Origin of the sequence: Rhodopila sp. (genome assembly GCF_965276935.1) — a bacterium.
Taxonomy (GTDB): Bacteria; Pseudomonadota; Alphaproteobacteria; order Acetobacterales; family Acetobacteraceae; genus Rhodopila.
Genome location: NZ_CBDIBS010000004.1, coordinates 2,300,494 through 2,357,145 on the forward strand (window position 1 = coordinate 2,300,494; position 56,652 = coordinate 2,357,145).

Annotated in this window: 52 protein-coding genes (2 of these 52 cut by a window edge); 24 read left to right on the plus strand and 28 right to left on the minus strand. The window is 65.8% G+C overall.

The features are described from left to right. Positions 1 to 97: the final stretch of an MFS transporter gene (locus ACQY4S_RS26990; protein WP_428488266.1), read on the plus strand. It extends 1,289 nt beyond the left edge of the window; the window shows 97 of its 1,386 coding nt (coding positions 1,290-1,386); the start codon falls outside the window, past its left edge; it ends in the stop codon at positions 95 to 97. Positions 98 to 326: 229 nt separating this feature from the next. Here the strand turns inward: ACQY4S_RS26990 and ACQY4S_RS26995 are convergent, their stop codons facing one another. The 6 genes from ACQY4S_RS26995 to ACQY4S_RS27020 all read right to left on the minus strand — a co-directional run bounded on the left by ACQY4S_RS26995 (position 327) and on the right by ACQY4S_RS27020 (position 11,782). Beyond that, the gene (locus ACQY4S_RS26995; protein WP_428488267.1) at positions 327 to 1,145 is read right to left on the minus strand and encodes a sulfotransferase family protein; all 819 of its coding nucleotides are present in this window, start codon (positions 1,143 to 1,145) and stop codon (positions 327 to 329) included. Between the two features lie 6 nt (positions 1,146 to 1,151). Then, entirely contained in the window at positions 1,152 to 4,049 is a 2,898-nt protein-coding gene (locus ACQY4S_RS27000; protein ID WP_428488268.1) for a beta strand repeat-containing protein, read from the minus strand. 1,312 nt (positions 4,050 to 5,361) lie between these two features. Then, the gene (locus ACQY4S_RS27005) at positions 5,362 to 6,354 is read right to left on the minus strand and encodes a WD40 repeat domain-containing protein (RefSeq protein WP_428488269.1); all 993 of its coding nucleotides are present in this window, start codon (positions 6,352 to 6,354) and stop codon (positions 5,362 to 5,364) included. A gap of 176 nt (positions 6,355 to 6,530) precedes the next feature. Next, on the minus strand, positions 6,531 to 7,961 hold the full coding sequence (locus tag ACQY4S_RS27010; RefSeq protein ID WP_428488270.1) for an HlyD family type I secretion periplasmic adaptor subunit: 1,431 nt from the start codon (positions 7,959 to 7,961) through the stop codon (positions 6,531 to 6,533). Further along, on the minus strand, positions 7,958 to 10,126 hold the full coding sequence (locus ACQY4S_RS27015) for a type I secretion system permease/ATPase (RefSeq protein WP_428488271.1): 2,169 nt from the start codon (positions 10,124 to 10,126) through the stop codon (positions 7,958 to 7,960). The genes ACQY4S_RS27010 and ACQY4S_RS27015 overlap by 4 nt, the downstream gene beginning before the upstream one ends. A 270-nt stretch (positions 10,127 to 10,396) precedes the next feature. Next, a complete protein-coding gene (locus tag ACQY4S_RS27020; protein ID WP_428488272.1) occupies positions 10,397 to 11,782 on the minus strand; it encodes an inorganic phosphate transporter in 1,386 nt (461 codons plus the stop codon). Between the two features lie 185 nt (positions 11,783 to 11,967). Here ACQY4S_RS27020 and ACQY4S_RS27025 point away from each other — a divergent pair, with 185 nt between their 5' ends. The 7 genes from ACQY4S_RS27025 to ACQY4S_RS27055 all read left to right on the plus strand — a co-directional run bounded on the left by ACQY4S_RS27025 (position 11,968) and on the right by ACQY4S_RS27055 (position 15,748). Then, positions 11,968 to 12,291: an AtpZ/AtpI family protein gene (locus tag ACQY4S_RS27025; protein WP_428488273.1), complete on the plus strand. Its 324-nt coding sequence runs from the start codon at positions 11,968 to 11,970 to the stop codon at positions 12,289 to 12,291. Between the two features lie 33 nt (positions 12,292 to 12,324). After that, the gene (locus ACQY4S_RS27030) at positions 12,325 to 13,083 is read left to right on the plus strand and encodes a F0F1 ATP synthase subunit A (RefSeq protein WP_428488274.1); all 759 of its coding nucleotides are present in this window, start codon (positions 12,325 to 12,327) and stop codon (positions 13,081 to 13,083) included. A 92-nt stretch (positions 13,084 to 13,175) separates the two neighbouring features. Beyond that, a complete protein-coding gene (locus ACQY4S_RS27035) occupies positions 13,176 to 13,400 on the plus strand; it encodes an ATP synthase subunit C family protein (protein WP_428488275.1) in 225 nt (74 codons plus the stop codon). A 337-nt stretch (positions 13,401 to 13,737) separates the two neighbouring features. Further along, positions 13,738 to 14,346 (plus strand): F0F1 ATP synthase subunit B', encoded by a 609-nt coding sequence (locus ACQY4S_RS27040; RefSeq protein WP_428488276.1) that lies wholly within the window; start codon positions 13,738 to 13,740, stop codon positions 14,344 to 14,346. 31 nt (positions 14,347 to 14,377) lie between these two features. After that, positions 14,378 to 14,893, plus strand: a complete 516-nt coding sequence (locus ACQY4S_RS27045) for a F0F1 ATP synthase subunit B (RefSeq protein WP_428488277.1) — start codon at positions 14,378 to 14,380, stop codon at positions 14,891 to 14,893. A gap of 275 nt (positions 14,894 to 15,168) precedes the next feature. Then, positions 15,169 to 15,399 (plus strand): nucleotidyltransferase family protein, encoded by a 231-nt coding sequence (locus tag ACQY4S_RS27050; protein WP_428488278.1) that lies wholly within the window; start codon positions 15,169 to 15,171, stop codon positions 15,397 to 15,399. Positions 15,400 to 15,427: 28 nt separating this feature from the next. Next, positions 15,428 to 15,748 carry a HepT-like ribonuclease domain-containing protein gene (locus ACQY4S_RS27055; protein ID WP_428488279.1) on the plus strand — a complete coding sequence of 107 codons (321 nt, stop codon included), beginning with the start codon at positions 15,428 to 15,430 and terminating at the stop codon, positions 15,746 to 15,748. Between the two features lie 154 nt (positions 15,749 to 15,902). Here the strand turns inward: ACQY4S_RS27055 and ACQY4S_RS27060 are convergent, their stop codons facing one another. The 8 genes from ACQY4S_RS27060 to ACQY4S_RS27095 form a co-directional block, all read right to left on the minus strand. After that, complete coding sequence (locus ACQY4S_RS27060) at positions 15,903 to 16,673, minus strand: ROK family protein (protein ID WP_428488280.1); 771 nt, start codon at positions 16,671 to 16,673, stop codon at positions 15,903 to 15,905. A gap of 190 nt (positions 16,674 to 16,863) precedes the next feature. Continuing rightward, complete coding sequence (locus ACQY4S_RS27065; RefSeq protein WP_428488281.1) at positions 16,864 to 17,289, minus strand: PaaI family thioesterase; 426 nt, start codon at positions 17,287 to 17,289, stop codon at positions 16,864 to 16,866. Beyond that, on the minus strand, positions 17,286 to 17,948 hold the full coding sequence (locus ACQY4S_RS27070) for an HAD family hydrolase (protein WP_428488282.1): 663 nt from the start codon (positions 17,946 to 17,948) through the stop codon (positions 17,286 to 17,288). Before ACQY4S_RS27070 ends, ACQY4S_RS27065 begins: the two co-directional genes overlap by 4 nt. 96 nt (positions 17,949 to 18,044) lie before the next feature. Then, entirely contained in the window at positions 18,045 to 18,338 is a 294-nt protein-coding gene (locus ACQY4S_RS27075; protein ID WP_428488283.1) for a helix-turn-helix domain-containing protein, read from the minus strand. A gap of 6 nt (positions 18,339 to 18,344) precedes the next feature. Then, positions 18,345 to 18,752 carry an addiction module toxin RelE gene (locus ACQY4S_RS27080; RefSeq protein ID WP_428488284.1) on the minus strand — a complete coding sequence of 136 codons (408 nt, stop codon included), beginning with the start codon at positions 18,750 to 18,752 and terminating at the stop codon, positions 18,345 to 18,347. Positions 18,753 to 18,826: 74 nt separating this feature from the next. Then, entirely contained in the window at positions 18,827 to 19,975 is a 1,149-nt protein-coding gene (locus tag ACQY4S_RS27085) for a glycosyltransferase (RefSeq protein ID WP_428488511.1), read from the minus strand. 2 nt (positions 19,976 to 19,977) lie between these two features. Next, on the minus strand, positions 19,978 to 20,430 hold the full coding sequence (locus ACQY4S_RS27090; protein WP_428488285.1) for a hypothetical protein: 453 nt from the start codon (positions 20,428 to 20,430) through the stop codon (positions 19,978 to 19,980). A 36-nt stretch (positions 20,431 to 20,466) separates the two neighbouring features. Continuing rightward, entirely contained in the window at positions 20,467 to 20,604 is a 138-nt protein-coding gene (locus tag ACQY4S_RS27095; RefSeq protein ID WP_428488286.1) for a DUF29 family protein, read from the minus strand. Positions 20,605 to 20,781: 177 nt separating this feature from the next. Between ACQY4S_RS27095 and ACQY4S_RS27100 the strand changes: the two genes are divergently transcribed. Next, a complete protein-coding gene (locus ACQY4S_RS27100) occupies positions 20,782 to 22,011 on the plus strand; it encodes an argininosuccinate synthase (RefSeq protein ID WP_428488287.1) in 1,230 nt (409 codons plus the stop codon). A 259-nt stretch (positions 22,012 to 22,270) separates the two neighbouring features. Here the strand turns inward: ACQY4S_RS27100 and ACQY4S_RS27105 are convergent, their stop codons facing one another. From ACQY4S_RS27105 to ACQY4S_RS27120, 4 genes are all read right to left on the minus strand, one after another. Next, positions 22,271 to 22,852 carry a hypothetical protein gene (locus ACQY4S_RS27105; RefSeq protein WP_428488288.1) on the minus strand — a complete coding sequence of 194 codons (582 nt, stop codon included), beginning with the start codon at positions 22,850 to 22,852 and terminating at the stop codon, positions 22,271 to 22,273. Positions 22,853 to 23,110: 258 nt separating this feature from the next. After that, positions 23,111 to 23,416: a TIGR04255 family protein gene (locus ACQY4S_RS27110; RefSeq protein ID WP_428488289.1), complete on the minus strand. Its 306-nt coding sequence runs from the start codon at positions 23,414 to 23,416 to the stop codon at positions 23,111 to 23,113. Then, entirely contained in the window at positions 23,371 to 24,180 is an 810-nt protein-coding gene (locus ACQY4S_RS27115) for an IS5 family transposase (RefSeq protein WP_428483489.1), read from the minus strand. The genes ACQY4S_RS27110 and ACQY4S_RS27115 overlap by 46 nt, the downstream gene beginning before the upstream one ends. A gap of 17 nt (positions 24,181 to 24,197) precedes the next feature. Beyond that, positions 24,198 to 24,803, minus strand: coding sequence for a TIGR04255 family protein (locus ACQY4S_RS27120; RefSeq protein ID WP_428488290.1), 606 nt, complete (start codon positions 24,801 to 24,803; stop codon positions 24,198 to 24,200). An 896-nt stretch (positions 24,804 to 25,699) separates the two neighbouring features. Here ACQY4S_RS27120 and ACQY4S_RS27125 point away from each other — a divergent pair. Further along, a complete protein-coding gene (locus tag ACQY4S_RS27125; protein WP_428488291.1) occupies positions 25,700 to 26,335 on the plus strand; it encodes an FMN-binding negative transcriptional regulator in 636 nt (211 codons plus the stop codon). 133 nt (positions 26,336 to 26,468) lie between these two features. Here the strand turns inward: ACQY4S_RS27125 and ACQY4S_RS27130 are convergent, their stop codons facing one another. Genes ACQY4S_RS27130 through ACQY4S_RS27140 form a run of 3 tightly spaced genes read right to left on the minus strand, consistent with a single transcriptional unit; the run spans position 26,469 to position 30,003 of the window. Then, the gene (locus ACQY4S_RS27130; protein WP_428488292.1) at positions 26,469 to 28,022 is read right to left on the minus strand and encodes a DHA2 family efflux MFS transporter permease subunit; all 1,554 of its coding nucleotides are present in this window, start codon (positions 28,020 to 28,022) and stop codon (positions 26,469 to 26,471) included. Next, the gene (locus tag ACQY4S_RS27135; RefSeq protein ID WP_428488293.1) at positions 28,019 to 29,125 is read right to left on the minus strand and encodes an HlyD family secretion protein; all 1,107 of its coding nucleotides are present in this window, start codon (positions 29,123 to 29,125) and stop codon (positions 28,019 to 28,021) included. Before ACQY4S_RS27135 ends, ACQY4S_RS27130 begins: the two co-directional genes overlap by 4 nt. Before the next feature lie 56 nt (positions 29,126 to 29,181). Beyond that, a complete protein-coding gene (locus tag ACQY4S_RS27140; RefSeq protein ID WP_428488294.1) occupies positions 29,182 to 30,003 on the minus strand; it encodes an SDR family NAD(P)-dependent oxidoreductase in 822 nt (273 codons plus the stop codon). 92 nt (positions 30,004 to 30,095) lie between these two features. On the opposite strand from ACQY4S_RS27140, the gene ACQY4S_RS27145 reads away from it, so the two are divergent. Continuing rightward, entirely contained in the window at positions 30,096 to 30,593 is a 498-nt protein-coding gene (locus ACQY4S_RS27145) for a winged helix-turn-helix transcriptional regulator (RefSeq protein WP_428488295.1), read from the plus strand. 131 nt (positions 30,594 to 30,724) lie between these two features. Here the strand turns inward: ACQY4S_RS27145 and ACQY4S_RS27150 are convergent, their stop codons facing one another. Both ACQY4S_RS27150 and ACQY4S_RS27155 read right to left on the minus strand, forming a co-directional pair. Next, on the minus strand, positions 30,725 to 31,834 hold the full coding sequence (locus ACQY4S_RS27150; RefSeq protein ID WP_428488296.1) for an alkene reductase: 1,110 nt from the start codon (positions 31,832 to 31,834) through the stop codon (positions 30,725 to 30,727). A gap of 271 nt (positions 31,835 to 32,105) precedes the next feature. Then, entirely contained in the window at positions 32,106 to 33,914 is a 1,809-nt protein-coding gene (locus ACQY4S_RS27155) for an alkaline phosphatase family protein (protein WP_428488297.1), read from the minus strand. A 338-nt stretch (positions 33,915 to 34,252) separates the two neighbouring features. Here ACQY4S_RS27155 and ACQY4S_RS27160 point away from each other — a divergent pair, with 338 nt between their 5' ends. Continuing rightward, entirely contained in the window at positions 34,253 to 34,597 is a 345-nt protein-coding gene (locus ACQY4S_RS27160) for a hypothetical protein (protein WP_428488298.1), read from the plus strand. Between the two features lie 108 nt (positions 34,598 to 34,705). Here ACQY4S_RS27160 and ACQY4S_RS27165 read toward each other — a convergent pair whose 3' ends face one another. Then, positions 34,706 to 35,767: an MBL fold metallo-hydrolase gene (locus ACQY4S_RS27165; RefSeq protein ID WP_428488299.1), complete on the minus strand. Its 1,062-nt coding sequence runs from the start codon at positions 35,765 to 35,767 to the stop codon at positions 34,706 to 34,708. An 86-nt stretch (positions 35,768 to 35,853) separates the two neighbouring features. On the opposite strand from ACQY4S_RS27165, the gene ACQY4S_RS27170 reads away from it, so the two are divergent. The 4 genes from ACQY4S_RS27170 (at position 35,854) to ACQY4S_RS27185 (ending at position 40,947) form a co-directional block, all read left to right on the plus strand. Further along, the gene (locus tag ACQY4S_RS27170; RefSeq protein WP_428488300.1) at positions 35,854 to 36,849 is read left to right on the plus strand and encodes an aldo/keto reductase; all 996 of its coding nucleotides are present in this window, start codon (positions 35,854 to 35,856) and stop codon (positions 36,847 to 36,849) included. Between the two features lie 308 nt (positions 36,850 to 37,157). After that, positions 37,158 to 37,886, plus strand: a complete 729-nt coding sequence (locus ACQY4S_RS27175; RefSeq protein WP_428488301.1) for a gluconate 2-dehydrogenase subunit 3 family protein — start codon at positions 37,158 to 37,160, stop codon at positions 37,884 to 37,886. 30 nt (positions 37,887 to 37,916) lie between these two features. Beyond that, entirely contained in the window at positions 37,917 to 39,695 is a 1,779-nt protein-coding gene (locus ACQY4S_RS27180; protein WP_428488302.1) for a GMC family oxidoreductase, read from the plus strand. Continuing rightward, positions 39,688 to 40,947, plus strand: coding sequence for a c-type cytochrome (locus tag ACQY4S_RS27185; RefSeq protein WP_428488303.1), 1,260 nt, complete (start codon positions 39,688 to 39,690; stop codon positions 40,945 to 40,947). The genes ACQY4S_RS27180 and ACQY4S_RS27185 overlap by 8 nt, the downstream gene beginning before the upstream one ends. 28 nt (positions 40,948 to 40,975) lie before the next feature. On the opposite strand, the gene ACQY4S_RS27190 is transcribed toward ACQY4S_RS27185, so the two are convergent. The 4 genes from ACQY4S_RS27190 to ACQY4S_RS27205 form a co-directional block, all read right to left on the minus strand. Further along, positions 40,976 to 41,410 carry a Zn-ribbon domain-containing OB-fold protein gene (locus ACQY4S_RS27190; protein WP_428488304.1) on the minus strand — a complete coding sequence of 145 codons (435 nt, stop codon included), beginning with the start codon at positions 41,408 to 41,410 and terminating at the stop codon, positions 40,976 to 40,978. Then, on the minus strand, positions 41,410 to 42,780 hold the full coding sequence (locus tag ACQY4S_RS27195) for a thiolase C-terminal domain-containing protein (RefSeq protein WP_428488305.1): 1,371 nt from the start codon (positions 42,778 to 42,780) through the stop codon (positions 41,410 to 41,412). Before ACQY4S_RS27195 ends, ACQY4S_RS27190 begins: the two co-directional genes overlap by 1 nt. A gap of 201 nt (positions 42,781 to 42,981) precedes the next feature. Further along, complete coding sequence (locus ACQY4S_RS27200) at positions 42,982 to 44,157, minus strand: cobalamin-independent methionine synthase II family protein (RefSeq protein ID WP_428488306.1); 1,176 nt, start codon at positions 44,155 to 44,157, stop codon at positions 42,982 to 42,984. After that, the gene (locus ACQY4S_RS27205) at positions 44,151 to 45,167 is read right to left on the minus strand and encodes a D-cysteine desulfhydrase (RefSeq protein ID WP_428488307.1); all 1,017 of its coding nucleotides are present in this window, start codon (positions 45,165 to 45,167) and stop codon (positions 44,151 to 44,153) included. Before ACQY4S_RS27205 ends, ACQY4S_RS27200 begins: the two co-directional genes overlap by 7 nt. A gap of 236 nt (positions 45,168 to 45,403) precedes the next feature. Here ACQY4S_RS27205 and msrP point away from each other — a divergent pair, with 236 nt between their 5' ends. The 8 genes from msrP to ACQY4S_RS27245 form a co-directional block, all read left to right on the plus strand. Beyond that, entirely contained in the window at positions 45,404 to 46,333 is a 930-nt protein-coding gene (gene msrP / locus ACQY4S_RS27210; protein ID WP_428488308.1) for a protein-methionine-sulfoxide reductase catalytic subunit MsrP, read from the plus strand. Continuing rightward, a complete protein-coding gene (locus tag ACQY4S_RS27215) occupies positions 46,330 to 46,638 on the plus strand; it encodes a hypothetical protein (RefSeq protein WP_428488309.1) in 309 nt (102 codons plus the stop codon). The genes msrP and ACQY4S_RS27215 overlap by 4 nt, the downstream gene beginning before the upstream one ends. Positions 46,639 to 46,758: 120 nt before the next feature. Then, a complete protein-coding gene (locus ACQY4S_RS27220) occupies positions 46,759 to 48,033 on the plus strand; it encodes a TolC family protein (RefSeq protein ID WP_428488310.1) in 1,275 nt (424 codons plus the stop codon). A gap of 98 nt (positions 48,034 to 48,131) precedes the next feature. Beyond that, positions 48,132 to 49,277: an efflux RND transporter periplasmic adaptor subunit gene (locus ACQY4S_RS27225; protein ID WP_428488311.1), complete on the plus strand. Its 1,146-nt coding sequence runs from the start codon at positions 48,132 to 48,134 to the stop codon at positions 49,275 to 49,277. A 5-nt stretch (positions 49,278 to 49,282) separates the two neighbouring features. After that, complete coding sequence (locus tag ACQY4S_RS27230; protein ID WP_428488312.1) at positions 49,283 to 52,471, plus strand: efflux RND transporter permease subunit; 3,189 nt, start codon at positions 49,283 to 49,285, stop codon at positions 52,469 to 52,471. A gap of 110 nt (positions 52,472 to 52,581) precedes the next feature. Next, the gene (locus tag ACQY4S_RS27235; protein ID WP_428488313.1) at positions 52,582 to 54,276 is read left to right on the plus strand and encodes a hydantoinase B/oxoprolinase family protein; all 1,695 of its coding nucleotides are present in this window, start codon (positions 52,582 to 52,584) and stop codon (positions 54,274 to 54,276) included. 84 nt (positions 54,277 to 54,360) lie between these two features. Then, the gene (locus ACQY4S_RS27240; RefSeq protein WP_428488314.1) at positions 54,361 to 55,701 is read left to right on the plus strand and encodes a uracil-xanthine permease family protein; all 1,341 of its coding nucleotides are present in this window, start codon (positions 54,361 to 54,363) and stop codon (positions 55,699 to 55,701) included. After that, a protein-coding gene (locus ACQY4S_RS27245; protein WP_428488315.1) for an aryl-sulfate sulfotransferase crosses the window boundary here: on the plus strand, positions 55,698 to 56,652 show its 5' portion. Its footprint extends 182 nt past the window's final position; only the first 955 of its 1,137 coding nucleotides appear in the window; the start codon lies at positions 55,698 to 55,700; its stop codon lies off the right edge, out of view. Before ACQY4S_RS27240 ends, ACQY4S_RS27245 begins: the two co-directional genes overlap by 4 nt.

Below are 56,652 nucleotides of genomic sequence, written 5' to 3' on the forward strand. Positions count from 1 at the left end.
GACGCACAGGGACGGGATTGACGGTGAGGGAGCCTTCGGGCCTGTCGGGCAGGGAGCTTCAGGGTCTATTGACCAGTCAACGCTTCGGTTGCCGTAGAGCGGCACGCCGCCCCGTCATGGCGGCACCGGCACGTGTCGCCCCGTCATGGCGAGCGAAGCCCCGCCATCCAAGCCTTAGGGTGCTGGTCTCATCTGGTCTCATAAAGAGCGGCTGCGGCGGCCCTGCACCCGCCACGATAAAGTGGCCGGCCGAACCTTGCTCACGGCAGTCATTTCTCCCTTAAGCGCGAAATCCAAGGATGAACCTCGTTGCCGCATGCAGGGCGCTACAGCACCAGCACGTTGCGTTGGTTCAGCTTCGGGTTGGTCCAGAAATTCACCTCGGCGTACTTGGCGAACAGGTCGGGCGGAATGCAGGGGGATCGTGCTTCCAGAGCAACCTTCGGACGCACGCGGTGCAAGCCCGGGATGCCAAGGTCCGCATCGTAGCCAGGCTCGTCGTGCGCCACATGGTCCAGGTCATGCGCGAACGCCGGCTCCTCCAGCGCCTGATAAAGCCGGGTCAGACTATGCCGCGGATCACGCACGAACGTCTCATACGGCAACACGATCAACTGCCGAGCGTGCTCGCTGAACCAGGCCTCGCGCAGGTTGTTCCAGGCCCGGCCGACCAGCCCGGCCTGCGGGTCCATCAACGTCTCCACCCGCGAGTAGACCGAGCCGCCGGCCTTGTAGTTGAACAGTTTCGACGGCTGCATCGCGTTGCGGCGGACCAGGCGCTCCACGCTGTCGATGATCCACGCAACCTCTCGCACGCAGCAGATGATCCGGCTGCGCGGGAACAGCTCGGCCAGCAGCGGCAGGCGCCCTGTCCAGCTTCGGTTGGTATCAAAGACGATCCCATCATCCGGGTTTGTTTCATAGTAAGACTGAAAGACCCCGCGGATGATCGCCCGCCGCCGGTGGTCGGAGAAGAACGACGCGAATTCAGTCGCGCCGCTCATGCCGTGCAGCAGAGTGCCGCAGAGCATCGCGACGGGACTGGTGACGCCGGCCTGGAACCTCGGGTTCTGCCGCAGGATCGCACTGAGCAGGGTCGATCCCGATCGCGGCAGCCCCGAAATGAAATGCACGTTCCGCAGCATGGCCGATCAGTGCGGGTTCGCGCCGGCCAGGGTATGAGCTTGGCTTGCCGTCTGGCTGGCGGCGGTCAGCAGCGGTGATGCGGTGGTGGCACCGAACGCCGCCATCGCCTGGATCAGCGTTGCCTGGGTGCCGCCCATGCCGTACGCCAGGTGCGCGGCCGCCATGTCGGTGCTGTCCAGCGTCTGATTGTTCGCCCCCAGCGAGTCATACATGACGGAGTTCGGATCGGAATCCTCGCTTAGTCCCAGCGCATGGCCGATCTCGTGCAGCGCCACCTGGTACAGGCTGGCGCCGCTGTCGGCGTAAAACAACTGGCCGTCGGCGCCGGTGATCAGCGGCGTCTGGTCAGGGTCCTCCAGCCGCACCGTCGCGCCGGGCTGGATCACGCCGTTCGACCGGTTCAGGCTGGTGTAGCCGACGACATCGCTGGCGGCCGTGTCGAAACTGCCCCAGCCGATCTGGATGTCGGCGTTCCCCGGACTGCTGGCCTGGGTGAAGGTCAGTCCGGTTGCCGCCGCCCAGGTCTGCAGGGCCTGGACGATGGTGGCCTGATACGCGGCATCAATCGCCCCGCTGAACGGCGAGGCACCGCCGGTTGGGCCCGTGGCGAAGCCCCAGGTCACGGTCGACGCGCCCCACACCGGCCCAGTCGGATCAAGCGCCAATGTGGCGGCGGAGGTCGCGAGATCGCCGTTCGCGGAAGCCGCCGCCTGGTCCAGGCCGACCTGCGCGGCCTGCGCGGCCTGCGCCGCTTGCGTGTAGCCATGCGCGACATCATATTGCGCGATCACATCAATTCCCGGCGGCTGACCCGCTCGGCTTTGGGTAAATCCATAGTAGCCATAACCCCCGCCGCCACCGCTGCCACTGCCGTCGGGATCAGAGTCGCCCGATCCGCTTGCATAATCATCGGCGCCGTTCGGATTGATCGTGTCCCCCGATCCGGCCGTGTCGTCGTAGCTTCCCGTGATGTTGATGTGGTCGTTGCTGCCGGCGATATCGTCGTTATTGCCATTGAGCGTGAAACTCGTGCCGGACGTGGTGTCGACAACATCCTTGGACCCAATGACATCGTAGCCCGCGCCGCCGAGCAGCCCGACGTAATCGCCCGCGCTTGTCAGGTCGATGGTATCGTATCCGCCGGCGACGTTGAACCCGTTGTTGGCTGCCTCATCCAGCGTATCGCCCGTGCCGCTGAGGCTTTCGCTCTTGTCATTGGCCACCGTGTTGATCGTCTCGTTGCTTGTGACGATCGCGTCGTTGCTGCCGAGCACGCCCACGGTGCCGCCGCCGCCGGTGATCGTGGCGTCGGTGCTGCCCGCCAGGTTGACGATGTCGCCGGCGTCGTCGTTGTAGACGATGTTGCCGGAGCCATTCAGCAGGCCGACATAGTCGCCGGTGCTGGTCAGGTCGACCGTGTCATGCCCGCCGGAGACATTGAACGCGTCGTTGGCCGCCTCGTACACCGTGTCGCCCGTGCCGCTGACCGCCTCGCCCTGGTCGTTGGCGACCGCGCTGATCGTCTCGTTGCTGGCGTTGACGGCATCGTCGCTGCCGAGCACGCCGATGTAGCCGCCGGAACCGGTGATGGTGGCCCCCGTGTAGGCGGTCAGGTTGGTCACGTCGCTGGCGACGTCGTTGCTCACCACGTAGCCGTTGCCGCCGATCAGCCCGACATTGTCGCCGGTCCCGAGGTTGACGCTGTCAGTGCCGCCGGAGACGTTGGCCTGGGCGTTGTTGTCGAGGTAGATGCCGGAACCCTGGCCGCTTTCCTCGGTGTAGCCGGTCTGGTCGCCGGTGGCGTGGATGGTGTCGAAGGCGCCATACGTCCCGGTCACGTAGACCAGGTCGTCGACGCCCGCGTTGATCGTGTCGCCGCCGCCGGCGGCGCCCAGGATGTCACCCGTGCCGAGGGTGATGCCGTCGTTGTTGCCGGACACGTTGGCCTGGGCGTTGCTGGCGATATAGATGCCGCTGGCCTGGCCGTTCGCCTCGGTGTAGCCGAACTGGTCGCCCGCGGCGTTCACCATGTCGGCGGCGCCGTTCGTCTGGGTCACATAGACCAGGTCGTCGGCGCTTGAGGTGATGGTGTTGCCGCCGCCGGCCGCACCCAGGACATCACCCGTGCCCAGGCCGATCGTGTCGCCGCCGCCGTCGACGGTCAGGTTGTCGGTCGAGGCGCCGTTGATGGCGTCGGAGGAACCGACGACGGTACCGGTCACGTCGTTGCCGAAGACGATGTGGTCCGCGGAGGCGGTGACCGTGTCGCCCAGATCCCCCTGCAGCAGTCCGAGGTAACCGCCGCTGCCTTCGGTCACCTGGTCGCTGCCGCCGCTGATGTTCAGATAGTCGCTGGTGCCGCCGCCGATGCTGTCGTTGGAGCCGGTGATGGTGGCGGTGACGCCGTTGCCGGCGCTGATGGTATCGGAGGAGGCGGTGACGATGTCCCCCTGGTCCGTCGGTATCAGGCCGAGAAAGCCGCCGGTGCCCTCGGTTATCGTGTCGTTGTTGCCGCTGACGTTCAGGTAGTCGGTGGTGCCGGCGGTGATGGTGTCACCAGTGCCGATGATGGTGCCAGTCACGCCGTTGCCGGCGGCGATCGTGCCGCCAGAGTTGTCGGTGACCGTGTCCCCCTGGTCCCCCGTCGCCAGGCCGACATAGCTGCCGGCGCCGCCTGTTATCGTGTCGTTGTTGCCGTTGATTGTTACCGCGCTGCCGCCGTCGTCGGAGACGGTCTCGTTGGTGCCGGTGACGGTGACACCGTCGCAGTGGATGCCGTCGGTGCAGCCGGTGCCGTCGTTCGTGACGGTCGTGTTGTCACCGCCGACAAAGCTCTGCGCGTTTGCCCCGGTGGTGGCTGATCCGCCGCTGCCAAGGTTGATAAAGATGTCACCAGCCGCCATGCCTGTGAGGGACGCATCGTCGCCGCCGATTAGGATGGCAGTTGCGTTAGCCGGTGAAGACGTAACGGTTCCGCTTGTGTCCAGATAGACGATAGGGGTGCCGGCGAGGGTATAGTTTGAGGTAGCGCCGGCCGAATCCGTGGCTGTGACCGTCGCAAACGGGTTAGCGCCAGCGGTTTCAGTGACTTGGGCGGCGCCTTCAGAAGCGCCCACGGAAGACGATTGAGAAAATCCGTCAGTTGTAGGCTGACTGGATCCGGCTGGTGCTTCGAGATAAGTCGCCGCGACCTCTCCCAGGGCAGTATATGTGGTAGTTAATGTGCCAGTCTGTGCAATCGGCTGCTGGGGTGTTGATTCCTCAAAAGTGGTGTTAATGCCATTCGCCGCATTATCAAACGTTGTTCCAGAGAATATGGTTCCGTTGTTCGCTGGCCCGCTAAACGTCATCGCCCCACTGCTATTGACGCCGAGTTCGAGGGGAGCGGGTGCCCCGTCGAGACTCCACAATAACAGGTTTGACTGGACTAATTCAGCTTCAGTTAGATTGATCGGCGGCTGTGTAGTAAGCTGTACGCCAAAATCAGAGGAATATGACGGAAGAAAATGATAGCTTTCGATTTCAGGCAGCAGAGCACTGGCAGCAGAGACAGGATCGCCGCCATTAGCAAATGCGGAGGCAATCGCCGCTACATTGGTCTGTAATATTGTCTGCGCGGTCTGCGATCCTTGAAAATTCACGGTACCAAAGTGAGCACCGATTTCGCTACCAGAATAGACCCCGCTCCAATTAACGCCAGTATCGGTGGCTTGATTCGCGATTGGATCACCAGTATTTACAACCGAGACAAATCCGTTCGGATTTGGCGCACCGGCGGCTTGGCCGGGAATCCCAGGGCCGCCGTAGCTAACGCCGCCCCAGTTGTTCGCTTGGGCGACTACCTGCGCCGCATATCCACCCAATGAATTTCCGGCCGCGAACATGCTCGGGGCAGTTGAGAGGCCCATCGCATTTACCGCGTCTTGTACCTGCGTTGCGTAGCTCAGCACAAGCCCATTGTATTCAGTTGGAGTCTGCCCCGCTAATAGTGTCGCGTCCGCAGTGTTAGCGACACTACTTCCTCCTGGTGTCGAGACACCGTTGAAAACAGTGACAACTTGATTAGTCATGGCGTTGTAGTATGCAATGGCGGGAAGACCACCTTGTGGCTGCACGTTGAGCGAGGTCCAACCCGCCGGTGGCGTGCCATTAACCAAATTAAGGAACACACTGTTCGTTGGTGTTGTCATGACTGACTCTCCTATAGGATGTTACTTAGTCGATCACTTTAAAGATTGTGACATACTGACTGTCATTGACCGCAAGATGGCGGCCATCTGGTGCGAAGGCCAGTGAGATAGAGTCGGGGTTAAGGCTTATTTTACTCTGCTCTTGCGGATGTGATGGACTCCAGAGATATAATGTGCCAGGCGTAATAAAAGCGATAAATCGGCCGTCTGGGCTCCACCGCATGTCGAAAATGTCTGAGACCGGGAATGGGTAGGTCACGATGCCGGCACCGTCTGCGACTCGAAAGACCCTAATCGGACCTGTATTAGGCTTTATAGTACAGCAACGCTTACTATCCAGACAGCCAGGCGTGCAACAGCATACTGTACCTCCAGAGGAATTTGTGATTGCGATCTGACTGCTATCCTTATTAAAAGCGACATGTTCTATGCAACAACCGTCATCCGCTGAATTAAGGGCTTTTATTGTTTGAATAGTTGTTTTGGCTTCTATATCAAAAACCTGAACATCCTTGGGCGAGGCTATGGCAAGTAATCGACCGTCCTGTGAGAACGCCAGCGCGCCGGCGATATACGCTTTCGTCTCGAGCGGGGCGCCAATATCGGCTACTTTATGCCAATCGCTTGTGCTGTATAATGCTACAGGATGATATTCTGCGCGGCCAAATATTACCGCCAGCAGAGACTCATTCGGTGAAGATGCGAGAACCCGTGCGGCGTTGACCGGTTGCCACTGGTCTGGGCGCCCCGGCCCGGGCAGTCTGTCTACTACATTTCCGGTTGTAATATCATAAACATTAACCGCATCGCCACCGTTTCTGTACGACACGGGCCGTGCGGCAAGTTGGGTATTTCCTCGAACGAAAGCGAGTGCGTTCCCGGTATAATGATCGCCCTCCCGAGGGATCTCCTTCAAGATACTGCCGTTCTCGTTCCACACCGTGATGAGGTTGCCCCAGTTGCTATAAGAAGCAATCTGTTTGCTATCGGAGCTCCAGGTCACGCCGAACGTATGCATGGGTCGTGTTAGTTCGTGCTCGATCCGGAGTGCCGGCAAGTTGTCGCTGCTCGATGGGTTAGTCGTGAATAATCCTACTTGAGTGGGCGCCATTTGTGCTGCACTATTAGTCGGAAAAGCAACGGCTATCCACGCCCATACTGCAAGAATTTCAGCTAGCCTTACTATTGCTTTGATCATCTCTCTTGTAGCCCCTCATGTGCATACCGCCGCAGTGGCGAGAGCAGATAATTGATCACGCTTCGTCTTCCCGTTTTAATCTCCGCCGTTACGGCCATCCCGGGCGACAAAGTCTCCTCCTGCCCATCGACCATCATCCGCGCACTATTCAATGCGACATGGGCGACATATCCAGGCGCATTGCCCTTGCCATCCTCCGCCTTTGGATCGGCCGCCTTATCCCCCGGCATGCGAGACACAGAAGCCTCCGCCACCCCATCCCGGCTGACATCCACCACATGCCCATGCAGCAGTCCGTACCGCGTGAACTCGAACGTCCGGACCTTCACCTCGACATCCTGGCCGGCATGGACAAACCCAATATCCGCATTCTCCACCGTGGCCTCGATCAGCACCGGCCCATCATCCGGCACCACCGTCAGCAGCGCCTGCGCCGGCGTCACCACGCCTCCCAGCGTATGCACCGCCAGCGCCTGCACCGTCCCGCTGATCGGCGCCGTCAGCACCGTCTCCCCCGCCTTGTGTGCCGCCGCCGCATACTGTTGCGCCAGCTCACCCGCCTTCTGCTCGGCCTCCGCCAGATCCTTCAGCACGTCGTGCGCATACCCCGCCCCCGTCTGCGCCAACTGCGCCACCAGCGCGGCCCGCGCCGCCACAAGCTGCCCGCCATGCGACTGCTGCACCGCGAGCTGGTGCAACTGATCGGTATAAGCCTGCTCGCTATCCAGCCACGCCACCTTGCTGGTGAATGCCACGTTCAGCAGCGACCGGTACAGGTCCCGCTTCTGCTGCAGGATCGGCAGTGACGCCGCCAGCTTGCCGACCATCGCCGCGTTCTCCGCCGTCTCGGCGTCCTTTTGCGCGATCTGCTGTTCCAGCGACTGGCACTTCTGCTGCTGCTCGCGCGCCCGCGCCTCGATCCCGGCACGGGCGATGGCGATCTCGGCCGCCGGAATGCCGTCCGGCGCCACGAACCGGTCGCGATCGAAGCCGTCGCCCGCAAGATCAGCCGACAGCGCACGCAATCCCGCCGCGTCCAGCCGCGCCTGCCGCCAGTCGCGGGCGATCCGGTCCCGGTCCGCGGCGGCAACCGTCTGGTCGAGTTCGAACAGCACCTGCCCGGCGGCGACATGGTCCCCGTCCTCGACCCGAATGGCCCGCAGCACCCCGGCTTCCAGCGGCTGCACCACCTTCGACCTGCCGGCCGGAATCACCGACCCCGGCGCGGTGGCGACGATGTCCACCTGCCCGACGCTCGCCCACACCACCGCCACCACCAGCGCCGCGCCAATCGTGCCCATCACCGCTCGGCCTGCCGGATTGGCCGGGGTTTCCAGGATTTCCAGCGCCGCCGGCAGGAAGTCCCGGTGCGCCGCCGCCACCCGGCCCACAGGCCACGCTTTCGCCATGTCCTCCACGCCGCTCATGCCGCCCCCGCCTGCATGTTGAACAAGGTCGCGTAGCGCCCGCCGACGCGCAGCAACTCCTCATGCGTGCCCTGTTCCACCAGCCGCCCCGCCTCCAGCGTGATGATCCGGTTCGCCCGCCGCACCGCACTCAGGCGGTGCGCGATGATGAACACCGTCCGCCCCTGGCAGATCTTGTGCAGGTTCTGCTGCACGATCCGCTCGCTTTCGTAGTCCAGCGCGCTGGTCGCCTCGTCCAGGATCAGGATGCGCGGGTTGGTCACCAGCGCGCGGGCGATGGCGATCCGCTGGCGCTGCCCGCCGGACAGCGTACTGCCGCGTTCGCCCACCATGGTGTCGTAGCCCTCCGGCAGCGCCAGGATGAAGTCGTGCGCGCCGGCGGTGGCGGCGGCCTGCATCACCCGCTCGGTGCTCATGCCCGGCTCCGCCAGCGCGATGTTGTCGCGCACGCTGGCGTTCAGCAGCACGTTCTCCTGCAAGACCACGCCGATCTGCCGCCGCAGCCACGCCGGGTCGATCGCGGCGGTGTCCACCCCGTCCACCAGCACCCGCCCGCCCTCCGGCACATACAGCCGCTGCAGCAGTTTCGTCAGTGTGCTCTTGCCGGAGCCGGAGGGTCCGACGATGCCGATCACCTCGCCCGGCCGGACATCCAGGCTGACGTCTTCCAGCACAACCGGCCCATCCAGCCGATGGCGGAACCGCACATGCTCGAATTGCACCGATCCCCTGATCGCCGGCAGCGCGGTGCGCGTCGCGCCGGAGGCTTCCGGCGGCGTGTTCAGGATGTCGCCCAGCCGCTCCACCGACAGGCGCGCCTGATGGAAATCCTGCCAGAGCTGCGCCAACCGCAGCACCGGCTGGCTGACCCGCTGCGACAGCATGTTGAACGCGACCAGCTCGCCCACCGTCATCGCGCCGCCGATCACCGCGCGGGCGCCGAAATACAGCAGCAGCGCGGTGACCAGCTTGCTGATCAACTGGATCGCCTGGCTGGCGCCGTTGCCCAGCGTCGCCACCTTCATTGCGGATGCCACGTAGCCGGCAAGCTGCTCCTCCCAGCGCCGCTGCATCTGCGGCTCCACGGCCATCGACTTCAGCGTCTCGATGCCGCCCACCGCCTCCACCAGGAACGCCTGGTTTTCCGCGCCGCGGCGGAACTTCTCGTCCAGCCGGCGGCGGAACAGCGGCGTGACCGCCAGGCTGAGGACCGCGTAGATCGGCAGCGACGCCAGCACGATCCCGGTCAGCGGCAGCGAGTACACCGCCATCACGCCCAGAAAGACCGTGGTGAACAGCAGGTCGATCACCAGCGTCAGCGCGGAGCTGGTCAGGAAGCTGCGGATGTTCTCCAGCTCGCGCACCCGCGCCACCGAATCGCCCACCCGGCGCGCCTGGAAATACGGCAGCGGCAGCGCCAGCAGATGCCGGAACAGCCGCGCTCCCAACTCGACATCGATGCGGTTGGTGGTATGGGCAAATGTATAGGTACGCAAAAAGCCGAGCGCGGCTTCGAAGCAGGCGATGGTGACAAGGCCGGTGATGATGACATCCAGCGTGGTCAGGCCGCGATGCACCAGCACCTTGTCGATTACCACCTGGAACAGCAGCGGTGACAGCAGCGCGAAGATCTGCAGGAACAGGCTGGCGACCAGCACCTCCGTCAGGATTGCGCAGTATTTATGGACCGCGCCGAGGAACCAGCCGATGTCGAAGCGGCGACCCAGGTCGGCCAGTCCGGCGCGGCGGGTCGCCAGGACAAGCTGTCCGGTCCACCGCTCGGCGAACGCCGCCATCGGCAGGATCGTCGGCCGATTGCTCCCGGCATCCAGCACCAGCACCCGCTCGGCCGTCGCCTTGGCGACCAGCAGACAGCCTTCGTTATCCCGGCAGACGGCGATCGCCGGAAGTGCCGCGCCCGGCAGGCGGTCGGCGGCCATGCTGACCAGACGAGCGCGCAGGCCGCTGGACCGGATATGGCGCACGACATCGGTCAGGGCTGGGGCCTCGCCACCCAGCGCGTGCGCGATCTGGGCCTGGTCGGCGGGCTTTTCGTGGAACCGCAACAGCATGGTGAGTGCCTGAGCCCAAGCCGCGACACCGGACGCGGGCGCGGCGCCCAAGGCAGACGGCGGTTGATGCGGTGTCACTTCAAATTCCGGCACGTCACCGCTCCTGCCGCACACCTTGGGCTGCGGCCCATAATCCGCGAAGATCGCCGGATTCGCAACGGTTATGGAGTTTAGTTACATTTTAATACTATGGAATGCCTTTTACCGGCAATAGATACAGTGCATTCCAGCAGTACACAAAATCATTGCATACAAGTATCATAAAGCGCTGGAACTCCGCCTGCCATTCCTGCATCAACAACACGGCGACGACCAGGCTTCGTGACGCGGAATGTGGCGAAGCTGACGCCATGCACCGCCGCCTCACCCCCCGGCAAACAACCAGAACAACCCGCCCGACAGCACCATCGTCGCCGGCAGCGTCGCCACCCAGGCGATCACGATCTGCCAGATCACCCGCTTCTGCACCCCCGCCCCAGACCCCGCCATCGTCCCCGCCACGCCCGAGGAGATAATGTGCGTGGTGCTCACCGGCAGCCCGGAGAACCCGGCCGTGCCGATCAGCACCCCGCCCACCAGCTCCGCCGAGGCACCCTGCGCCGGCGTCAGGTGCTTCTTGCCGATCCGCTCGCCAATCGTCGTGACGATCCGCTTGTAGCCGATCATCGTGCCCAGCCCGAGGCAGACGGCACTCAGCATGCGCACCCAGATCGGCGCGTATTCCACCGCGCCGTGCAGCGTGTCATGCAGCCGCTTCGCAGTGGCTTTCTCGGAAGCCGAAGCCGCCTTGCTCTCCGACACCGTCTTCAGCTCCGCGTTCACGTGATAGACCGCGTCGCGCAGCCCGGGGCGCTCGGCATCCGGCACATCCGTCATCGCCCTGATCCCGCGCAGCCGCTGGCTGACCTGCTTCGCGTCGGTCACCGCCAGGCCCTTCTCGTCGTCGCCGAATGACTGCATCAGCGGCGCCGCCTGGTCCGCCGCCTGCACAATGCCCGGCAGACGTCCCGCTGACACCTCCGGGTTCAACGAAAACGCCGCCGGCATGATGCCGATGATGGTCAGCATGATTAGCCCGATGCTCTTTTGCCCATCGTTCGAGCCATGCGCGAAGCTGACGCCCGAGCAGGTCAGGATCAGCAGCCCGCGCACCCATCCCGGCGGTGGCCGGCTCTCGGCGGTCGGCTCGAACAGCGTGCGGTCGGCGATCACCGCGTTCAGGATGCGGAACAGCAGCCCGGCCAGAAAGAACCCCAGCAGCGGCGAGATGAACAGCGCCCGCAACACCGCCCACACCTGCGACCAGTCCACCCCCTGTCCCAGTCCCCGCGACGCGGTGATCGAGTTGACGATCGCCACCCCCAGCAGCGAGCCGATGATGGCGTGCGAACTCGAACACGGAATCCCCAGCCACCACGTCGCGACATTCCAGATCAGCGCCGCCAGGAACAGCGCCAGCAGCATGGCGATCGCCGGATTGCCGTTCGGCGGCGTCAGCACGTCCGGCGGCAGCAGCTCCACTAGGGTGAACGCCACCGCCACGCCGCCCAGCACGACGCCCAGGAAGTTCATCATCCCGGACAGCAGCACCGCCGGCACCGGCTTCAGGCTGTGCGTATAGATCACCGTCGCCACCGCGTTCGCCGTGTCATGGAAGCCGTTCGAGAACTCGAACGCCAGCACCAGCAGGAAGCAGAACACCAAAACCGCGGAAGCGATCGGCGACGACGGGGCAATGGCCGTGAACATGCCACCGTAACGGCTTACCCGCCCGAGCGTCTCGCCGTCATGCGATTTTCATATCTCGCGCGGGTGGCAATCGCGCCACGTCGTGCTTCGTTCCGTATCTGAAATTGGCCACGCGTCCTTGACACCCTATCCCCCGGTCGGTAGCAAGCCCCCGCTTTCCGGCACAGGTGTTGCCAGGAGCGGACATGAGTCAGGAAACCGGCGGCCCAGAGCCCTCCTTCGAGGATCGTCTCAAGGCCGCTCGGCGCAAGCAGGGTCTCGACGCCCCGCCGACGCAGCCCGACCAGGGAAACCCTGCGGGCGGTCTCGGCGGTTCGCCATGGGGCATCGGCCTGCGCGTGGGGGTGGAGCTGGTATCGGCCCTGGTCGTCGGGGTCGCCATCGGCTACGGGCTGGATCGCCTGTTCGGCACCACGCCCATCCTGACCGCGGTGTTCGTGCCCATCGGTGGGGCGGCGGGCGTGGTCAATCTCTGGCGCATGTTCGCGCCGAAGCAGGCGCCGGATTGAGCAGACGGGTTAGAGCGGGCAGGAGCAGGCAGCGTGGCGGCCGAAGGTAGCAGCAGTATCAACGCGCTGGGGCAGTTCCAGCTTCACCCGGCGCTGGGCTTCGTCGGCCGCTCGGTGAACTTCACCCAGTCCAACCTGATGATGGTGGTCGCCGGTCTGGCGGTTCTGGCCTTCCTGTGGTTCGGCATGAAGCCGCGAGCCATGGTGCCCGGCCGGTTCCAGGCAGCGGCCGAACTCGGCTACGAAGCCATCATGTCGATGTGCGTCGAGAACATCGGGCCAGAGGGCCGCAGGTACTTCCCGTTCGTCTTCACGCTGTTCTTCTTCATCTTGTTCGGCAACCTGCTGGGCGTTTTCCCGCTGTTCTTCACCTTCACCAGCCACATCATGGTGACCTTGGCGCTGGCGGTCCTGGTCTTCGTCCTGGTGACAACCGTGGCGATCCTGCGACACGGCCTGCACTTCTTCAGCTACTTCGTGCCCGAAGGCATCCCCAAGGCGCTGGCGCCGCTGATGGTCTTCATCGAGGTGATCTCCTACCTCTCGCGCATCATCTCCCTATCGGTGCGCCTGTTCGCCAACATGATGGCCGGCCATGTGATGCTGGAGGTGTTTGGCGCCTTCATCGTCATGCTGGGCGGCCTTGGCCTGCTCGGCTGGCTGCCCGCCGCCCTGTCGCTCGGCGTCAACACGCTGCTGATCGGCTTCGAGCTGCTGGTGGCCACGCTTCAGGCCTATGTCTTTGCGGTGCTGACCTGCATCTACCTGCACGACGCGGTTCACCTGCACTGATCCTCCGCCTCAACCCCTGAACAACCGGCCCTGAACAACCGGGCGAGACCTCTCCGCCCGCGCGACCGGATAAACGAAAGGAAAACCGGACTATGGACGTCGCTTCCGCCAAGATGCTGGGTGCCGGCATTGCCATGATCGCTCTCGCCGGAGTCGGCATCGGCATGGGCACGATCTTCGGTTCACTTGTCACCAGCGTGGCCCGCAACCCGGCCGCCCGCGACCGCGTCTTCGGCCTCGCCATCCTCGGCTTCGCGCTGACCGAGGCCGTCGCGCTGTATGCCCTTGTCATCGCCTTCATCATCCTGTTTGTCTGACCGAAGGCGGACGCGCCCGATGCATCGTCCGAAAAGGGATTGCCGAGTGTGAAACGGGATTGTTGGCAAACAACGGCTGCGAGTCAGGCACGGTCGCTCAATGCCGTCATGGCAAGCGACCGAGCCCGCGAGGCAGGGCAGGGCCGCCATCCACGCCGTTGTCCAGGCGGGCACTACCGGACCGGCCTTGCAAGCCATGGATAGCAGGCTTTCCGCTGCCACGCGTGCTCGTTCACCCGCCATGACGGCGAGAGCATGGCGCATGGGAACAAGCAATGCCGTTGATCAACGAGAGCAAACACCAGAAGCGCGTCCGCCAAGTCTCCATCAAGCGGTCATGCTGAACCGGCTCAGCCGCGGCATTCCACCCACGATCGCGGGACTGCTAGGTGGATTGCTGATGCTGCCCGCTGCCGCGATGGCGCAAGGCATGCCGCAGCTCGACTTCAACTCGCCGCTGACCATCAGCCAGGTGGTCTGGGGCGCCATCATCTTCGTGGTGCTGTATCTCCTGCTGTCGCGCCAGGGCCTGCCGCTGGTGGCATCGGTGCTGGAGGAACGGGCCGCGCATATCGGCAGCGATCTGGAAAGTGCCCACGCCGCCAGGACCCGCGCCGATGCCGGCATCGGCGAGGCAACCGCCGCCACCGCCAAGGCCCGCGCCGAATCTCAGGCCGCTATCAATGCCGCCCTGAACGAGGCGAAGCAAGCCGCCGCCGCCCAGTCGGAGGCACTGAACGCCAGGCTGGACGTGCGCCTGCATGAAGCCGAAGCGCAGATCGCCCAGGCGCGCACCGCGGCCCTCGGCGCGCTGCGCCAGGTGGCGACGGACACCGCGGTCAGTGTCGTCACCCGGTTGACCGGTGCGGCGCCGGACAATGCCCGGCTTGACACCGCGATCGGCACGGCGCTGTCCGCGCGCGGCCTTGATCAAGGACAGGCCTGACCGGAAACCGGCTGACCCAGGAGCAGACCAGATGAACCACGAGCCCGGCTTCTTCGCTGAACCACGCAACTGGGTGGTGCTCGCCTTCATCCTGTTCTTCGTTGTGTTCGGCCGCAGGTTATGGACCCCGCTCGCCGGGATCCTCGATGCCCGCGCGACCAGCGTCAAGGCGGAACTGGAGGAAGCAGCGCGCTTGCGGCGGGAAGCCGAGGCCATGCTGCGAGACGCCGAGAAGCAGCGTGCCGATGCCTCGGCCGAGGCCAAGGCACTCATCGAAGGTGCGCGCGCCGAGGCCGGTCGTGTCGCCAGGACAGCCGCCGCCGAAGCCGAAACCTCAGCCCGCCGGCGGGAGCGGATGGCGCTGGACCGCATCGCCGCGGCCGAGAAAGCCGCCGTCGACGAGGTCCGTCTCGCCGCCGCCGATGTCGCCACCGCCGCCGCGCGCCAGGTCATCGCCGAGGGCCTGACCGCGGCAGCCGACGCGGCCCTGGTGGATCATGCAATTCAGCGATTGCCAACCGCCCTGGCGGCCCGCCGCGCGGCTTAGCCTAAATCACTTGCCTTTGCTGACATTGTAGTTTTTCGCCAATCCCTTCGCCATCGCGCCGTCGACTGTCACCATTGCCCGGCTTCGGCGGCTTACGAAAATCGGCACAGCTCGAAGGATAGCCCTTTCCGGCGGTTTTTGCGGGTCCATAAGCCGTTGATCTGCATAAGGTATGGTTGCGCCACAAAGGGCGTGCTAAAATCCTTGCAATGAAACAGGCTGAGGTCATTGCCAGGTTACGCGCATACGAACCGGAGCTAAGGGCAGCCGGCGTCGTGCGGCTGTCGCTGTTCGGATCGACGGCACGCAACGAGGCGCGGGCGGAGTCCGATATCGATCTGCTGGCGGGGTTCGATGACGCGCAAAGCCTGTCCCTGCTGGACATGATTGGAATTGAAAATTGGCTGGCGGACCTGCTGGGCCAACCAGTTGATTTGATCGAAGAAGGCACGCTCAAGCCCCTTGCACGGGACACCATAAGCCGTGAGGCCGTGCGTGCGTTCTAGTGATCCGGTTCAGCGTTTCAGCGACATAATGGAGAACATTGAATCCATCGAGCGGTTTACGGCGGAGATGGATTTGCGCGGCTTTGCCAAGGCCGATCAGACGATCCGCGCCACCAAATACAGCCTGCTGGTCATCAGCGAGGCCGCAATGAAGCTGGGCGACCGTGCCGCCGATCTCTGCCCTGCTATCCCGTGGCGGGAAATCCGAGGCCTGGGGAACCGGCTGCGGCATGATTACCAGAGTATCGATGTTGTCCGCATCTGGCTGTTGATCGAGCGCGACCTGCCGCCGCTGAAAGCCGCCTGCCGCGACGCGCTGCACCGTCTGCAGGAGGATGACAGGGCATGAAGATCGGTTGTGCCCGCGTCTCGCTGGAAGATCAGAACCTTGCCTTGCAGCGCGACGCCTTGCAGGCGGGAAGGTGCGGTGTTTCAGGATACGGCGTCAGCGAAACGTTAGGGGCCAGCTTGAACCGGAAGCGGCTGACGGATGCGGATTTGCCTCACGCCGTCCGCGACTCAGCCCCGGAGGCGAACATCCAGTCCAGCCGCGGACTCCACAACCGGACGCCGCCGGTGATCCCCGCCTCGTTCCCCACCACCCGCATATTCGGCGCCAGTTCCAGCGCAAGCTGCTTAGCATTGCCGCCGCCGATGTACAGCGTGTCGAAGCCGACCAACGTCTCGATCGCGTCCAGCACCCGTCGCATGCGCAGGTTCCAGCGCTTGCGGCCAATCTTGCGATAGGCGACCACGCCGATGAACTGGTCGTAGGTCTTGTCCTTGTGCAGCGGATGCTGACTGAGCTCCAGGTGCGGCGCCGGATGGCCGTCCTGGAACAGCGCGAAGCCCATGCCGGTGCCCAGCGTGATGACGCATTCCAAGCCCTCGCCGGAAACCACCCCCAGGCCCTGCACCTCGGCGTCGTTCAGCATGCGCACCGGCTTGCCGAGTGCGTCCGCCAGCGCCGCGGCCAACGGGAAATTCCGCCATTCCGCCGTCCCCAGGTTCGGCGCCGTCAGCACCTGCTCACGCCGCACCACACCGGGGAACCCGACGGAGATCCGGTCGAACGGCGCGAGCGGACGGGCCAAGGCGAGCAGCGCGTCCACGATGGCGTCCGGGGTGGCACGAACCGGTGTGTCGGTGCGGCTGGGACCCCGCACGATGCGTCCGGCCGGGTCCAGCAGTCCAGCCTTCAACCGCGTGCCGCCGATGTCGATCGCCAGGGTCAATGGACCGGTTGAACGATCCGGGTCGGCTTCGGTATCCATCTGTCCTCCCTGTGCCTGTAGCCGAACCTCGCCGTCAGCGACCGGTCAACTTGGCCGCCACACCCGCTTTATACCATCGTTTCCGACGCTGTCCCATGGGCGCGAGCAGGTCGGCAGCGTGATCCGGATCGGCTTCGGTCTCCATCCGTCATCCCTGTGGCTTTAGCGGAACCTCGCTGTCAGCGACCGGTCAGCGCGGCTGCAGCACCCGCCATATGCCATCGACCGCGACAACATCCCGTGTGCCACCCGCATTGCGCACGCCGGCGACACCGCGCAGGAACACCAGCCCACGGGTCCGCCGCGTCACCTCGCCGCGCAGTTCCAGGAAGTCGCCAGGCCGCACGCCATCCAGGAAGTGGGTGTTGAGCTGGATGGTGGTGCAGGGGGCACGCTCCGCCGCTTCCCAGGCCAGGAAACTCAGGCCGTGATCGGCGAACGCCATCAGCACGCCGCCATGGACGACGCCGCTCGGGTTGGCATGCTCCGCCGTGGTGCGCAGCCCATAGCGCCAGTTGCCGTCCTGCTTCCTGGCCCAGGGGATGCCCAGGCCGCCGGGCAGCGCCGCACCCGGTAAGGCGCGCCAACCGTCGGCGGCGGGATCATAGCTGCTCATTGCGTCGTCCGCCGGTCGAGCGCCGCCAGCCGGTCGGGCAGCGCGCGCAGGTCGTCCAGCCGGAGCTGCGCGCGCGCCATCTCCGGTCGTTCGGCATGCATCCAGCCCCAGGGCCCTCGCCGCACGAACACGGCAACCATGCCGGCGGCCAGGCTCGGCAGCACGTCGTTGTCCAGCCGGTCGCCGACATAGGCGATCTCCGCGGCCGGCAGCCCGGCAGCCTCGATCACCTTGTCGAAGAACCGCTTGTCGGGCTTGGCGACGCCCCAGCCGGCGGAACTGGCGATCACGTCAGCCGGACAGCCGAGACGCGCCAATGCGGCCTCCGACTCGATCGGCTGGTTTCCCGCAATCAGCACCTTGTAGCCGCGGTCGCGCAACGCGCCGAGGCACGGGATGGCATCGGGATACAGGTCCGCCGGACTGAAGTCATACACCCAGCCATGTTCCGAGCGCAGCTTGCGGGCGGTGCCTGGGTCCAGGCCAGGCCGGAAGATCTCGAAGACGCGGCGCAGCGACTGGCCGCGCTCCATGATCACGCCGATGGCGGTGAACAGGGTCAGGACGGGAACCTCGAGGAACGCCGCCCACTCGATCCAATGGCGGGTTTCGTCGATCAGGGTTTCCCCGACATCAAAGCAGACGGCGCGGATGGGCATGCTGGCTCAATCGATCCCGTGGTGGCGGAAACGATCATGTTGTCGGACGTTTGTGTTGGCAATGGCCGGCATTCAGGGACGTTCCGCAACCGCCGGTCAGGGTTCCTGCGCCAGCGCCGCGCTGATCTCGGCCGGCCGGCGGGAAATCGCCAGCAGATAGGCCGCCGCCGGCGCATCCGGGTGGCGGCGGCGCTGTTCCCAGTTCTTCAGCGTCGGCAGTGGAATCCGATAGGCCGTCGCGAACGCCTGCTGCGACATGTGCAGCTTGCGGCGGATCGCCCGCACGTCCGTCACTGCAGCGGCGTGGACCCGCACGCCGGAGGCTTCGCCGCGCGCATGGTCCAGCGCGTCGCTCAGGCTCTCGATCAGCGCCTCTCCAATCTTGGTCATGCTATTCTAGTGCCTTCTGTGAGCCTGTTTGATCTGTTCGGTCAGCGCCTGGGCGCGCCGCTTTTCGTCCCTGGTCCATTCTTCCCGCTGCGCCTTGGCACACATCAGCAGCAGATAGAGCGGCATGGCATCATCATGGTAGAAGTAGATGATCCGCACGCCGCCGCGCTTGCCGGTGCCCGGCCGGCTCCAGCGGATCTTCCGTAGGCCGCCGGTGTCCGGGATGACATGGCCGGCACCCGGATTGGCTGCGAAGTAGTCAACAAACTCATTACGATCATCGTCATGCCATAAGCCGGCCGCCTGACGGAGAAACGGTGTTGTCTCCGCAACGGTAATAAGAATCTTATCCACGCCTATATACGCCAATGGCGCCTTCTCTGCAAGAAAGTATTGGTATTCACTGACGCCCATGACCGTCATCAAGGCGCACGGTGCCGTTGCATTGCAAGAAACTATCAGGGACGCAGTGGCGTCTGTGACCGTCATCACGGCGCGCGATGCCGTCCGCCGCGCAGCCGCAACGCCGGCAGCTTCCGCATCATCCGACCCGCGGCCGGCCGTGCCGGCAGCGCCGCCCGGATCCCGAGCATCAGCGCCGCGGCGGCCTGCCGCCACGCTTCACCGGCATCCTCCCGTGCCAGGCACTGCGTTGGCGTCTCCAGCCAAAGCATGATCCCCCGCGCCAGGCTGGCCGGATCCGGATCACACAGCACGGCCTGGCCTGCGCCTGATAGCTGTTCCCGCAGGCCGCCGACGCGGGTGGCGATGATCGGCCGTCCGGCCGCCATCGCCGCCGCCGCCACGCCGCTTTGGCTTGCCTCCCGATACGGCAGGATTACTGCATTGGACCACTCGAGCAGGCTGCCGATTTCGCTCTCCGGCACCCAGCGGTTCTCCACCGTGACCCCACGGCAAGCGGCCAGCGCGGCCAGCGCCGGGCAGGCCGGTCCATGGCCGACGACGCGCACCGCGATGGCGGTCTCCGGCGGCAGCGCGGCGATTGCCTCGGCCAGCAGGTCCAGCCCCTTGTACGGCAGCAGCCGGCCGAAAAACAGCAGCCGGGGCGGCCCAGCCGGCCGCCCGGCCGGGGTGGCGGGCAGCGTGAAGGCGAAGGGCGGATGCGCGAGACGGATCAACCGCCGCCGCCGGCTGACCAGCCGCTGCCGTCGCAGTTGCGCCGCCACATGGCTGGACAGCGCCGCCAGCCCGTCGACGCGGCGGCACAGCGCGCGTTGCAGCGCCATCTGCATCGGAAAACCGTCGCCCGGATGAGCCTCCGCCTCGTGCACCACCACCACGAGGCGGGCCCCCAGCAGGCGCAGCGCCGCCGCCATCAGCAGGTCCAGCGGTCCCGGCATGGCGCAGATCGCCAGATCAGGCCGGATCGGCCACAGCCTGGCCAGCAGGAACGGCAGCGCGAACGGCGCCGTGGCCAGCCGCAGCAGCAACGAGCCCATGTCGCGATAGGTCGAAACCGGCATCTCGCACCGCGGCGGATCGGCGCCCGTCATGATCTCGGCATCGCGGCAGAGCGACAGGGTCACCGCCAGACCAGGCCGATCCCGCAGCGCCTCGGCGAGACAGGCGGCGAAGCGCGGGCCGGCCCCCCGGCGCCCCCATTGCCAGACCAGCACTTTCAAGACGCCACCTGCCTGCTAAGGCCTCCCAGCAACAGCGCCGGCGGCGGCATCGGCGTGTTGACATGGATCACCAGCGGCAGGTTCGGCGGCAGCGGCAGCTTCGGTCCGGCCCGGTTGGAGGGCCAGCCGGTGACCTCCGACCGCGCATCCATGGGCGGTGACGTGTCGATGGTCCACACCGGCAGCCCCAGCCCGCGTGCCGCTTCGGCCAGCCGGCGCGCGCCTTCTCCCAGGCCCGAGACGCGGGTCAGTTCGCCGGCGACAGCGATACCCTGGCCCACCGGTTCGGCGTCGGCGACCGGGTGCCGCGCCAGCCAGAACGCGGACCGCGCCAGCGTTCGCCGGCGCAGCACGGGCGACAGGCGGCGCCAGAGCCGGTGCGGCATGGCCTGCCCCAGAGGGCTGGCTTCAGCCAGGCCGGATTTGGCCGGGGCGGGGTGCGGCTGCATTCTCCCGCATGATCGCGGGCCGTGGTTAAGAACTGCTTAACCGCCTGGCCGGGACCTCGAAGGGGGCCTTTCGGCGATGTTGCCGATGTCGGCGTCCGACAGCTTGCCGCTGCGCAGCAGGGCGGCCTGCTCGTAGGCCCAGCCATGGAAGTCGCGCTCGTAAAGATCGCCCATCGGCTTCATCTCCGTGCTGTCCAAGGTAGCAACGGCCGGACTTGGCCGGCAAGGTTCGCGCAGGATCAAACCCATGGTCTGTCCGCCACCACGCGCCGCTTCGCCGGTCTGCCGTCCCTTGCGCGATCCTTGCCCGCGGCGCTAATCCGCCGCTGAACACCAGGGGTTGCCCGCGCCATGGCCGTTAAGGATGTGAAAAAGGTCGTTCTCGCCTATTCCGGCGGGCTGGACACCAGCGTCATCCTGAAATGGCTGCAGACCACCTATGGCTGCGAGGTCGTCACCTTCACGGCCGACCTTGGCCAGGGCGAGGAACTCGAACCCGCCCGCCGCAAGGCCGAGATGTTCGGCGTCAAGCAGATCTTCGTCGACGATCTGCGGGAAACCTTCGTGCGCGACTTCGTCTTCCCGATGTTTCGCGCCAACACGCTGTATGAGGGCCAATACCTCCTCGGCACCTCGATCGCCCGCCCGCTGATCGCGCAGCGGCAGATCGAGATCGCCGAACAGGTCGGCGCCGACGCGGTGGCGCATGGCGCGACCGGCAAGGGCAACGACCAGGTGCGGTTCGAGCTATCCTATTACGCGCTGAAGCCCGACATCAAGATCATCGCCCCGTGGCGCGAGTGGGACCTGACCAGCCGCACCCGGCTGCTGGAGTTCGCCGAGGCGCACCAGATCCCCATCGCCAAGGACAAGCGCGGCGACGCCCCGTTCAGCGTCGATGCCAACCTGCTGCACTCGTCCTCCGAGGGCAAGATCCTGGAAGATCCGGCCCAGGAAGCCGACGAGATCGTCTACCAGCGCACCATCCGGCCGGAGGACGCGCCGGACCAGCCGACCGTCATCAGCATGGATTTCACCAACGGCGACCCGGTGGCGATCGACGGCGAAACCCTCTCGCCCGCTGCCCTGTTGACCCGGCTCAACGTGCTGGGCCGAGCCAATGGCATTGGCCGGCTGGATATGGTGGAGAACCGCTTCGTCGGCATGAAGTCGCGCGGCGTGTATGAAACCCCGGGCGGCACTATCCTACTGGCGGCGCACCGGGCGATCGAGAGCATCACGCTCGACCGGGAGGCGGCGCACCTGAAGGACAGCCTGATGCCGCGCTATGCGGAACTGATCTACAACGGCTTCTGGTTCAGCCCGGAGCGGCGCATGCTGCAGGCGCTGATCGACACCAGCCAGCACAGCGTCTCCGGTCAAGTACGGCTGAAGCTGTACAAGGGCAACGTCACCTGCATCGGGCGGGAAAGCCCGAACAGCCTGTACTCGATGAAGGTGGTCACGTTCGAGGATGACCAGGGCGCCTATGATCAGGTCGACGCCCAGGGGTTCATCAAGCTGAACGCACTGCGGCTGCGGCTGGGTGCCATGGCGGGCCGGCGCGGTGGGGCGTTGTAGCAAGGTTGGGGCGCTGCCCCAAACTCAGTCCCGGGGTGAGGCCCCCTGGAACTATCGCCTTTGCCAAACTGAGATCAGGCAGCATCAGCTACATCAGCGGCAGGTAGTTGGCGCCTACGCGGACGAGATGGCTTGGAAGGAAAATAACTTGCGTATGGCTGATGGGACGCACCACACAATGACGACAAGCGCGGTGCTGGCGCACAAGGTTAGACGGGCGCAGGATTGGCATATACGCAGAGATGAACGTCTGAACCAACTAGCCTGGCGTCTGGTGGGGTGAAGGAAGCGTAACGCGTTGAAAATAGAATGCCGCTCTTGTTTGAAGATGTTCCTTGTATGGTGGAAGTAGCATACAACGTCGCTTCATTGAGGCCATTTCAATCTGTCGGTATATCTCCTGTGGAGACAAGGTAAAAAAGCGACGAAAATCAACAATCAAGTCTGGAATACCTGTCGCACTCTGGTCACTACGAGACGGTATTTCTTCCAAGTAATGGTATCGTTCATGATTGTTTTGGATCACTGCCTTCCATACATCGCGGCCAGGAGGAATAATCTGCTTCATCTCTGCGGCGGGTCTGGCTTCATAAAGCAAAATGCCATTTACTGCACTAGATCTTCTATTGGCCCGTTCTTCATAATCACGTAAAAGGTCACAATCCTGCGACAATACAATAACGTATGGATAGTAAATTTCAATTACTGCAGCGCTATTGTCGTCGCGAAACGTATATATTTGCCGAGCGACATTAGACATAATCTCAGCCTGCCGTATCTCATTTGATATACCGGCGGCTGAATAAGTGCCCGTTTCGTCCGCCTTATCCGAAGCGCTCACGTGGGGCTCCTAAATTAGCCTTCGAATGTGAAAGGTTCGCTCTCTATCTTTGAATATCCAGAGATGGAGATCAGTTTGGGAGCGACTTCATGGTTGATCATTAGCTCACGCTTATCCTGGTCCCTCTGCCATTTGTATAGGTCGAGAAGCCACTCGCTAGCCTCTTTGAGAGAGGAATTATTCAGATGACCAATGACGTAGCATGAAAATATTCGCAGTACCGCAGGCTCCGAGAGGTCCCCAATAGTCTGGCCAAAGTTACCTACGGTCTCGTTCCCCGGAAAAATCTTCATCCAAACTGACAGGGTCGAGGGCGTTGTGCAACTCATTGGTGATGCACCATCGAAAGGCTTTGCCCGCTCCTCTGTGAAGTTGATTGAGAGTGGACTCGGCATCATCTATCTCCATCCTTCTTTCTGCAGCGAAGTCGAAGTCAATCACGTAACCATCATGGGCAGACCCCTGCGCCTTTCCGATCCCATGCTGTAATAGCATCACTTCCCCAGAACTAGAGGCTGTTATGAACCTACCGCCAGTGAAGCGACGCGTTTGAGCATGAGGCATACAAATGCAATGAGGTGAAATCCTGCCAGAGTACTGGCATATCGTTCATAATCCCTGACCAGGCGCCGAAAGCGGGTCATCCAAGCGAACGACCGCTCGACCACCCAGCGACGCGGTAGCAAGACAAAACCCTTTTTGGCTTCCGGCAACTTGACCACAACCAGTTCGATACCGTTGGCTTCGGCGGCCGCGGCGGCGTTGGGACCATTGTAGCCCTGATCGGCGAACGCAACCTCGACGTTGTTGTCACTCACGGCCTGCACCGTCCGGGTCAGTCGGCCGACCTCAACCCGCTCGTCGACATCAGCCGCAGTGACGTGCAGTGCCAGCAGACTGCCCAGCGTATCGACCGCCAGATGCAGCTTCGAGCCCTTTTTGCGCTTGGCACCGTCATAGCCCGCACGCTGCCCGCTTTCCGGCGAGGACCGCAGGGTACGGCTGTCGAGAATGACGGCGCTTGGCTCTGCTGAGCGGCCCAAGGCGTGGCGGAGCACCGCCCGCAAATCGTCAACCAGCGCCTCGAAACAGCCCGCTGCCAACCACCGCTGCGCCTGCTGGTAGACCGCTGCCCAGGGCGGCAGGTCATTTGGCATCCAGCGCCATTGCGCGCCGGTCTTGATGATGTATCGCAGGCCGTTGAACACTTCCCGTAGCGGATGGGCCCGTTGTCCGGCATCCTCCGCCAGCAAGGTCAGGTACGGCGCAACCAAAACCCATTCTTCATCAGTTACATCAGACGGGTAGGGCTTGCGGACGGTGCTCATGCCTGCAAACTTGGTGATTACTCCGCCGCAGGTCCATAACAGGCTCTAGGCATGACGACGCGTACCGTTCTGCTCACGCCTTGTACGTGCCTCTCGATGCTCTCATTTGCAAGCTCGCCCAATATTTCGGTACGAAGCAAGCTAGACCACGCCTTGTTAGGTATCCCAATTTTCTCTCTGTCCAGAAAATCCTGATACCTCAAACCAACGCGTGATAGAAAGTTTGGCTGATAGATTGACGTAAGCGCTTCGTAAGCCAGCCGAACATGCGTTTGGAACTCCTCCCAAGTCCGATATGTTTTTGTGTCGATTGTGAGCGAGTCGCTGGCCAACCCAACTGTGGAACACCGATCCTCGGTCAGGAACACGTACCTTGAGGTTATCCCTGGTACAGCCAGCGATTGAAGTAGTTCCGGCGGAACGCCAAACGGCAACACCGGCGTCGACAGGCGTTCAAACAACGGAAAGACCGATCGTATTTTTTCCTGGAAAGCGGCCGGAAGTTCGGATTCAACCCTGAGTAGGGGTGGGAAACGAACCTGACAGACGACCTGGAGCAAGGGGGCCTTGCGGTAAAATACGCGAGGCGACGCAGGAAATAGGTCCTCTAGAGTCCCGCTCATGTTAAGGCCACGCTAGCCCTCCTCGCAGGCAAAATTACCTTCAGGTAACCTCGGACATGGTGGAGGGCACGGCAAAAACAAGTTCCGTCACCCTGACTCATTCCGTGTAACCACAAGTAACCTGATAGAATCTCTTTTATCATTTTATCTCCCAACCAACTGCACCGTCAAGCGCCACCTCACGCACCATCCAGTTCGTCTCTGATATCGCAGTACTTGGTTATCAATAAATTGATAACGAAGTTCTGTCAAGAACATATTAGGAACGCAACTGACGACCCGCCAAAACTGCCGCGGATCTGATCTAACCATTAACAACAATTTCAGGCTTCTGCTGCCGCATCATCAAAACCCACATTCGCTCCACCATCCGCGTGGATGTCGGCTGTCAAAAGGGTCTTCGTCGTGAACCGCCATCATATCGCCCACAATCTCACGAAGTGACGTTGGCTCCTTGGAAAGCCCGCAAAACGGTTAGGACCGACTTTGTCAGTTTCCCACGCTTCCTACCGAGGGACTAGAGTCCAGACCGCCGAGCTAGATTAAACTGTTCAGCGGTGGGAGTTTAGGTGCGCCAGACTGACGATCGGTGCATGGAGTTGATGATTGGCAGACTGCGCTTTGGCGACTATCTCCGCACGACATTTGAGAAGGATAGCGAGAACGAGATCGGTCACGAAGGCTTCGTTTGCGGGTTGCCCTTTATCTATCACGTCAACGGTTATCGGCGGTTTAAGCGTTCTTGGTGTTTGTGCCGCATAATATCGGTATCGACTTCGTCGTCCCCCTCTCTCCAGCATCCCGAGAAAAGTCGTGGTTCCAAGGGGCGTCGCCCCTTGGCGGGGCTTGGGCCAGCGCCCCAACCTTGCTTACCTCACCCACAGGAGCCGTCCGCCGTGTACATTCCCGCCCACCACAAGGAAGACCGCGTCGACGTTCTGCACGCCGCGATCCGTTCCGCTGGCCCCGCCACCCTGGTCTCGATGACAGCGGACGGCCTATTCGCCAGCCATGCGCCGCTGATGCTGGACCCGGACCCGGCGCCCTACGGCACCCTGATCGGGCATCTCGCCCGCGCCAATCCGCACGTCCGCATCGCCAACCCGAGCGTGCAGACGCTGGTGATCTTCCACGGGCCGGACGGCTACATCACCCCATCCTACTATGCGGCCAAGCAGGAACACGGAAAGGTCGTGCCGACCTGGAACTACGTCGCCATCCACGCCTACGGCACGCTGGAAGTCTTCGACGATCCGGCCCGTCTGCTGGAAGTGGTGACGCGGCTGACCGTCAATCATGAAGCACCACGCACCGAGCCGTGGGCCGTGTCCGACGCGCCCGGCGATTTCATCCAGGGCATGCTGCGCGGCATCGTCGGGATCGCGCTGCCGATCACTCGGCTGGAGGGCAAGGTGAAAATGAGCCAGAACCGTCCCGCCGCCGACCAGGCCGGTGTGGTCGACGGGCTGCGGCGCGACGGTCAGGACGATCTGGCGGACGCCGTGCTACAGGCCGTTGCGCCAGTGTCGTAATTCAGGTCTACGTCATACTCGACGGCAATAACCTGACCTGCTGGATCGACAGATTCCGCAAGCATCGCTGTGTCGTAGCCAATCTCCGCTCCGACATGAACGACAGGCCCGCACGCCTGCACGGCGATCGGGGTCAGTGGCCGGCCGCCGAGGCTGCCTTTGGCGCGATGACCTTGCGCATAAGCGGCACCAGCAATGTTGCGACGATGAAGGCCACCATGACGGCCCGGAAGGCGTCGGCGTAGGCCAAGGTCGACGCCTCGCGGTAAGCCAGGCCCCACAGGCGGTGGAGTGCCGCCTGGTCGGCGGCCGCGGGCCCGGCCGGAAGGACGGCGTACCGGTCCGCGATCGCGTGCAGCGTGCGGGTCATCGCACCGTTCGCAGGGGTAAGGTTGGCGGCGATCGTCTGGAAATGCGCGTTCGTCTGGTCGTTGATGATCGCGGCGCTCACGGCGATGCCGACGGCGCCGCCTAGGTTGCGCATCATGTTGAACAGGCCACTGGCATATTTCAGCCGCTCGGGGGGCAGGCTGCCAAGACCAAGATTGACGCTCGGCGCCACCGCGAAGACCTGCGGGAAGCCGCGCAGGAGTTGCGGGACCAGCAGCTCGGCACCGCTCCAGCTCGAGGTGATGAAGCTGAAGCGCCACATGGCGACACCGAAGCAGGCCAGGCCGAACATCATAAGCCAGCGCGGGTCGAAGCGGCGGGCCAGGAGGATGTAGCAAGGCGTCCCCACCAGGGTGGCAACCCCGGTCGAGAACACGGCGACGCCGGTCTGCCAGGCGCTGTAGCCCCTGACGTATCCCAGGAACAGCGGCGTGAGATAGATCGTCGTGAAGATGCCGATACCGGTGATGAAGGAGAGCAGGCAGCCGAGGGCGAAGTTGCGGTTGCTCAGCGCGCGCAGGTCGACCACGGGGTTCGCGACCATCAGGCTTCGCACCACGAACGCCCCGAGCGCGGCGCCGGCGACCCAGGCGGAGTCCCTGATCTTGGCGTCGCTGAACCAGTTCCAGCGCGTGCCTTCCTCAAGCACGTATTCAAGCGTGCCGAGGCCCAGCGCCATGAGCCCGATGCCGAGGTAGTCGGCCCCGCGCAGCAGCTTGATGTCGGGCTCGTCGATGCGGACCAGGAAGGGGATCGCGAGGGCGATCGCGGCGCCGGGGAGTAGGTTCACGTAGAACAGCCAGTGCCAGTCGAGGCTATCGGTGATGTAGCCGCCGATCACCGGGCCCAAGGTCGGCGCGATGGACGCGATGCCGCCGACAACGGCAGCCGAATAGACCCGGCGCGAGCCCTGGAAATAGTGGAAGGAAGAGGTGAACACGGTCGGGATCATCGAGGCGCCGAGCAGGCCCTGAAGGCCACGGAAGACGATCATGCTCTGGATGTTCCAGGCCAGGCCGCAGAGCATGCTGGCGACGGTGAACCCGGCGGCCGAGGCGGTGAACAGCCAGCGTGTCGAGAATACGCGGGTGAGCCAGCCGGACAGCGGGATCATGACGATCTCCGCGATCAGGTAGGCCGTCTGCACCCAACTGATCTCGTCCTGCGCGGCCGACAGCCCGCCACCGATGTCCTGCAGCGAGGAGGCGACGATCTGGATGTCGAGCAGCGCGATGAACATGCCGCAGCACATCACCGCGAAGGGCAGGATCGAGGGTGGACGGGTGGCGTCGCTCATGGCGCCGTCGTCCGCTCCGCCCGCGTATCGACGCGGACGGTTGTTGACAGGCCGGGACGCAGCAGGGCGAGTTCCTCATCGGCGCCGTCAAGAGCGATGCGGACCGGGACGCGTTGCACGATCTTGGTGAAGTTGCCCGTCGCGTTCTCGGGGGGAATGACGCTGAAGACGGCGCCGGTACCGGGCGAGACGCTGACGACATGGCCGCGGAAGTCGTGTCCGGGCAACACGTCCGCGACAAGGCTCGCGATACGGCCGGGGGCGATCCCGGCGAGCTGGTCCTCCTTGAAGTTCGCGTCGACCCAGAGGCCGTGGGCGGGGATGATGGAGAGCAGGTAGCCACCCTGGGCGACGTAGGCTCCGACCTGGGCCGCGCGGTTGCCGACGTAGCCGTCGATTGGCGAGCGGATCTCGGTGTAACCGAGGTTGAGTTGGGCGGTCTCCAGATCGGCGCGGGCCTGGGCGGCTTCGGCCTCCACTGTAGTGATCTGAGCCTGCAACACTGGCAGGCGCTGACGGGCGCCCTGCAGTGCAGCCGCGGCGGAGAGCACGGCCGCATGGGCCTGGACGTCGAGCGATGTGGTGCGCTGCTGGTCTTGCCGGGAGCCAGCCGCTGTCGTGGCAAGGCTGCGATACCGTTCGGCGTCCGCCCCGGTGTAGTTGGCCTGGGCGGTTCTTGCCATGAGGTTCGCCGCCTGCTCCTGGATCGTCGATTGCTGCAACATGAGCTGCGCCCGAAGGCTGTCGATCGTCGCATCGGCGGCAGCGACGACGGCCCGCGCGTGGGCGACGACGGCCCGGTAGTCCCTGGCGTCCAGCCGAACCAGGAGCTGGCCGGCCTGGACGAGCTGATGGTCGCTGACCGGAATGGACGCCACGAACCCTGGAACGTGAGGCGCGATGGACGTCAGGTTGCCGCCGACATAGGCGTCGTCGGTGCTCTCGATGAAGCGGCCGTCCGTCCACCATTGCAGGCCGAACCAGACACCAGCGGCCAGCATGGCCATGGCGCCTGCCAGCAGGCCAAGGCGCTTGAGCCCGAAACGACGGCGGGTCCTGGTCGGGGGAAGGCGAAGATCCCGTTCGAGGAGAGTGGGGGACACGGCGGCCTCCTTCGGCCGGGGCACGTTCGCCCGGCCGCTCGACAACGCGGAAATGCTCAGGCGGCCAGGGTGGAGCGGCCGGTGGCGGCTCGGTAGCGCCGGGCGACATCCCGATGCGACAGGTTCGGCGCCAGCGCGAGGCGGGCGGCGTCGTAGGCGGTCCACAGTGCCTCGTCGTGCAAGGATGGGATGGTGACGGTCTCGCCGTGGTCGAGGCCGAGCAGCGCGGCGTCAACCAGATCGTCCACCGCCATGACCTTGCCGGGCATGAGAGTGTCGGCGTCCTTGCCGGAGCGCTGCCAGATTTCGGTACGGGTGGCGCCGGGCAAGACAGCCTGCACGCGGACGCCGGTGGCACCAACGCGCCCGGCAAGATCGATCGAAAGGTTGAGCAGGTAAGCCTTGGAGCCACTGTAAACGCCGTCGAGCAGCTCCGGCGCCATGGCCAGAACCGAAGCGATGTTGACGATGGTGCCGGCTCCGCGCTCGACGAAGGCGACCCCGGCGGCGTGCGCCAGAAGCGTGGGCGCGGTGATGTTGACGGCGATCAGCCGCTGCAGCGCGTCCGGCCCGTTCTCCAGCAGGCTCCCGTTGAGGGAGACGCCGGCGTTGTTCACCAGCATTGTGATGGCGGGATCTGAAGTCAGACGGTCCTGCACGCGGGCGAGCTCGGTCGTGTCGGCCAAGTCGGCCGGGAGCACGTCGATGGTCCGGCCAGTCTGCTCGCGCAGAGCCGCGGCAAGAGCCTCGAGGCGGGCGACGTCACGGGCAACGAGAATAAGATCGTGGCCGCGCCGGGCCAGCCGGTCCGCGTAGACGGCGCCGATGCCGGACGAAGCGCCGGTGATGAGGGCCGTGCCTTGGGTGGGGTTGGTCATGGAAAGCTCCTGTGGGTGCGGCCTTTGATAGTCGCTTGCAAGATAATAGCAACTAGATTGCATAATGCAAGTGGCGACCCTAAGTTGGTGGCATGCAACGCAAGCGCTTCAACACGATGACCTGCCCGATCGCCCGCAGCCTGGAGCATGTGGGCGAGTGGTGGAGCATGCTGATCCTGCGTGACGCGTCTGCCGGGCTGACGCGGTTCGATGAGTTCGAACAGAGCCTGGGCATCGCACCAAATATGCTGAGCCGCCGGCTGTCCGCGCTGGTGCAGGCGGGGATGCTTGAGAAGCGGCGCTACAGCGAGCGGCCGCCGCGCGACGAGTATCTGCTGACCGAGCGAGGCCGAGACTTTCGTGGCGTATTGTTCGCGCTCATGGCTTTTGGCAACCGCCACTTCGCGCCGGAGGGAGCCAGTGTGATGCTGGTCGACGCGGCTTCAGGAGCGCCGGCCGAACCGGTGCTGGTTGACCGTCATTCCGGAAAACCGCTGGTGGAACCGGCGTTCAAGGTCGTGCCCGGACCCGCGGCCACCGGCCGGGTGCATCAGCGTCTCGCGAGGCGAGAGGCCGGCCGGGCAAGCTAGCTCTATCCAGTTCATCTTGATCGATCTGCACGTTCGGTCGCGGCTTTTCCGCAAGCCGGATCGGCCGCAAGGCATGGAGGAAGCGATTGGACGCCCCCTGCGGCGCGCTGGTTGTCGTACTCCAAACTTGCTCAGGCTGCCTTCGGCAACGCCGGCCAGTCGGCATAGCCCTCCCGGCCGCCGCCATACCAGGTGTCCTTCGGCGCCTCGGGCGCGAACGGGCCGCCCTGGCGGATGCGCGCGACCAGGTCCGGATTTGCCAAATACATCCGCCCGAAGCTGATCAGGTCGGCGTTGCCCTGCCGGATCGCCGCGGCGCCCGCCTGCACCGTATAGCCGTTGTTGGCCATGTAGGGACCGCGGAACCGCCGGCGCAGCGCCCGCAGGTCAATCCCCTGGGGAACGTCGCGCGGCCCAATCGTGGTGCCCTCGACCAGGTGCAGATACGCCAGGCCGAACTCGCTCAACGCCGAGACATAGGCGCCGTAGGTCGCCATCACGTCGCTGTCCAGTGCCGCGCCGCCGGGCTGCGGCGTGACCGGCGATATCCGGATGCCAACGCGTCCTGGCTCCCACGCCGAAACCACGGCCCGCACCACCTTTAGCGGAAACCGTAACCGGTTGGCGATCGATCCACCGTACTGGTCGGTGCGGGTGTTGGTGCTGTCGCGCACGAACTGTTCCAGCAGGTAGTTGTTCGCCGAGTGGATCTCGACGCCGTCAAACCCGGCCTTGCGCGATTGCAGCGTGGCGTGGCGGTAGTCCTCGACGACGGCGTCGATCTCGTCGGCGTCCAGCGCCCGCGGCGTTACGTAGTCCTTCATGCCCGCCGCTGTGAAGGCCTGGCCGCGCGGCCTGATGGCGGAGGCGGACACTGGCAGTGCCTTGTCCGGCTGAAGGTCCGGATGCGACAGTCGACCGGTATGCCAGAGCTGCAACAGCATCAGGCCGCCGGCGCGATGCACCGCGTCCGTAACGCTCCGCCAGGATGCCACCTGCGCGTCCGTCCAGATGCCGGGGGTATAGTCGTAGCCGCGCGCTTGCGCGGAGATGTTGGTCGCCTCCGAGATAACCAGACCAGCGGAGGCACGCTGGGCATAGTAGTCGGCCGCGAAGCTGGGCGGCACGCCTTCCGGGTTCGACCGGCTGCGGGTCAGCGGCGCCATCACCACGCGGTTGTCCAGCGCCAGGGCGCCGGCTTGAAACGGCTCGAGCAGAGGGGAAAAGTCGGCACTTGCCATGATCTCTCCGGGCGGCGGTTGGGCGGGACGGCGACTGGCCGGGTGCCATGGCCGCGTTCATCCGGTAATGACGCCTGTCATGCGCCGCGGTTCCCGTCGGCATGCCGAAGCTTGACCGGCTGCGATGCACCTGCCACGACAAGGGGGCACCGTCGATGGGTCACTTCCTTCGTTGCGCGATATGAAGTGCCGAGCTGATCCATCTATCGCGAGTCGGCACAAAGGCCGTCCGCCAATCTATGCAACCAGGGTGCCGCGGCATTCAGCGCGATCACTGTAGCCCGAGCGTCCGTCCCGGATAGCCGGCCGCGTCGAAGTATCGCGTCGCCCCCACCGCCTGGTACTTCACCACCGTCATGCGCCCCGCCGCATCCGGTGGCGAGCGCAGCGTCAGCGGACGGAAGCCGACCATCGCGCCGTTCGGCATGGCTTCGGTCAGCGCCCGGCCGAGCAGGGCGCCCTTGGCCTTGATCGTCAGGCCCAGCAGAGCGGCGATGGTTCGGCCGATGTCCGCGTTGCTCGCTGGCATCGGGTCGGCATAGGCCATCCGAAACCCTGGACCAATGGCTCCCATCACGTTCCTGGTGTCGGCTCGGCTGAAGCTGCCGTGTATGCCCTGGCCCTGCTGCAGGACGGTGTCCGCGACCTCCACCCCACAGGTGGTCGGGTCCGCGCAACCCAGCGAGAACGTGCGGAAGTTTACCGCGATGGCCGGCATCGGCGTCAACGCGGTGCCCTCCAGCGCCACCGCCGCCAGCGGCAGGGTGCCAGGGATGGCGCCGAACCGCTGATCGACGAACAGCCCGCTGGTGTAGTCTTGCGCCGCCAGGATGTGCACGATGCGTGCTGCAAGCGCCGGATCGGGCACCGGCAGATAGATCAGGTCGGAGCCGCCGTTGGCCGCCACCACCACCTGGGGATGCGCCGGATCGTCGCCGATCAGGCCATTGGCCCGTACGGAATGGCTGGCCGGCGCCAATGGGACCGCCTTCGCCTCGCGCTTCGCGTCCGGATCGAACAGCTTCATTGCCAGCCCCTGCGCCAGGTCGATCGCCACGAAGCCTGGCGGCAGCAGCGCCGGCGGCACGTCCTTGTAGGTCTGGGTGGCGGCGAAGCTGGTGGCGCTTTCCTTCGAGATCGTCGAGCCCCCATGGTCCGACGCCAGGATCACGTCGGTCGTCGCATCCAGCCCCAGCGCCTTCAGCGCGGTCAGCAGCCGGGCCAGATCATCGTCGGCGTTGCCGATCGCCGCCAAGGACGTCGGCCCGTTGATCCCCGGGATCAGGCGCAGCAGCGAGTCGCCCTGGTTGTGCTGCGTCCCACCCGGATCGCGCGACCAGAACACCATGACGAACGGCTTGTGCCGGTCCTTGAACACTGGCAGCACCGCCTTGGTCGCGATGTCGGCGAACCAGGCCTGCTGCCCGACATTGGCGACCAGCGTGCCGGGGGTCCTGAAATCGCCGGCCTTGGCATTGTCCCCCCGCGCCGGCGCCTGCGCCGCCAGACCGGCTTGCTTCAGCGCGACCAGCATCTCGGCCGACATGGGAATGCCGCCGGTTCGGCCGGTCATGTCGTCCGCGATCACCGTCTGCTTGCCGCTTCGCTCGGTGTGATCGAACATCAGGCTTGGCCCCGGCTTGCCGATCGAGGCGGTGGAAATACCGGCCTCCGCCGCCGCGCGCAGGATGGTTGCCTCATTCAGGTGGTTGCCGGCGAAGTGCGCGTCGAGATCGCCCAGCACCGGGCCGCTTGCCAGGAGCGGCGTCGGGCTGTCGCCCGCGTTCGGCACCGGGAAGCCGGCATGGATGGTGTTGCCGAAGGCGCCGGTGTCGCCCGGCATGTGCCCTGTCGCCATGGCCGCGGCGTTCGGCATGGTGGACGTCGGGAACACCGAATGGCTGTTGGCGAAGCGCACCCCCTGCTTCAGCAGCGTCGCCATGGTGGGGGCGTTCTGTTCGGTGACCATGCCGGCGCGCAGCCCGTCGGCGACGAACAGCAGGACGTTGTGGGGCTCCGTCGCGCTCGCGGGCGCCAGCAGGCACGGCGCGACGAACAGGAACGCGATCAGGCGCCGCATGCAGGGTTCTCCAGGTGCGGGATCGTTTTCCGGTCAGGTTGCTCCATCTTCAACCCGCCATGGTGCGGCTCGTTCCGTACCATCTTCGCATCGAGGCTGGGGGCGGGCGGCCAGGACACGCTGCCTCGCGCGCTCGGTCGCTTGACCATGACAAATTGGTGCAACGTGGACTGGTGCGGCGTGATGGCAAACCGCTCCTGTCCTTGGGGCGCCACGCGATGCGACCCCACAGTGATGTCTCGGGAACGTGTATCGAAATAACCTTGACAAGCCTTGTAGGTGATGACGTTAGCGTAATCTGGGTGAATGCCTTTGGACATTTTCTGAGGATATCGGTCGTGACAATGATCTCTCGTGCGATTTTCCTGGCCGCCTCGCTGTTCGCGGTTTCCACACCGGGCGTCTTGGCACAAAGTACGCAGAACAATACCGCCGGCACTGGCGGTCTGGTTGCCAAGCCGACGTATTCTTCCGGCGCCGTCAACGCTCATGATCCGGCGTTGTCGCAAAAGCCTATCAGCCAGACGACCAACGTTCCGCCGGACAAGAACCCACGTGTTCGCGGCGCGACCGGACGCACCGTCGTCCTGGGCAGCAAGAGCAGCGTCTCCAAGGACAGACCTACTACGCTTGGGGCGAAGACCGGCCCGGCCAGTGGCTCGAAAGGCGACAACAGCGAGTAAGCACGGGGTGGCTTGCTTGCTCGGTGAGGGGTTGTGCCTGCGATCAGTGGAAGCTCTTGTTGGGCCGTGCTTGGGTTGATCCGGAAGTTGTCGTTCGTGGCTGCCTCGTCACGCCGTCCGGTAGCGCGCGACCTGCGTCCCGCCCGACGCTTCCGGCGCCAGGGTCTCCAGCCGCAGGGTGCCCTCGGCCAGCATGTGGTTGACGTGCGCCAGCACCTCGCCGAACGCGAAGCCGGTCTGATGCGCGTCCATCACCCTGGGAAAGACGTGCGGCAGGATCTGCGCGACGGTCAGCGCGGCATCCCGGCAGGCGGCCTCGATTTCGGCGCAGCGCGCGGCGTGGTGGGCGATCAGCGCGTCGATCCGCGCGTGCAGCCCGTGGAACGGCAGACCGTGGCCGGGCAACACCAGCACGTCCGCCGCGACCGCCGCCCGGATATCCCGCAGCGACCGCAGATAAAGCCCCAGCGCGTTGAGGTCCGGTTCCATCGGATGCACGCTGACATTGGGGGAGATGCGCGCGATCACCTGGTCGGCGGCGAGGAACAGCTTCTCCGCCGGCCGGTACAGCATGGCCTGCTCCAGCGAGTGGCCGCCGCCGGTCAGCACCTGGAAGTCGCGGTCGCCAACGGTCAGCGTGTCGCCATGCTTGATGCGGTGATACGACACCGGCACGCCGGTGGTGCGGCGCAGGTACTCATGGCCGCGGCTGAGGATGATCTCGGTCGCCTCGGCGGACAGGCCGTGGCGCTGGTAGAACGGCCGGAACGTTGCCTCCCCCATGTCGGCCGGGGCGTATTGCAGCAGCAGGCTGTGCAGGTATTCCGGACGCGGCATCGCCATGTCCAGGCCGAACCGCTCGGTCAGCCAGCCGGCCAGACCGACATGGTCGGGGTGGTAGTGCGTCACGATCAGGGAGGCCAGGCCCTGTCCCTTCAGCGGGCCGTCCAGCGCCGCCTGCCACGCGTGCTTGCAGTCGTCGGTGCCGAGGCCGCTGTCGACCGCGGTCCAGCCGGTGCCGTTGCGGATCAGATAGATGTTCACGTGGTCCAGCCGGTACGGCAGCGGCAGCCGCAGCCATCGAATATCCGGGGCGACCTCGGTCAAGGTGCCGAAGGCGGGCGGCTGGTCGAACGGGAACGTCAAGCCGGACGAGGGATCATGCTGCATCGCACCTAGCTAGCAGCCCCGCACCCTGGCGCCAAACCATAACGCCGTCCTATAATCGGCGAAACCACGATCAGGAGAAACGCATCATGGCAGCCACACCCAAACTCACGCACCGCGCCTTGGGCAGGAACGGTCTTTCCGTCTCGGCCATCGGCCTGGGCTGCATGTCGCTGTCCGGTGCCTATGGCGCGGCGGACGACGCGGTGTCGGCGGACCTGATCCGCCATGCGATCGACACCGGCGTGGACCATTTCGATTCGTCCGACATGTACGGCTGGGGCCACAACGAGCAGGTGCTGGGTCAGGCGCTGAAGGGCCGGCGGGACCAGGTGGTGCTGGCGACGAAGTTCGGCCAGATCCAGCGCCCCGGCCTGCCAAATGGCGTCAACGGCCGGCCCGAGTACGTGATCGAGGCCTGCGAGGCCAGCCTCAAGCGTCTGGATGTCGAGGTCATCGACCTGTATTATCAGCACCGCGTCGATTCCGACGTGCCGGTGGAGGACACCGTCGGCGCCATGGCCAGGCTGGTGGCGCAGGGCAAGGTGCGGTTCCTCGGCCTGTCCGAGGCGGCGCCCGAGCGTATCAGGCGCGCCCACGCGGTGCATCCGATCGCCGCGGTGCAGACCGAATACTCGCTGCTGTATCGCCAGGAGGCCGAGGCGACGCGGCGGACCACGGTTGAACTCGGCATTGGTTTTGTCGCCTATGCGCCGCTGGGGCGGGGTTTCCTGACCGGCGCCATCCAGAGCTTCGCCGATGTCGACGGCCGGCGGGCGGCGCAACCGCGGTTCCAGGAGCAGAACTTCGCCACCAACCGCGCGCTGGTGGCGCGGATCGAGGACCTGGCCGAGGAAAAAGGCTGCACGCCGTCGCAGATCACGCTGGCCTGGCTGCTCGCCCAGGGGCCGGATGTCGTGGCGATTCCCGGAACCCGCTACGCCGCGCGGCTGGATGAGGATGTCGCCGCGCTGCGGGTGGACCTGTCCCCGGAGGAGGTGGCGCGGATCGGCGCCGCCGTGCCGGCGGATGCCGTCGCCGGGACACGGTATCCGGCCGGCGGGATGGCCGGCGTGTTCATCTAAACCGCGACTAGTCAGGAAACTGCGGTCCGCTCTCTCAGACCATAAGGGGCCGAGTAGTGACCGCAACTGGGTGGCCGGCCCGCGTCCGCCATGACGTGGAAGCGTCAAGACCGTCTCCCGAGCGTCATGTCGGCGCCTATGGGCGGCAGGTCCGCCATGACCGGTTTGAGCGGCCGTGCCTGACTGGCAGCGGCTATGTTCGCAAACCCATGGGTCACAAGCCAGCCATCCGATCGGCAAGGCGGGAACCAGACCGTTTCGCTTCGCGTTGCCGGCTTGTCACGTTCAACCAGGCCGGGAGATCAGGCGTGCCCCAACCCAGAAGGCGAGAGCTTCTCGCCAGCACGGCAATCAGCCTGCTTGCCGCGCCGAATGTCTCACTCGGCGCCGTGGTGAAGGGGGCACTGCCGTGGACTGCCGGACAGGCCGACCCGCCGGCGCAGGTGACCCCCGGGCCGTGGCAGTTCTTTACCCCGGATGAAGCGGCGGCGGTGGAGGCAGCGGTCGACCGGCTAATCCCGCCCGATCCCGAAACGCCGGGCGGCAAGGATAGCGGGTGCGCCGTCTTCATCGACCGGCAGCTCGCCGGGCCATATGGGCGCTTTGAAAGCCATTACATGAAAGGGCCATTCCGGACAGGCACCAAGGAGCAGGGTGACCAGTCTCCGCTCACGCCCACGCGGTATTACCGCATGGCCCTGGCGGCGCTGGACACGCACTGCCGAACGGATTTTGCTGGCGTGGTTTTCGCAAAGCTGACGGATGATCAGAAGGACACCGTCCTCAAGGGGCTGGAAGATGGGTCGCTGACGTTGCAGGGTGTCGACGGCAAGCAGTTCTTCTCCATGCTGCTAATCGATACGCAGCAAGGTTTCTTCGCCGATCCGATCTATGGCGGCAACAAGGACATGGCGGCGTGGAAGATGATCGGTTATCCCGGCGCCCGCTACGACTACCGCGACTGGGTGCATCGCCATAACGAGCGTTACCCGCTGCCGCCGATCGGCATCGGCGACCATCCGAACTGGAAGCTGTAGGCACCGCTTCCTCCACTCAAGTGAGATTGCATGACGCAGAAGCTGCCCGCCAAGGATGTCGTCATCATCGGGCTGGGATGGACCGGCTCGATCCTGGCCAACGAACTGACCGATGCCGGTCTCGATGTCGTCGCCATCGAGCGCGGCCCGTGGCGGGACACTGCGGCGGACTTCCCGCCTGCCTACGCGCCGGATGAGCTGCGCTACCGGCTACGGCATGAGCTGTTCCTGCAGCCCGCCCAGGCGACGCTGACGTTTCGCAACAAGCTGGATCAGGCGGCGCTGCCGGTGCGCAACTGGGGCGCCTTCATGCTGGGCAACGGCGCCGGTGGCGCCGGCGTGCACTGGAACGCCGAGACCTGGCGCTTCCTGCCGACCGACTTTGTTCTGCGCTCGCATCTGACGCGGCGCTACGGTGCCGGCTTCCTGCCGGCGGACATGACGATCCAGGACTGGGGCATCAGCTATGACCAGTTGGAACCCTATTACGACCGGTTCGAGTACCTGTGCGGCACCTCGGGCACCGCCGGCAACCTGAAAGGCGCCATCCAGCCAGGCGGTAACCCGTTCGAGGGTCCCCGGTCACGCCCGTACCCGACGCCGGCGCAGCCGCAACCGTTCAGCCACACCCTGTTCGCCAAGGCCGCCAGCGACATGGGGTACAAGCCGTTTCCGCAGCCGTCGGGCAACCTGTCCGAAGCCTATACAAACCCGCTCGGTGTCAGGATCGGCCAATGCACCTACTGCAACTATTGCGAATGGTTCGGTTGCGGAAACTATTCGAAGGCCAGCCCGCAGACGACGATCCTGCCGACCCTGATGCGCAAGACAAGCTTCGAGGCGCGCACCTTGTGCGAGGTGGTCAGCATCAACCGCGACCGCGGCGGCAAGCGTGCCACCGGCGTGACCTATGTCGACAGTTCCGGCCAGTCCTTCGAACAACCGGCGGAGATCGTCATCCTGTGCGCCTTCCAGTTGTGGAACGTGCAGTTGTTGCTGCTGTCCGGTATCGGCACGCCGTATGATCCAAGGACCGGCCAAGGCCAGATCGGCCGCAACTTCACCCACCAGACCGTCTCGAACGCCATCGCGTTTTTCGATCATACGAAATTCAACTTCAACCCGTTCATCGCCTCGGGCTCGATCGGCATGTGTATAGACGAGTTCAACGGCGACAACTTTGACCACGGACCGCTCGGCTTTGTCGGCGGCGGATACATGGGCCAGGTCCAGAGCAATGGCCGGCCGATCGAGACGACGCCGGTGCCGCCTGGCACGCCGGCCTGGGGCGCGCGGTGGAAGCAGGCCGTCAAGGACAACTATCTTAGCACCGTGTTCGCCGGATCAGGCGTGCATGGCTCGATGTACAGTTACAAAACCAACTATCTTGATCTGGACCCGACCTACAAGGATCGCTTTGGCCGCCCGCTGCTGCGGATGACGATGGACTTCCACGAGAACGAGCTGAAAATGAGCGCCTACCTGACCGACCGCTACGCCGAGATCCTGCGAAGGATGGGCGCCCGCCAGGTCGTCAAGCATCCGCGCACCGGACCGTATGATGTCACGAAGTACCAGACCTCGCATCTGTGCGGCGGGGCGATCATGGGAACGAACCCAGGCAACAGCGCGCTGAACACCTATCTGCAAAGCTGGGACGTGCCGAACCTTTTCGTGCAGGGCGCCACCGCGTTCCCGCAGAACGCCGGCTACAACCCCACCGACACGGTCGCCGCGCTGGCGTTCCGCTCAGCCGAGGCGATCCGCACGCAATACCTCAAAAACCCTGGCCCGCTGGTCCATGCGTAGCTCGGCCAAGCTGGCCGGCGCGGCGCTGCTGGCCACCGCGTGCGGCTGTTCGGCATCGCCCCCCGCCGGACATGCCGCCACCGACCGGCAGAATTTCGCAACCATCGAGCGGGGACGCTACATGGCGGTCGTCGCCGATTGCGCGGCGTGCCACACGATGCCAGGCAGCGGCCAGCAATGGGCCGGCGGGCGGCCGATCGAAACGCCGTTCGGCAAGCTGCTGGCGCCCAACATCACGCCCGACCGTGAAACCGGCATCGGTGCCTGGAGCGACGACGCCTTCGTCGGCTCGCTGCTGAACGGAACCGGCCGCGGCGGCGAGCATCTGTATCCGGCGATGCCCTATCCCTATTTCACCCGCATGACGCGGGATGACGCGCTGGCGATCCGCGCCTACCTGAATACCGTGCCGGCGGTCAGCAACCGGGTCGTCTCCAACCAGTTGCCGTTTCCGCTCGATATTCGGGCCAGCCTGATTGCCTGGAATGCGCTGTTCTTCAAGCCGGGCCGCTTCCAGCCGCGCCAGGACAAGTCGGCGGAGTGGAACCGCGGCGCCTATCTGGTCGAGGGACCGGATCACTGCGGCGCATGCCATACGCCAAAGAACCTGCTGGGCGCCGACAAGTCCAGCGAGGCCCTGCAGGGCTATTCACTGCAAGGCTGGTTCGCGCCGGCTCTTACCAATGACGCCTACCGCGGCCTGGGCGGCTGGAGCATTGATCAGATCGTCGCCTACCTGAAGACAGGTCACAACGACACCGCCGCGGCAGCGGGACCGATGGCGGAGGAGGTGGCGCTGTCGAGCTCGCAGATGACCGACGCCGACCTGCGCGCCACCGCCACCTACCTGAAGGACCAGCCTGACAGTGGTCCGGCCAAGCCGGCACCGGTGGCCGCCAGCGATCCGGCGATGAAGGTCGGCAGCGCGATCTATACCGATGAATGCGCCGCCTGCCATGCACCGACTGGCAGCGGCATCGCCGGCCTGTTTCCCACGCTGGCCGGTTCACCCTCGGTCCAGTCGCGGGAGCCGACCTCGTTGCTGCATGTCCTGCTGGTCGGCGCCCGCAGCGTAGGAACACAGGGGGCACCAACCGCCGCCGCCATGCCGCCGTTCCGATGGCTGCTCAAGGACGACGAGGTCGCGGCGGTGGCGACCTACGTCCGTAACGCCTGGGGCAACGCAGCACCGGCGGTCAGCACCGGCGATGTCAGCCAGGCGCGCAGGACGCTGGCGCGGGCGAGCAACTGAAGCGGCTTCCGATCGGCTCGTTCCATCCTTAACCCAGCCGCCACTGCACCAGCGAAAACGGCGGATGCGCAGCCTCGTGATGCTCGAATACCGCCGCCACCGCGCCGCCGATCGGCACCTGCTGTCGCGGATCGCCCAGCAGGTTCCCCACCATGCGCACGCCGCCGGCGTCCGGCAGTTCCACCAGCACGGCAATATACGGCCCGTGCCCGTTCAGCGCCGGGTGCACCGGATGCCAGATGCGCTGATAGCTGTAGATGACGCCGCGTCCGGCAACCTCCCGCCAGTCTAGGTCGAAGCTGTTGCAGCGATGGCAGATCCACTCCGGGCCCCACTGCCAGTGGCCGCAGCCACGGCAGAACTGGATCAGCAGCTTTTCACGTCGCGTGCCCTCCCAGTACGGCGCGGACAGTTCATCGGCGCCGGGCGATGGGGCGGGCAGGCCTTCGGGCAGGTAGGACATCAGAGCGTTGCCTCCGAACCCAGGATCAGGGAACTGACGGGCGTGACCATCGGTCCGCCGATGACGATGACCGCGTCGTTGCGCGGCGCCTGGTTGACCGAGACGCCGCGGATCTGCCGCACCGCCTCATTCACCAGTTCCAGCCCGTGCATGTAGCACTCGGCCAGGTTGCCGCCGCTGGTGTTCAGCGGCAGCTTGCCGGTGGGCGCGATCAGGTTCTCCAGCCGCAGCAGGTCGTTGGCTTCCTCCGGCGCGCAGAAGCCGTGCTCGACCAGGCTCATGAGCACGCCGCCGGTGAAGTTCTCGTAGCACTGCACCACGCCGATGTCCTTCGGCCCAAGCGCCGCCATGGCATACAGGTTCGGCGCGACGGTGGCGAAGTGGGAGCTGGGGTAGTTCGGCCCGTTATGCACCGGCGCGGCGCAGCGATGGTCCGACCCGCCGGCGACGCCCAGCAGGTAGCTGGGCTTGTGCGGCAGGTCCGCCGAACGGTCTGCTGCCATCACGATCACCGCGGCGGCGCCGTCATTCTCCAGGCAGCAGTCGAACAGATGGAACGGTTCGACAATCCAGCGCGACGCGTCGTATTTCGCCTCGGTCAGCGGACGGCCGTGCATCACCGCGCGGGGATTGTTCTGCGCATGGTGATAGGACGCGAGCGAGATCGCCCGCAGTGCCTCCTGCTTCACCCCATGATCGTGCATGAAGCGGACGACTTTCATGACGAACTTCTGGGCCGGCGACATCACGCCATACGGAATGGTGAAGGCGTCGTCGCCGGAGGCCAGCGGCGCTCCGGTGCCGCGGCCGAAGCGGGCGAACTGGCCCTGGGCGAGGGCGCGGAATGCCACCACGCAGTTCGCCATCCCGGTCGCCACGGCCGCCGCCGCGTTGCCCACCGCCGCCGCGACGCCACCACCGCCGCCGCCCCACTGCATGTTGGAAAAACGCAGTTCCTTGGAGCCAAGCGCGGCGGCGAGGCGGGACGGATCGTTGCGGTCGTTGGAGTAGGAGGCAAAGCCGTCGATGTCCTTCGGATCGATGCCGGCATCCCGCGCCGCCGCCAGGATCGCCTGCAACGCCAGCTTGAACTCGGAGTCCGGCGATTGGCCGTGCTTGTAGTAGGTCGTCTCGCCGATACCGGCGATCACGATCTTGCCGCGCAGGGTTCGTTCAGTCATGTCGTTCATCTCCCGGCCGGCAGTCTGCGCCGGAGCGTCGGGCAATACCAGCCGACCGGACGGCCGGCCCGTCCCGGCACCCGCCATCGTCGCTCCGGCGGACAGGATTGGCTTGCTATCGCCATCCGGCTCGTTCGGAATTGGCGCGATAAGCCGGGTCCGCGGCTCGCCTGGGTCTGGATCACGCACAGGGGATGCTCGTCGTTGGCCTTGCCGTGGGCAGTACGGCGGCGAAAGCGGGCATCCGCAATGGCGATGTGATCCTGAAGATCAGCGGCGCCGCTGCCCAGGAACTATCAGCCTGATCCACGGCGGCCGCGGGCCAGACAGTTCCGGTGGAGATCCCGCGGCACGGCAACCATCAGGTCTTGCAACTTCGAATGGATGAGCCTAGCCGCGCAGCCCCAGCCGGACCGAGGCGATGCGGGCGCCGTCCGCCATCGCCCGCAGCTTGGCCCACACCACGTCCTCCGCCACCCGGCCTCGGCCGGCGGACGTGTCGAAGCCGCAATCGGTGCCGGCGAGGACCCGGGTGGGATCGCCGACCACCTGGGCCACCCGTTCCAGCCGATCGGCCACCACCTCGGAGTGCTCGACAAAGTTGGTGAGCGGATCGATCACGCCGGCGACGACCACCTGGCCGTCGTCCAGCGGCAGGTCCTTCAGGCAGCGGTACTCATGCGCGTGCCGCGGGTTGGCGAACGGCAGCACCCAGCCGCCGACCTTGGCCCTGCCGATGGTCGGCAGGATGTCGTGCAGGTCCACGTCGCAGTCGTGCGGCGCCTCGTAATTGCCCCAGCATGCATGGATGCGCACCCGATCGGCCGGCACGTTGACCAGCGCGTCGTTGATGGTCGCCACCACGCGTTCGGCAAAGTCGATGAAATCGCCCAATGGACGATCCTGGAAGGAGACATGGCGTTCCAGCGCCAGGTCCGGCGCGTCGATCTGCAGCAGGAGACCGGCCTGGTGGATGGCCTCATACTCGACTCGCAGCGCCTGCCCAAGGGCATGCAGATAGGCGTCCTCGGTATCGTAATGCGCGTTCAGCAAGGCGGCGGCGATGATGCCGGGGGAGGGCGCGGTCATGAACGGTTCGGCGAAGCCGCCATCGACCTCGGACAAGGCTGCACGGAACTCGTCGCACTCCGCCTTGATCAGCGCCGGGTCCAGATAGGCCACCGGGCCGATCGCCTTCGGCAGCGCGCCGCGGTTGCTGACCGATCGGCGCACGCCCTCCTGTTCGGCGGCCCAGGCGCCGAAGCCGGGGTAGCGGACGACGTCCGCCATCGGCCGGCGGTTCCAGCTTCCGCCAAAGCCGCTCATGCGGCGGCGCACGTACAGGAAGAACGCCTCGCGCTGCTGCTCGCCGTTGTTGCCGATGTCGATCCCGGCGGCGATCTGCCGGCGGACGACGTGGCGCGTGGCGGCCTTGCCCGCGGCGTCGATCGCGGCTTCGTCCACCGCCTCGCCGGCCACGCGGGCGGCATACAATTCCGTCAGCGCCGCCGGTCGGGGCAGGCTGCCGGTATGGGTCGTCAGGATGCGGCCGGGATCGGTCAGCATGCTGCCTCCAGTGCGCCTTCGAGGAAGGCGGTGTAGCCGAACAGCCCGACCGCGCCGCCGGTGTGCAGGAAGACGATCGTCTGGTCCTTGGCGATGCTGCCCTTGCGGATCAGGTCGATCAGCCCGGCCATTGCCTTCCCCGAGTAGACCGGATCGAGCAGAATGCCCTCCTGCTGTGCCAGCATCTGCACCGCTTCGCCCATGCCCTTGGTCGGAACGCCGTAGCCGTCACCAACATAGTCGCAGTTGGCGACTACCACGTCGCGCCCGATCCCGCCTTGCATCCCGACAAGGTCGGCGGTGGCGCAGGCCAGGCGGTGAACATTCTCCTCCTGCTTGTCGCGCGGCAGGCGCACGCCGATGCCCAGCACGGGCACCTGGGCGTTCATTCCCTCCAGCCCGACGACCAGGCCGGCATGGGTTCCGGCGCTGCCGGTCGCGGTGACGATCAGGTCGATCCGCAGCCCCATCTCATCGGCCTGCTGCATCAGTTCCTGCGCGCAGGAGACGTATCCCAACGCGCCCACCGGGTTCGAGCCGCCGCCGGGGATGACGTAGACCGCCGCGCCGCCCGATCGCAGTTCGGCGCCCTTGGCCTCGGCGGCGGCGTTCATGTCGGTGCCGCCGGGACGGTACTCGATCCGGCAGTCGAATAGCTTGTCCAGCAGCACGTTGCCGCTGCCCAGGTAGTCGCGGTCATTGGTGTCGATGCGATGCTCCAGCAACGCGGTGCAGGTCATGCCGAAGCGGCGCGCCACCGCGGCGGTCTGCCGCACATGGTTCGACTGCACCGCGCCCTGGGTGACGATATGCGTCGCCCCCTGTGCCTTTGCCTCGCCGATCAGCCATTCCAGCTTGCGCACCTTGTTGCCGCCGGTCGCCACCACGGTGCAGTCGTCCCGCTTGATCCAGATCGTCGGCCCGCCCAGCGCACGGGACAGGTTGTCCAGCCGCTCCAGCGGCGTCGGCGCCGGGAACAGCCGGACGCGGGGAAAGCGGGCGAGGTGCATGGGACGAAGCCTCCAAAGAATTTTTTCGCGCCGTACCGGGCGGCGCGTAATGTCCAACATCCAGACGCGTCCGACAATGTGTGCCAGGTTCGGGGCGCCAGGTTCGAGGTGTTCCGGGCCTGGCTGGACCGGACAGGTGTTGCACCGCCGCCGAGGGGGACCCAGTTCCTGTCGCGGTGCGGTGATCGCAGGGCCGGGCGGCCACGTAAACGACGCAGCATGTTGAGGACAGCGCAATGCATATGATCAGACGGCGTGCCTGGGAAATTCCGGAGCGGCTGGTGACCCCGGAGCACCTGGTGGTAAAGCGTCGCTCGCTGCTGGCCGGCGCCGCCGCGATGACCATCCTGCCCTCGCTTCTGCCCGGCGGGGCAGCGCGGGCCGACGTCCCGGTGAACCAGGCGTTCCAGCCCGGTCGGCCGCTGACCGAGGAAAAATACGCCACCACCTACAACAACTATTATGAGTTCAACGACAGCAAGTCGGTCTGGCAGGAGGCTCAGGCGCTGAAGCAGCGGCCCTGGAGCATCAAGCTGGACGGCATGATGGCGAAGCCCCGCACCATCGACATCGATGACCTGCTGAAGCAGGTCTCGCTGGAGGAGCGGATCTACCGCCACCGCTGCGTCGAGGCCTGGGCGATGACCGTGCCCTGGACCGGTTTTCCGCTGTCCCGGCTTCTGAAGATTGCCGAACCCCTGGGATCGGCGAAATACATTGTGTTCCAGACCGCGCAGGACAAAGTGATGTCCGGCCTGAGTGCGCCGTTCTATCCGTTTCCCTATATCGAGGGGGTGACAATCGACGAAGCCGCCAACGATCTTGCGTTCATTTCCACCGGCCTGTACGGCAAGCCGATGCCGCCACAGAACGGTGGTCCGATCCGCCTGACCCTGCCGTGGAAATACGGCTTCAAATCCGCCAAGGCGATCGTCAAGATCAGCTTTACCGACAAGCAGCCCGACACGTTCTGGGAAGCCATCGCGCCTTCCGAATACGGGTTTTGGGCCAATGTAAATCCCGCTGTATCCCACCCCCGCTGGAGTCAGGCGACCGAACGCCTGCTCGGCAGTGACGAAAGAGTGCCTACGCAACTTTTTAATGGCTATGCGCCACAGGTTGCTGGCTTATATTCAGACCGGAAGAACGAAAAGCTGTTCATGTGATTGCCCAACGCGCCCTGGCCGTCGCCGCCGCCGTGCTGCTCGTCGCCGCTGTCGCCATCGCGACATTCGGGGCGCAGAGCCTGTCTCTTGGGCAGGCGCTCTTCCTGCTGGACGATACTTCCCTGGACAAGCTTCTGGCGTGGTCGAACCACGTTTCGGGAAACTGGCTCTGGGGCTCGGTGGTGCAGCCGCTGCTGGTGCGACCCGCGTGGCTGATCCCGGCTTCGGCCGGGATCGTCTGCTCGGGGCTGTCCTTCTCCTTGTCGCATCGCAAGTCGCCGCATCGGTCGCATCGCCGAAGCTGACCGGTTCGGCACGGCGATCTATCCGCCTAAAAAGCGATTTATCCTCCATAACGTGCGTTGACGCCGTGCCCGCAGTTCCTTTTTTGGGTCGACAATGCGGATGCATTGGAACAAGGACGCATGACAAGGCACTGGATCATTGATACCGTCGGGGCCTTGGGACTAGCCCTTGCGATGCCGTTCACGGCCCACGGCCAACCGCCTGCCGTTCCCAACGCTGCTCCAAGTTTTCACGACGCCGTCGCCGCGGCCTGGGCGCGGCTGCCGCAGCGCCAGGACTTCGCCGCACGGCAGGGCGTGGCGGCGGCGCGCTTCGCCACCGGCGGCGCCTTGTTCCCGAACGCGCCATACGCCACCGGCACCTACGTCAACGACAAGATCCTCGGCAGCAACCAGAGCTACATCACCAGCCAGGGCGAGCTTGGCACACCGGTGTGGCTACCGGGCGAAGGCACGGCGACGCAGGGCGCGGCGACAGCCGATGCCGCCGCCGTTGACGCGCAGGCCGCCGCCGCCCACCTCGGGATCGCCGTGCAGGTGCTGGACCTTGCGGCGCGGGCCGCGCTCGCCGTCAATGATCGGGACGTGGCGCAACGCCGCCTCGCCGTGGCGCAAGGCCTGGCCGCCGACCTCGCGCGGCGCTTCCGCGTCGGCGAATCCCCGGAGAGCGATTCGCTCACGGCAAGTGCCGAGGCAGCCAGCGCGAGCATGGCGCTCGCCGCCGCCGAGGCACGGGTTGGCACCGCCGTATCGGCGTTCAGCGCCATCACCGGCCTGGATGCGCCGCCCAGGCTCGCCACGCCGCCCCGGTTCGCCGCACGTCGGTCAACCCCGGCCGCCCTGCCGGCCTCCGCCGCGGACCCGTTGTCAGGCCATCCCCGGATCGTCGCGGCCGAGCGTGCCGTCGCGGCGGCCCAGGCCAAAGCCCGCCTGGTGCGCATCAAGAACCGCGACAGTCCCGACATCGGCGTCCAGGTCATCAACGAGAAGCAGCCCGGCACGCGCTGGGACACCCGCGTCGGCGTCATGTTTCGATTTCCGTTCGCGACCGAGGCACGCAACGCCCCGCTTCGCGCAGCGGCGGAGGAGGTGGTGACCCAGGCGCAGGTCCAGCTCGACCTGGCCCGACGCGAAGTTCTGGCCGGCACCCGCCAGGCCGGCATCGTGCTCGCCGCCGCCGAACGCAGCATCCCCGCGGCAGCCCGCGCCGCAAGCGAGCTGGACCGGCGGCGCGGCCAGATCGAGCGCGCCTGGCGTCTGGGCGAGATGCCTTTTATCGAGGTCGTCCGCGCTGATGGGCTGGCGTTCGATGCCGAACTTGCCCGCGACAAGGCGGCCACCGAGCTGGACGCCGCGCGTCTGGGCCTGCGCCTGGCCGAGGGCGCGCTGCCATGACGCGCCGCGCGAGACGTAGCTGGATAGGGCGTGGCTGGATAGGGCGTGGCTGGATAGGGCGCGGCTTGATTGGGCGCGGCTTGATTGGGCACGGCTGGATGGCGCTCGCCGCGCTGCTGCTCTGCGCGGCGGCGCCGCAGGACCAGAAGGACAAGCCTCAGGCGCCGCAGGATCCGCCAGGAGTGGTGCGCATGACCCAGGAGCAGCAGAAGACCATCAAGCTGCAGACCGCCCGCGCCGAGCGCCGCCCGATCACCGAGCCGGTGCGCGTGCCAGGTACGGTCGCCTTCGACGAGGGGCATGTCGCCCGGCTGCGCCCCTATGCCGAAGGCACCGTGCTGCGTCTGCTGGCGCAACCCGGCGACCAGGTGCACGCCGGGCAGCCGCTCGCCGAGCTGGTGCTGCCGGGCCTGCTTTCGGCGCAAGAGGGCCTGGTGGGCGCGCGCGCGACCATGAGCGAAGCGGAGGCGACCGTTGCCGTCGCGCAGGACGCCCTGCGGCGCGGCGTGATCCTCGCCCGCGACGGATCGCTCGCCCGCGCCGAGGCCGAGCGCCGGCGTCTGGTGCTGGCGCAGGCCAAGGCCACCGCCGAGGCCTCCCGTGCCCGCATGGCGCTGCTGCAAGCCGAGATCACGCGTCTCGCGCCCACCGGGGCGCCAGGCGTGTCGGCGATCGTTTCGCCGATCGACGGGGTTGTCGTCACGGTGGGCGTCACGCCAGGGGAGGTGATCAGCCCCACGACCGAAGCGTTCACGGTCGCGGATCTGTCGGTCGTGCTGGTTCAGGCCCAGGTGCCTGAGAACAGTGCTGCCCTGGTGAAGGCGGGCGACCCGGCGGAGGTTCATCTCGCCGCCCACCAAGGGCCGACGTGGCAAGGCAGGATTATCGCACTCAGCGCCGCCCTCGATCCGCAGGCGCGCACGCTGCCCGCCCGCATCCGGCTCGCCAATCCTGGCGACACGCTGCGCGTCGGCATGTTCGTGGACGTCACGCTGACCAGTGACCGCGGGCGTGACGACATCGTGGTGCCCTCCGGCGCGGTGCAGCGGGTCGGCGACAAGCGCGTTGCCTTCACGCCACTCGGCGACGGCCGCTTCCAGAGCCACGACCTCACGCTGGGCGTCGAGCAGCAGGACTGGGACGAGGTGCGCAACGGCCTGACTGTCGGGGACGAGGTGGTGACGCAGGGCAGCTTCGAACTGAAGGCACTGCTGCAGAAAGCCATGCTCGGCGGGGCAGGGTAGAGGCAATGCAGCGGTTCTTCGCGGCGCTCGTCGCCCGGCGCTGGCTCATCCTGGTCCTGGCGCTTGGCGTTGTTGGAGCAGGCTGGCTCAACCTGCGCCAACTCGCCATCGACGCCGTGCCCGATATCTCACCCAAGCAGGTTCTCATCCTGACGAAGGCGCAGGGCCTCGGGCCGCTGGAAGTCGAGCGCCTCGTCACCTTCCCCATCGAGACGCAGATGGCGGGGTTGCCCCTGCTCAAGGACGTGCGCTCCAAGTCACGCTTCGGCCTGTCCGCCGTCTACGTCACCTTCGAGGACGCCGCCGACGTGCAGACCGCGCGCGCCGAAGTCTTTGAGCGGTTGCAGCAGGCACGCGCGATGATGCCGCCCGGCGTCGGCACGCCCGAGGAAGGGCCGCTCTCGACGGGCCTCGGCGAGATCCTGGAATTCGAGCTGCGCGGTCCCGGCTATACGCCCATGCAGCTCTACCAGATGCTGCAGTGGCGGATCGTGCCCCAGCTCCGCCTGGTGCCCGGCATCGTGGGGGTGGACATCTACGGCGGCGATCTGCAGACCTATGAGGTCCAGGTGTCGCCCGAGCGGCTGCGGGCGCAAGGGATCACCCTGCCGCAGGTCTTCGCCGCCATCGAGAGCAACAACACGACCCGCGGGGGCGCCTATATCGAGCGCGGCGACGACCAGGAGATCGTGCGTGGCCTGGCGCTGGCCCAGAGCCAGACGGACATCGCCGGCATCGTGCTCAAGACCGCCCCGCTCGGTGGCGTCCCGGTCACCGTCGGCGACGTGGCCGAGGTGAAGCTGGCCCCCAAGGTGCGGCTGGGTGCCGTCACCCACGACGGCAAGGGCGAGACGGTGCTGGGCGTGGCGGACATGCAATACGGCCTGAACGCGAGCGAGGTGCTGCCCGCGCTGAGCGCCAAGATCAACGAGCTACAGAAGAAGCTGCCAGCCGGCGTCGAAATCCACACCTTCTACGACCGGTCAACCCTGGTGAACCGCGCGATCCACACCGTCGAGCACAACCTTGGTGAGGGCGCGCTGCTGGTCATCGCCGTGCTCATGCTCATGCTGGGCAGCCTGCGCGCCGGGCTGATCGTGGCGACGGTGATCCCGCTCGCCATGATGATGGCCTTCGCCGGAATGCGCGCGTTCGGCATCTCGGGCAACCTGATGAGTCTCGGCGCCATCGACTTTGGCTTGATCGTGGATGGCGCCGTGGTGCTGGTCGAGAATGTGCTGCGCCGGCAAGCCAACGGGGAAGGCGATGGCGACCCCGTGAAGGTGGTGCCCGCTGCCGCGGCCGAGGTGGCGCGGCCGGTGATCTTCTCGGTGCTCATCATCACCTTGGTCTACCTGCCCGTGCTGTCGCTGCAGAGCGTCGAGGGCAAGATGTTCCGGCCGATGGCGCTGACGGTGATGCTCGCGCTGCTGAGCGCGCTGCTGGTGACGATACTGGTCATGCCGGCGCTGGCCGCGACTTTCCTGGGCCCCACGAAGGCCATCGGCAAGAACGGGCGGCAGGAACGGGGCGGCAAGACGGGTGGCAAGGGCGGGGCGGCGAGCGACGACACCTTCGTCGTCCGTTGGGCCCGCAAGGGTTACACGCCGGTGCTGCGCCGCACGGAGCGGCATCCCTACATTACCGCCGGCATCGCGGTCGTGCTGTTCGCGGGCGCCGTCTTCCTCGCGACGCGCCTGGGCGGCGAGTTCATCCCGCAGCTCGCCGAGGGCAGCATCGTCGTGACATCGACCAAGCTGCCCAGCATCAACCTGGACGCCTCGATCCGCGTCGTGACCGAAATCGAGAAGGTGCTACGTGGCTTTCCGGACGTGCAGACGGTTGTCTCGCAGACCGGCAGCGCCGCGGTGCCGACCGATCCGATGGGCGTGCAGAGCACGGACAGCTACGTGATCCTCAAGCCGCCGGGCCAGTGGAAGACGGCGCATACCCAGAGCGGCCTGCTTACGGCGTTCGAGAAGCGGCTGAAGGCGGCGGTGCCCGGCGTTTCGTTCGAATTCTCCCAGCCAATCCAGATGCGCATGGACGATCTGCTGCAAGGCGTGCGCTCGGACGTCGCACTGACGATCTTTGGGGAGGACCTCGGCAAGCTGAAAACGCTCGCGGACCAGGCTGTCAACATCGTCAAGGGGATCAAGGGTGCGGCCGACGTGCGGGCCGAACAACAAGGTGGGCTGCCGGCGCTGACGGTGCGGGTGGATCGCCAGCGGCTGTCGCGCTACGGGATCAACGCAGCCGATGCGCTGGCCGTCGTCGAGGCGATCGGCGGGCGCACGGTCGGCACCGTGTATGGCCAGAACGACACGGAGACACCGATCGTCGTGCGGCTGCCGCCGGCCGCCCGTGCCAGCGCCGAACGGGTGCGCGATCTGCCGGTCGGCCTGGCGGATGGCCAGGCCGTGCCGCTCTCCGCCGTGGCGGACATCACCGTCGCCGATGGGCCGGCCGAGGTGATACGCGACAAGCTGCAGCGGCGGATCGCCGTGCAGATCAACGTGCGCGGGCGCGACGTGCAGAGCTTCGTGACCGAGGCGGAGAAGACCGTCCAGGACAAGATCAAGCTGCCCCAGGGCTACTCCGTCGATTGGACCGGCATGTTCCAGAACCTGCAAAGCGCGACGCAGCGCCTGTCGCTCGTGGTGCCCGGGGTGCTCGCGGTCATTTTCCTGATGCTTTATCTCAACTTCGGCACGCTCCGCCTTGCCGGCCTGATCTTCCTCAACGTCCCGATGGCGGCGATCGGCGGCATCGCGGCGCTGACCTTGCGCGGCATGCCGTTCAGCGTCTCGGCCGGCATCGGGTTCATCGCGACGTTCGGCATCGCGATCCTCGACGGCGTGGTGCTCGCCAGCTACATCGAGCAGGAGCGCACGGCGGGCAAGAACGCGCGCGATGCGGCCCGCGAGGCCGCCGAGAAGCGCCTGCGCCCGGTGCTCACCACCGCCCTCGTCGCCTCCCTCGGCTTCATCCCCATGGCCGTCTCCACCACCGCGGGCGCCGAGGTCCAGCGTCCGCTCGCCACCGTCGTCATCGGCGGCCTAGTCACCGCGACACTGCTCACCTTGCTCGTCCTGCCGTCGCTCTATCCGGTGGTGACGGATGCCAGGCTGCCTTCCTGGCGTAAGGTGAAGGGATGGTTCGGCAGCCGGAAGCAGCACCACCCCGCGGAATGAGGCGGTGCCGCGGTGCCGGCAGGGCGCAGGGCCTGGCGGCGCGAGCGCTTCGACATCCTGGACGGCCGCATCCCGCGTGATAGCATGGCATTTCAGTGAAGGACGCAGCCATGAGCACCCTGAAGTCCGATCCCGCCCGCTTCGAGGTGGTCAAGAATGCGCTCTGTTCGGCCGCCGAGGAGATGAAGATCGTCCTCGCCAAGACCGCCTATTCTCCCTTGCTCAAGGTCGCCGGGGACTATTCGTGCGGCATTTTCGACATCAGCGGCAACATGGTCGCGCAGGGGCCCGACCTGCCGATCCACCTCGGTTCCATGCCGGACGCGGTGCGCGCGGTGGTGCGCGCGTTTCCGCAGGTGCTGCCGGGCGATGTCTTCATCCACAACGATCCTTACGACGGCGGCTCCCATCTGCCGGATGTGAACGTGGTCGCCCCGGCCTTCCACGACGGCCGGCTGCTGGGCTTCGGCTGCGTTCGCGCGCACTGGCCGGACATCGGCAGCGCCACGCCCGGCAGCTACGGCGCGGTGACCGAGATCTATGGGGAGGGTCTGCGCCTGCCGCCGATCCGCCTGTATCGCGACGGCAGGCCCGACCCGTCGGTGGAGGCCATCATCCTCGCCAATGTCCGCACGCCGACGGAACGCCTGGGCGATCTGCGGGCGCAGGTCGCGGCCAATCACCGGGGGGCGCTGCGGCTGTCGGAACTGGCGGCGAAATACGGCACCGACACGCTGCTGGCCATCATGCAGGAGGTGCTGGACTATTCCGAGACGATGATGCGCGCGGCGCTGCGCGCCCTGCCGGACGGCGAGGCGGAATTCACCGACATCTTCGACGGGGACGGCGTCATCGCCAATGGGGACACCGAGGACGCCACCTTCAAGGTCCACATCAAGGTCAGCAAGCGCGGCGACACGATCATTGCCGACTTCACCGGATCAGACCCCGCCGTGGCCGGTCCGATGAACGCGCCGCTGACGGTGACCGCGTCCGGCGTGTTCTGCGCGCTGAAGATGATCGCCGATCCGAAAAGCCTGATACCGCCGAACTCCGGCTGCTGGCGTCCGGTGACGGTGACGGCGCCGCCTGGCTGCGTGGTCAACGCGCGGCATCCGTCGCCGGTGGTCTACGCCAACCACGAGATCTCCCACCGCGTCGCCGACATGGTGATGGCGGCGCTGTTCGCGATCGCGCCGCGAACGGTGATGGCGGGGTCGCAGGGCACCTCGGCAGTGATCACCTTCGGCGGCCTGGACTACCGCACCGGCGACCGCTTCGTCAGCTACGAGTCGGTCAAGGGCGGCTTCGGCGCCCGCCCGGTGAAGGACGGCATCAATGCCGTGGCCAGCACGGTATCGAACATGAGCAACACGCCCATCGAGATCCTGGAAATGAGCTTTCCGCTGCGCGTCGAGGAATATGCCCTGGTGCCGGACAGCGGCGGCGCCGGCACCTGGCGTGGCGGTCTGGGCGTGCGGCGGGTCTGGCGGGTGCTGGAGAATCAGGCGCACGCCGCGGTGTGCTGCGAGCGGACTGTCACCCCGCCCTTCGGCCTGGATGGCGGCCTGGCCGGCGCGCCGGCGAAGCTGGAACTGATCGCGCCTCGGTCGAACGCCCGAAGGCTGATCAGCAAGGGCGGCTTCCTGGTGCCCGCAGGATCGCTGGTGGTGGTGGAGGCGCCCGGATCAGGTGGCTATGGGCCGCCGTCGGGGCGGGACCGGGCAGCCCTTTCGGAAGACCTGCTGGATGGTTACGTCACTCCAGCGGAGGCACGCCGGATCTACGGCGTTGAATCGGCCTGACGCGATCAGCGGCAAGGCGTAGAACGAGAACGCTTCGGCCCGAAACTTGCTTCGCATGGACCGCCAGTGAAGCAAGGCGCGTCCATGCCATCCGATGTCCATCCCGTTGACCAAGTACCGCCCCCAGGCCGGCTGCTGCTGTTCGCAATCCAGCATGTGCTGGTCATGGCGGCCTCGCCCATCACGGCGGTGTTCCTGATCGGCAGGGCGCTGCACCTGCCGCCGGCGCTGGCCGCGGGGCTCGTCAGCGCGACATTCCTTGCTTGCGGTCTTGGCACGCTGCTGCAGAGCTTCGGGCCGTGGGGCATCGGCGCCCGTTTGCCCTTCATCATGGTGCCGGCCGGCGCACCCGTGTTCATTTTCGTCGGCATTGCCGAACACTCCGGCATTCCGACAGCGTCCGGCGCGGTCATCCTGACCGCGGTATTCTATCTGATCGCGCTGCCGGTCTATGCACGGTGCCTACGCTACTTCTCGCGCCTGGTAATCGGGACAATCCTGCTGCTGGTCGGCATCAACCTGGTGCGCATCTACGGCAGCGTCATCACCGGCGCGCCCGGTTCACCCCAGTTCGGCGCGCCATCCTCCCTGCTGCTGGCGCTGGCCACGATCGGCTTCACCGTCGCCTTCGCGCGCCTGCTGCCCGGCCTGCTGCGGCAACTCTCGGTGTTGCTCGGCCTGCTGGCCGGCGCGGTCGCCGCGGGACTGGCGGGGATGGTGAGCCTGGACGGCATCGCCGCGCAGCCGTGGCTGACGCTGCCGGCCGCGTTTCCGTTCGGCGCACCAAGCTTCGATGTGGTCGCAGCGCTGCCGATGCTGATCTTCAGCGTCGTCTCCATGACCGAGGCGACCGGTCAGACCGTCGCCATTGCCGAGGTGGTGGGCAAGCCGATCGTCCCGACGCGCGAGGTGCCGAGGACGATCCGCGGCGACGCGGTTACCTCCTTGTTCGGCGCCTGCTTCGGCACGCCGCTAATCATCACCAGCGGCGAGAACATCGGCGTCGTGCGCGCAACTGGCATACGGTCCCGCTTCGTGACCGCCACCGGCGGAGCGATCCTGGTGCTGCTGGCGCTACTGGCGCCGATCGGGCGGCTGGTGAACGCCATTCCGGCGCCGGTCGTCGGCGGCACGGCACTGGTGGTGTTCTGCGTCATCGCCGTGATGGGCATCGAGATGCTGCGCACGGTGGACGTCACGGCCCATGGCAACCTGTTCACGCTGGCGGCCGGCCTCGCCGTTGGGCTGCTGCCGGTGCTGATTCCGAACGCCTATGTGCGGTTCCCGTCGCTCGTGCAGGCGATCCTGGGCAATGGACTTGCGGCCGGCACGGTGGTGACCGTGCTGCTCAACATCGTCTTCAATCACACTGGAGCGGCGGCCCGATCGGCTGCAACGGCTGAGCCAGAAAGGTCCCCAACATGAGCGCGACGCCGAAGTTGCCCCTCGACCAAGTCACCGTGCGCCGCCGCAAGACCGGCCTGATCGGACGCGACCCGGCGCATGAGGCTGGGGGGTTCACGCTGTTCGCGCCGCAGACCGACGGCGGGCGTGTCCACCTGATCGATGCAGCGGGCGACATCGTCCATCAATGGACGCTACCGTTCCGCCCTGGCCGGCATGCCGTCATCCTGGCGAACGGCAACCTCGGCTACAACGGCAGCCATCCCGACTCCCCAGACCTCTACCCGATCTGGCCGCTGTGGCATGGCGGCGCCTTCATGGAGGTCACCCCGCGCGGCGACGTGGTATGGGAACACAACGATCTGGCCCATCATCACGACGCGCACTGGCTGGCGAACGGCAACCTGCTCTACACGACGGCCGAGCGCATGCCGGCGGAAGCGGCCGCGCGCATCCGGGGCGGCAGCACTGATCACGACCTGCCCGACGGCGCGGTGTTCGGCGACGTGGTGAAGGAGGTGAACCGAGCCGGAGAGGTGGTCTGGCTGTGGCGATCGTGGGAGCACCTGGACCCGGCCGATTTCCCCGTCCATCCCATCTTCGACCGCTATCACTGGCCGCTGATCAACGGCGTCCACACCGCGCGCGGCGGGCTTGTGCTGATGAGCCTGCGCACCACCTCCGGCGTGATTGCCGTGCGCCGCAACGACGGCGGCCTGGCCTGGGCGGTCAAGCACCCCGTCGTGGCGCAGCAGCACTCGCCGGTCGAGCTCGACAGCGGCGGCATCCTGATCTTCGACAATGGCAACCTGCGTCCTGGCGTGACGTCACCCTACACCCGGGTGATCGAGATCGACCCGGCGCGCGGCGGCGCGGTTACCTGGGAGTACTCCGACCCGATGCGGCCGGCGTTCTTCGCGCCCTACATGGGCAACGCGCAGCGCCTGGCGGGCGGCAATACCTTCGTCGTCG

What these genes read in the sequence shown, in the direction of transcription:
- ACQY4S_RS27090 (WP_428488285.1), bottom strand. Translation starts at nt 20,430, where the DNA reads ATGCAGCCGCACCCCGCCCCGGCCAAATCCGGCCTGGCTGAAGCCAGC.
- ACQY4S_RS27185 (WP_428488303.1), top strand. Translation starts at nt 39,688, where the DNA reads ATGCGTAGCTCGGCCAAGCTGGCCGGCGCGGCGCTGCTGGCCACCGCG.
- ACQY4S_RS27240 (WP_428488314.1), top strand. Translation starts at nt 54,361, where the DNA reads ATGCCATCCGATGTCCATCCCGTTGACCAAGTACCGCCCCCAGGCCGG.
- ACQY4S_RS27070 (WP_428488282.1), bottom strand. Translation starts at nt 17,948, where the DNA reads ATGCCCATCCGCGCCGTCTGCTTTGATGTCGGGGAAACCCTGATCGAC.
- ACQY4S_RS27075 (WP_428488283.1), bottom strand. Translation starts at nt 18,338, where the DNA reads ATGACCAAGATTGGAGAGGCGCTGATCGAGAGCCTGAGCGACGCGCTG.
- ACQY4S_RS27020 (WP_428488272.1), bottom strand. Translation starts at nt 11,782, where the DNA reads ATGTTCACGGCCATTGCCCCGTCGTCGCCGATCGCTTCCGCGGTTTTG.
- ACQY4S_RS27060 (WP_428488280.1), bottom strand. Translation starts at nt 16,673, where the DNA reads ATGGATACCGAAGCCGACCCGGATCGTTCAACCGGTCCATTGACCCTG.
- ACQY4S_RS26995 (WP_428488267.1), bottom strand. Translation starts at nt 1,145, where the DNA reads ATGCTGCGGAACGTGCATTTCATTTCGGGGCTGCCGCGATCGGGATCG.
- ACQY4S_RS27065 (WP_428488281.1), bottom strand. Translation starts at nt 17,289, where the DNA reads ATGAGCAGCTATGATCCCGCCGCCGACGGTTGGCGCGCCTTACCGGGT.
- msrP (WP_428488308.1), top strand. Translation starts at nt 45,404, where the DNA reads ATGCATATGATCAGACGGCGTGCCTGGGAAATTCCGGAGCGGCTGGTG.
- ACQY4S_RS27170 (WP_428488300.1), top strand. Translation starts at nt 35,854, where the DNA reads ATGGCAGCCACACCCAAACTCACGCACCGCGCCTTGGGCAGGAACGGT.
- ACQY4S_RS27200 (WP_428488306.1), bottom strand. Translation starts at nt 44,157, where the DNA reads ATGCTGACCGATCCCGGCCGCATCCTGACGACCCATACCGGCAGCCTG.
- ACQY4S_RS27130 (WP_428488292.1), bottom strand. Translation starts at nt 28,022, where the DNA reads ATGAGCGACGCCACCCGTCCACCCTCGATCCTGCCCTTCGCGGTGATG.
- ACQY4S_RS27025 (WP_428488273.1), top strand. Translation starts at nt 11,968, where the DNA reads ATGAGTCAGGAAACCGGCGGCCCAGAGCCCTCCTTCGAGGATCGTCTC.
- ACQY4S_RS27080 (WP_428488284.1), bottom strand. Translation starts at nt 18,752, where the DNA reads ATGGGCGTCAGTGAATACCAATACTTTCTTGCAGAGAAGGCGCCATTG.
- ACQY4S_RS27035 (WP_428488275.1), top strand. Translation starts at nt 13,176, where the DNA reads ATGGACGTCGCTTCCGCCAAGATGCTGGGTGCCGGCATTGCCATGATC.
- ACQY4S_RS27150 (WP_428488296.1), bottom strand. Translation starts at nt 31,834, where the DNA reads ATGGCAAGTGCCGACTTTTCCCCTCTGCTCGAGCCGTTTCAAGCCGGC.
- ACQY4S_RS27225 (WP_428488311.1), top strand. Translation starts at nt 48,132, where the DNA reads ATGGCGCTCGCCGCGCTGCTGCTCTGCGCGGCGGCGCCGCAGGACCAG.
- ACQY4S_RS27055 (WP_428488279.1), top strand. Translation starts at nt 15,428, where the DNA reads ATGGAGAACATTGAATCCATCGAGCGGTTTACGGCGGAGATGGATTTG.
- ACQY4S_RS27110 (WP_428488289.1), bottom strand. Translation starts at nt 23,416, where the DNA reads ATGCCTCATGCTCAAACGCGTCGCTTCACTGGCGGTAGGTTCATAACA.
- ACQY4S_RS27045 (WP_428488277.1), top strand. Translation starts at nt 14,378, where the DNA reads ATGAACCACGAGCCCGGCTTCTTCGCTGAACCACGCAACTGGGTGGTG.
- ACQY4S_RS27140 (WP_428488294.1), bottom strand. Translation starts at nt 30,003, where the DNA reads ATGACCAACCCCACCCAAGGCACGGCCCTCATCACCGGCGCTTCGTCC.
- ACQY4S_RS27190 (WP_428488304.1), bottom strand. Translation starts at nt 41,410, where the DNA reads ATGTCCTACCTGCCCGAAGGCCTGCCCGCCCCATCGCCCGGCGCCGAT.
- ACQY4S_RS27205 (WP_428488307.1), bottom strand. Translation starts at nt 45,167, where the DNA reads ATGCACCTCGCCCGCTTTCCCCGCGTCCGGCTGTTCCCGGCGCCGACG.
- ACQY4S_RS27165 (WP_428488299.1), bottom strand. Translation starts at nt 35,767, where the DNA reads ATGCAGCATGATCCCTCGTCCGGCTTGACGTTCCCGTTCGACCAGCCG.
- ACQY4S_RS27145 (WP_428488295.1), top strand. Translation starts at nt 30,096, where the DNA reads ATGCAACGCAAGCGCTTCAACACGATGACCTGCCCGATCGCCCGCAGC.
- ACQY4S_RS27000 (WP_428488268.1), bottom strand. Translation starts at nt 4,049, where the DNA reads ATGGCGGCTGGTGACATCTTTATCAACCTTGGCAGCGGCGGATCAGCC.
- ACQY4S_RS27040 (WP_428488276.1), top strand. Translation starts at nt 13,738, where the DNA reads ATGCTGAACCGGCTCAGCCGCGGCATTCCACCCACGATCGCGGGACTG.
- ACQY4S_RS27010 (WP_428488270.1), bottom strand. Translation starts at nt 7,961, where the DNA reads ATGAGCGGCGTGGAGGACATGGCGAAAGCGTGGCCTGTGGGCCGGGTG.
- ACQY4S_RS27120 (WP_428488290.1), bottom strand. Translation starts at nt 24,803, where the DNA reads ATGAGCGGGACTCTAGAGGACCTATTTCCTGCGTCGCCTCGCGTATTT.
- ACQY4S_RS27005 (WP_428488269.1), bottom strand. Translation starts at nt 6,354, where the DNA reads ATGCATACGTTCGGCGTGACCTGGAGCTCCGATAGCAAACAGATTGCT.
- ACQY4S_RS27235 (WP_428488313.1), top strand. Translation starts at nt 52,582, where the DNA reads ATGAGCACCCTGAAGTCCGATCCCGCCCGCTTCGAGGTGGTCAAGAAT.
- ACQY4S_RS27155 (WP_428488297.1), bottom strand. Translation starts at nt 33,914, where the DNA reads ATGCGGCGCCTGATCGCGTTCCTGTTCGTCGCGCCGTGCCTGCTGGCG.
- ACQY4S_RS27115 (WP_428483489.1), bottom strand. Translation starts at nt 24,180, where the DNA reads ATGAGCACCGTCCGCAAGCCCTACCCGTCTGATGTAACTGATGAAGAA.
- ACQY4S_RS27095 (WP_428488286.1), bottom strand. Translation starts at nt 20,604, where the DNA reads ATGGGCGATCTTTACGAGCGCGACTTCCATGGCTGGGCCTACGAGCAG.
- ACQY4S_RS27220 (WP_428488310.1), top strand. Translation starts at nt 46,759, where the DNA reads ATGACAAGGCACTGGATCATTGATACCGTCGGGGCCTTGGGACTAGCC.
- ACQY4S_RS27230 (WP_428488312.1), top strand. Translation starts at nt 49,283, where the DNA reads ATGCAGCGGTTCTTCGCGGCGCTCGTCGCCCGGCGCTGGCTCATCCTG.
- ACQY4S_RS27100 (WP_428488287.1), top strand. Translation starts at nt 20,782, where the DNA reads ATGGCCGTTAAGGATGTGAAAAAGGTCGTTCTCGCCTATTCCGGCGGG.
- ACQY4S_RS27180 (WP_428488302.1), top strand. Translation starts at nt 37,917, where the DNA reads ATGACGCAGAAGCTGCCCGCCAAGGATGTCGTCATCATCGGGCTGGGA.